This is a genomic window from Actinomycetota bacterium, from assembly GCA_014360655.1.
Classification (GTDB): domain Bacteria; phylum Actinomycetota; class Geothermincolia; order Geothermincolales; family RBG-13-55-18; genus JACIXC01.
This window is the reverse complement of sequence record JACIXC010000010.1, coordinates 1-57,671: the sequence shown is the minus strand read 5'-3', so window position 1 is coordinate 57,671 and position 57,671 is coordinate 1. Positions and strand designations below refer to the sequence as shown.

General features: G+C 65.4%; 53 protein-coding genes (1 of these 53 running past the window's edge). 3 read left to right on the top strand and 50 right to left on the bottom strand.

Going from position 1 to position 57,671, the window contains the following annotated elements:
- Positions 1-190, top strand: partial view of an AMP-binding protein gene (locus tag H5T73_08240; GenBank protein MBC7247755.1) — the 3' end only. The gene continues 1,535 nt to the left of window position 1, outside the view; the window shows 190 of its 1,725 coding nt (coding positions 1,536-1,725); the start codon falls outside the window, past its left edge; it ends in the stop codon at positions 188-190.
- A gap of 971 nt (positions 191-1,161) precedes the next feature.
- Here the strand turns inward: H5T73_08240 and H5T73_08235 are convergent.
- The 44 genes from H5T73_08235 to H5T73_08020 form a co-directional block, all read right to left on the bottom strand.
- Positions 1,162-1,578 carry a Zn-ribbon domain-containing OB-fold protein gene (locus H5T73_08235; GenBank protein MBC7247754.1) on the bottom strand — a complete coding sequence of 139 codons (417 nt, stop codon included), beginning with the start codon at positions 1,576-1,578 and terminating at the stop codon, positions 1,162-1,164.
- Between the two features lie 4 nt (positions 1,579-1,582).
- Positions 1,583-2,857: a hypothetical protein gene (locus tag H5T73_08230; GenBank protein MBC7247753.1), complete on the bottom strand. Its 1,275-nt coding sequence runs from the start codon at positions 2,855-2,857 to the stop codon at positions 1,583-1,585.
- 96 nt (positions 2,858-2,953) lie between these two features.
- On the bottom strand, positions 2,954-3,361 hold the full coding sequence (locus tag H5T73_08225; GenBank protein ID MBC7247752.1) for a cobalamin B12-binding domain-containing protein: 408 nt from the start codon (positions 3,359-3,361) through the stop codon (positions 2,954-2,956).
- Between the two features lie 13 nt (positions 3,362-3,374).
- Positions 3,375-5,057, bottom strand: a complete 1,683-nt coding sequence (locus H5T73_08220) for a methylmalonyl-CoA mutase (GenBank protein MBC7247751.1) — start codon at positions 5,055-5,057, stop codon at positions 3,375-3,377.
- A 236-nt stretch (positions 5,058-5,293) separates the two neighbouring features.
- Complete coding sequence (locus H5T73_08215; GenBank protein ID MBC7247750.1) at positions 5,294-6,052, bottom strand: 3-oxoacyl-ACP reductase FabG; 759 nt, start codon at positions 6,050-6,052, stop codon at positions 5,294-5,296.
- A gap of 145 nt (positions 6,053-6,197) precedes the next feature.
- A complete protein-coding gene (locus tag H5T73_08210; GenBank protein MBC7247749.1) occupies positions 6,198-6,638 on the bottom strand; it encodes a PaaI family thioesterase in 441 nt (146 codons plus the stop codon).
- Between the two features lie 275 nt (positions 6,639-6,913).
- Entirely contained in the window at positions 6,914-7,555 is a 642-nt protein-coding gene (locus tag H5T73_08205) for a TetR/AcrR family transcriptional regulator (protein MBC7247748.1), read from the bottom strand.
- On the bottom strand, positions 7,542-8,165 hold the full coding sequence (locus H5T73_08200) for a PadR family transcriptional regulator (GenBank protein MBC7247747.1): 624 nt from the start codon (positions 8,163-8,165) through the stop codon (positions 7,542-7,544). Before H5T73_08200 ends, H5T73_08205 begins: the two co-directional genes overlap by 14 nt.
- Before the next feature lie 210 nt (positions 8,166-8,375).
- A complete protein-coding gene (locus H5T73_08195; GenBank protein MBC7247746.1) occupies positions 8,376-9,017 on the bottom strand; it encodes a DUF3786 domain-containing protein in 642 nt (213 codons plus the stop codon).
- 77 nt (positions 9,018-9,094) lie between these two features.
- On the bottom strand, positions 9,095-9,829 hold the full coding sequence (locus H5T73_08190; GenBank protein MBC7247745.1) for an anaerobic ribonucleoside-triphosphate reductase activating protein: 735 nt from the start codon (positions 9,827-9,829) through the stop codon (positions 9,095-9,097).
- A 12-nt stretch (positions 9,830-9,841) separates the two neighbouring features.
- A complete protein-coding gene (locus H5T73_08185) occupies positions 9,842-10,087 on the bottom strand; it encodes a thioredoxin family protein (GenBank protein MBC7247744.1) in 246 nt (81 codons plus the stop codon).
- Complete coding sequence (gene nrdD / locus H5T73_08180) at positions 10,074-12,869, bottom strand: anaerobic ribonucleoside-triphosphate reductase (protein MBC7247743.1); 2,796 nt, start codon at positions 12,867-12,869, stop codon at positions 10,074-10,076. The genes H5T73_08185 and nrdD overlap by 14 nt, the downstream gene beginning before the upstream one ends.
- 36 nt (positions 12,870-12,905) lie before the next feature.
- Positions 12,906-13,391 (bottom strand): transcriptional repressor NrdR, encoded by a 486-nt coding sequence (gene nrdR, locus H5T73_08175; GenBank protein ID MBC7247742.1) that lies wholly within the window; start codon positions 13,389-13,391, stop codon positions 12,906-12,908.
- 122 nt (positions 13,392-13,513) lie between these two features.
- Positions 13,514-14,281, bottom strand: coding sequence for a DUF2993 domain-containing protein (locus H5T73_08170; protein ID MBC7247741.1), 768 nt, complete (start codon positions 14,279-14,281; stop codon positions 13,514-13,516).
- A gap of 482 nt (positions 14,282-14,763) precedes the next feature.
- The gene (locus H5T73_08165; protein ID MBC7247740.1) at positions 14,764-15,810 is read right to left on the bottom strand and encodes an NAD(P)-dependent glycerol-3-phosphate dehydrogenase; all 1,047 of its coding nucleotides are present in this window, start codon (positions 15,808-15,810) and stop codon (positions 14,764-14,766) included.
- On the bottom strand, positions 15,807-16,445 hold the full coding sequence (gene plsY / locus H5T73_08160) for a glycerol-3-phosphate 1-O-acyltransferase PlsY (GenBank protein ID MBC7247739.1): 639 nt from the start codon (positions 16,443-16,445) through the stop codon (positions 15,807-15,809). Before plsY ends, H5T73_08165 begins: the two co-directional genes overlap by 4 nt.
- 273 nt (positions 16,446-16,718) lie before the next feature.
- Positions 16,719-18,077, bottom strand: a complete 1,359-nt coding sequence (der, locus tag H5T73_08155; GenBank protein ID MBC7247738.1) for a ribosome biogenesis GTPase Der — start codon at positions 18,075-18,077, stop codon at positions 16,719-16,721.
- Between the two features lie 187 nt (positions 18,078-18,264).
- Positions 18,265-19,527, bottom strand: coding sequence for a DUF512 domain-containing protein (locus H5T73_08150; protein MBC7247737.1), 1,263 nt, complete (start codon positions 19,525-19,527; stop codon positions 18,265-18,267).
- A 79-nt stretch (positions 19,528-19,606) separates the two neighbouring features.
- The gene (locus tag H5T73_08145; GenBank protein MBC7247736.1) at positions 19,607-20,311 is read right to left on the bottom strand and encodes a (d)CMP kinase; all 705 of its coding nucleotides are present in this window, start codon (positions 20,309-20,311) and stop codon (positions 19,607-19,609) included.
- A 21-nt stretch (positions 20,312-20,332) separates the two neighbouring features.
- Positions 20,333-21,610 (bottom strand): 3-phosphoshikimate 1-carboxyvinyltransferase, encoded by a 1,278-nt coding sequence (aroA, locus tag H5T73_08140; GenBank protein ID MBC7247735.1) that lies wholly within the window; start codon positions 21,608-21,610, stop codon positions 20,333-20,335.
- 25 nt (positions 21,611-21,635) lie between these two features.
- On the bottom strand, positions 21,636-22,760 hold the full coding sequence (locus tag H5T73_08135; protein MBC7247734.1) for a prephenate dehydrogenase/arogenate dehydrogenase family protein: 1,125 nt from the start codon (positions 22,758-22,760) through the stop codon (positions 21,636-21,638).
- A 130-nt stretch (positions 22,761-22,890) separates the two neighbouring features.
- On the bottom strand, positions 22,891-23,901 hold the full coding sequence (aroF, locus tag H5T73_08130) for a 3-deoxy-7-phosphoheptulonate synthase (protein MBC7247733.1): 1,011 nt from the start codon (positions 23,899-23,901) through the stop codon (positions 22,891-22,893).
- A gap of 170 nt (positions 23,902-24,071) precedes the next feature.
- Positions 24,072-24,434, bottom strand: coding sequence for a chorismate mutase (gene aroH / locus H5T73_08125; protein ID MBC7247732.1), 363 nt, complete (start codon positions 24,432-24,434; stop codon positions 24,072-24,074).
- A 113-nt stretch (positions 24,435-24,547) separates the two neighbouring features.
- Positions 24,548-25,510 carry an rRNA pseudouridine synthase gene (locus tag H5T73_08120; protein ID MBC7247731.1) on the bottom strand — a complete coding sequence of 321 codons (963 nt, stop codon included), beginning with the start codon at positions 25,508-25,510 and terminating at the stop codon, positions 24,548-24,550.
- A gap of 632 nt (positions 25,511-26,142) precedes the next feature.
- Positions 26,143-26,892 carry a segregation/condensation protein A gene (locus H5T73_08115; protein MBC7247730.1) on the bottom strand — a complete coding sequence of 250 codons (750 nt, stop codon included), beginning with the start codon at positions 26,890-26,892 and terminating at the stop codon, positions 26,143-26,145.
- 11 nt (positions 26,893-26,903) lie between these two features.
- Positions 26,904-27,953 carry a tryptophan--tRNA ligase gene (trpS, locus tag H5T73_08110; GenBank protein ID MBC7247729.1) on the bottom strand — a complete coding sequence of 350 codons (1,050 nt, stop codon included), beginning with the start codon at positions 27,951-27,953 and terminating at the stop codon, positions 26,904-26,906.
- 91 nt (positions 27,954-28,044) lie between these two features.
- Positions 28,045-28,587 carry an HDIG domain-containing protein gene (locus H5T73_08105; GenBank protein MBC7247728.1) on the bottom strand — a complete coding sequence of 181 codons (543 nt, stop codon included), beginning with the start codon at positions 28,585-28,587 and terminating at the stop codon, positions 28,045-28,047.
- Positions 28,588-28,598: 11 nt separating this feature from the next.
- Positions 28,599-29,261, bottom strand: coding sequence for a site-2 protease family protein (locus tag H5T73_08100; protein ID MBC7247727.1), 663 nt, complete (start codon positions 29,259-29,261; stop codon positions 28,599-28,601).
- On the bottom strand, positions 29,258-31,894 hold the full coding sequence (locus H5T73_08095; GenBank protein MBC7247726.1) for a CBS domain-containing protein: 2,637 nt from the start codon (positions 31,892-31,894) through the stop codon (positions 29,258-29,260). The genes H5T73_08100 and H5T73_08095 overlap by 4 nt, the downstream gene beginning before the upstream one ends.
- 363 nt (positions 31,895-32,257) lie before the next feature.
- A complete protein-coding gene (locus H5T73_08090; GenBank protein MBC7247725.1) occupies positions 32,258-33,448 on the bottom strand; it encodes a phosphopentomutase in 1,191 nt (396 codons plus the stop codon).
- Positions 33,449-33,592: 144 nt separating this feature from the next.
- On the bottom strand, positions 33,593-34,552 hold the full coding sequence (locus H5T73_08085) for a hypothetical protein (GenBank protein ID MBC7247724.1): 960 nt from the start codon (positions 34,550-34,552) through the stop codon (positions 33,593-33,595).
- A gap of 354 nt (positions 34,553-34,906) precedes the next feature.
- A complete protein-coding gene (locus H5T73_08080; protein MBC7247723.1) occupies positions 34,907-36,259 on the bottom strand; it encodes a radical SAM protein in 1,353 nt (450 codons plus the stop codon).
- A gap of 230 nt (positions 36,260-36,489) precedes the next feature.
- Positions 36,490-37,398 carry a site-specific tyrosine recombinase XerD gene (gene xerD / locus H5T73_08075; protein ID MBC7247722.1) on the bottom strand — a complete coding sequence of 303 codons (909 nt, stop codon included), beginning with the start codon at positions 37,396-37,398 and terminating at the stop codon, positions 36,490-36,492.
- Between the two features lie 15 nt (positions 37,399-37,413).
- Entirely contained in the window at positions 37,414-38,562 is a 1,149-nt protein-coding gene (gene ald, locus H5T73_08070; GenBank protein ID MBC7247721.1) for an alanine dehydrogenase, read from the bottom strand.
- 111 nt (positions 38,563-38,673) lie between these two features.
- Positions 38,674-39,237: an NUDIX hydrolase gene (locus H5T73_08065; GenBank protein MBC7247720.1), complete on the bottom strand. Its 564-nt coding sequence runs from the start codon at positions 39,235-39,237 to the stop codon at positions 38,674-38,676.
- Entirely contained in the window at positions 39,234-40,364 is a 1,131-nt protein-coding gene (locus H5T73_08060; protein MBC7247719.1) for a M20/M25/M40 family metallo-hydrolase, read from the bottom strand. Before H5T73_08060 ends, H5T73_08065 begins: the two co-directional genes overlap by 4 nt.
- A 216-nt stretch (positions 40,365-40,580) precedes the next feature.
- Entirely contained in the window at positions 40,581-42,221 is a 1,641-nt protein-coding gene (locus H5T73_08055) for a CTP synthase (protein ID MBC7247718.1), read from the bottom strand.
- A 309-nt stretch (positions 42,222-42,530) separates the two neighbouring features.
- Entirely contained in the window at positions 42,531-43,352 is an 822-nt protein-coding gene (locus H5T73_08050) for a metal ABC transporter permease (GenBank protein MBC7247717.1), read from the bottom strand.
- Between the two features lie 3 nt (positions 43,353-43,355).
- The gene (locus H5T73_08045) at positions 43,356-44,168 is read right to left on the bottom strand and encodes an ABC transporter ATP-binding protein (protein ID MBC7247716.1); all 813 of its coding nucleotides are present in this window, start codon (positions 44,166-44,168) and stop codon (positions 43,356-43,358) included.
- A gap of 230 nt (positions 44,169-44,398) precedes the next feature.
- Positions 44,399-46,090, bottom strand: a complete 1,692-nt coding sequence (recN, locus tag H5T73_08040; GenBank protein MBC7247715.1) for a DNA repair protein RecN — start codon at positions 46,088-46,090, stop codon at positions 44,399-44,401.
- 24 nt (positions 46,091-46,114) lie between these two features.
- Positions 46,115-46,975, bottom strand: a complete 861-nt coding sequence (locus H5T73_08035; GenBank protein ID MBC7247714.1) for an NAD(+)/NADH kinase — start codon at positions 46,973-46,975, stop codon at positions 46,115-46,117.
- Entirely contained in the window at positions 46,972-47,799 is an 828-nt protein-coding gene (locus tag H5T73_08030; protein ID MBC7247713.1) for a TlyA family RNA methyltransferase, read from the bottom strand. The genes H5T73_08035 and H5T73_08030 overlap by 4 nt, the downstream gene beginning before the upstream one ends.
- Positions 47,786-49,690, bottom strand: coding sequence for a 1-deoxy-D-xylulose-5-phosphate synthase (locus H5T73_08025; protein ID MBC7247712.1), 1,905 nt, complete (start codon positions 49,688-49,690; stop codon positions 47,786-47,788). The genes H5T73_08030 and H5T73_08025 overlap by 14 nt, the downstream gene beginning before the upstream one ends.
- Positions 49,687-49,881 carry a hypothetical protein gene (locus H5T73_08020; GenBank protein MBC7247711.1) on the bottom strand — a complete coding sequence of 65 codons (195 nt, stop codon included), beginning with the start codon at positions 49,879-49,881 and terminating at the stop codon, positions 49,687-49,689. The genes H5T73_08025 and H5T73_08020 overlap by 4 nt, the downstream gene beginning before the upstream one ends.
- A gap of 303 nt (positions 49,882-50,184) precedes the next feature.
- On the opposite strand from H5T73_08020, the gene H5T73_08015 reads away from it, so the two are divergent.
- Positions 50,185-51,540: a M28 family peptidase gene (locus H5T73_08015; GenBank protein MBC7247710.1), complete on the top strand. Its 1,356-nt coding sequence runs from the start codon at positions 50,185-50,187 to the stop codon at positions 51,538-51,540.
- Between the two features lie 10 nt (positions 51,541-51,550).
- On the opposite strand, the gene H5T73_08010 is transcribed toward H5T73_08015, so the two are convergent.
- The 6 genes from H5T73_08010 to H5T73_07985 all read right to left on the bottom strand — a co-directional run bounded on the left by H5T73_08010 (position 51,551) and on the right by H5T73_07985 (position 57,048).
- Positions 51,551-52,051, bottom strand: a complete 501-nt coding sequence (locus H5T73_08010) for a hypothetical protein (GenBank protein ID MBC7247709.1) — start codon at positions 52,049-52,051, stop codon at positions 51,551-51,553.
- Positions 52,052-52,075: 24 nt separating this feature from the next.
- Entirely contained in the window at positions 52,076-52,495 is a 420-nt protein-coding gene (locus H5T73_08005; GenBank protein ID MBC7247708.1) for a YjbQ family protein, read from the bottom strand.
- Between the two features lie 21 nt (positions 52,496-52,516).
- Entirely contained in the window at positions 52,517-52,948 is a 432-nt protein-coding gene (locus H5T73_08000) for an ACT domain-containing protein (GenBank protein ID MBC7247707.1), read from the bottom strand.
- A 12-nt stretch (positions 52,949-52,960) separates the two neighbouring features.
- Positions 52,961-54,259: a phenylacetate--CoA ligase gene (locus H5T73_07995; GenBank protein MBC7247706.1), complete on the bottom strand. Its 1,299-nt coding sequence runs from the start codon at positions 54,257-54,259 to the stop codon at positions 52,961-52,963.
- Between the two features lie 150 nt (positions 54,260-54,409).
- A complete protein-coding gene (locus tag H5T73_07990; GenBank protein ID MBC7247705.1) occupies positions 54,410-56,104 on the bottom strand; it encodes an ABC transporter permease in 1,695 nt (564 codons plus the stop codon).
- A complete protein-coding gene (locus H5T73_07985) occupies positions 56,101-57,048 on the bottom strand; it encodes an ABC transporter ATP-binding protein (protein MBC7247704.1) in 948 nt (315 codons plus the stop codon). The genes H5T73_07990 and H5T73_07985 overlap by 4 nt, the downstream gene beginning before the upstream one ends.
- Positions 57,049-57,270: 222 nt before the next feature.
- Here H5T73_07985 and H5T73_07980 point away from each other — a divergent pair.
- On the top strand, positions 57,271-57,671 hold a 401-nt coding region (locus tag H5T73_07980; protein ID MBC7247703.1), incomplete at its 3' end, for a helix-turn-helix domain containing protein.

Below are 57,671 nucleotides of genomic sequence, written 5' to 3'. Positions count from 1 at the left end.
CGCCTTCGTGGAGCTCAAGCCGGGTGCGCAGGCTGGTGAGGAGGAGCTCCTGCAGTACGCCAACGAGCGCCTCGCCAAGTACAAGAAGATACGCCTGCTGAGGATCGTGGATGCGCTGCCGGCCAGCCTGGCGGGGAAGGTCCTGCGTCGCGAGTTGCGGGAGCAGGCCCAGTCACTGGAGATCCAATAGGAACCTGGACGTGAAGGCGCTTTCTCGTTCAAAACGGTAAACGGACATCAGGCACTCCTGAAGCATGAGGATACGTAAGTTGAGCAGGCGCTGCCGGCCAGCCTGGCGGGGAAGGTCCTGCGTCGCGAGTTGCGGGAGCAGGCCCAGTCACTTGAGATCCGATAGGAACCTGGACGTGAAGACGCTTTCTCGTTCAAAACGGTAAACGGACATCAGGCACTCCTGAAGCATGAGGATACGTAAGTTGATCAGGCGCTGCCGGCCAGCCTGGCGGGGAAGGTCCTGCGTCGCGAGTTGCGGGAGCAGGCCCAGTCACTTGAAACGTGAGAGGATGACTTACGCCTAGTCATGTCGCAGCTAAGGCGCGGGGGACGGGGAGGCCCGCTTGCTGGAGATATAAGAAGATACCCTTGGATGGAGCGTTTTATTTATAACTTAACATAAGATATATTATCGGCGCTTTCAAAGTACCAGGGGCGAACCAGGCCGGGAATCGCGGTAGTTCCCCAAAGGGCCTCACTCAAGGGCGCACCCAGAACCCCCTCGTTCTTCCGTCCAACGCTCCTTGAGGAAGTCACTACCTTTCTTTCGCTAGCAAATCCCTTGTAACGAACGGTATCATCGATCACACCGCGGCGACACTTTCGCCGCGAGGATTCACCCGCATACGCATATGGCCGTCAACCGCTTAAAAGACAACGCAGGCGCTCCCCTACCGGCGATTAACGCGGCAGGATCGCCGTTCTTCCCCAAGGACAGCCTAACATTTACATTTTCTTTTACTGCGTGGTCTTCCGGTACCACATGAATACAACGAAGTGCAAACACGTTGAAATCTCTCGTTATAATGAACATATTACAATATAATGTATATTATAGACCTCGCGCATGGATACGAGATCCCACCTGCGGGGCGCACGCTCGCGCACGCGTGCGCCCCGCAAGCCTTTCCCGGCGGGAAGTGGAATTCGTTAAGCGGGCTTGAAGGCCAGGTAGGTCTTCGCCTTGTCGCCCTCGCCGCGGTGCAGGAAGGTCACCTTCAGGGGCATGCCGATCTTTATGGATTCGGGCTTGCTCGCGTCCACCCCCTCGATGCGGGCGACCACCCGCAGGCCCTCGGAGAGGGCCACCACGCCCGTGCAGTAGGGGTTCTTCCTGCCGTACCCCTCCTCGGCCATGAAAGCGGGGCATACGAAGATGCAGGTATAGGCGGCGAGCTCTCCCTCGCCCTTCATCTCGTGCCACTCCATCTGCGAGCTGCCGCACTCGTAGCAGAAATGACGGGGGGGCACGTAGAGCTTCCCGCACTTGCCGCACTTGGACCCCATGAGCTTTTCCTCGGCGAGGAACTTGCGGAAAGAGATGTCGCTGATCGGCCTCTCCTCCATGATCCTACCTCCTCTCGAAGATGGTGAACGTGCAGGTGCCGCCGGTCCCTCCCAGGTTCTGGGTGGCCCCGATGTAGAGGTCTCTTCCCGGGATCTGGCGCTCTCCCGCCTCGCCCCGCAGCTGCTTCCATACCTCGTACATCTGTGCCGTTCCCGTGGCCCCCACGGGGTGGCCCTTGCACTTGAGGCCACCGGAGGTGTTGATGGGCATGCGCCCCTCGCGCCGCGTTTCCCCCTCGGCGATGGCCTTGTAGCCCTCCCCCTCCGGGAAGAAGCCCAGGTCCTCCACGTGGATGAGCTCCGCTATGCTGAAGCAGTCGTGCACCTCGGCGAACTGCACGTCCTTCGGCTTCAGGCCGGACATGCCGTAGGCCTCCGCCGCCGCCTGCCGGTTAGCCTCGAAGGAGGTGAGGCTGGGGCAGGCGTGCAGGCCCCTGCCGCTCCCCTGTCCGAAGCCGACCACGTAGATGGGCTTGTCGGTGAAGTTCTTCGCCAGGTTCTCCGCCACCAGCAGGATGCAGCTCGCGCCGTCGCTTATGGGACAGCAGTCGAAGAGGTGCATGGGCCAGGCCACGGGAGGGTTGAAGCTGGGGTCGAAGAGGGCCTCCTTCTCGTCCGCCCAGTCGGGGACGGGCTCGCCCTTCTTGGCCATGCGCGCCTTCTTGGCCTCCATGAGGTCCCGGATGGTCTGCTTGAACTGCCCCTTGGGATTGAGGGGCGCGTTCTCGTGGCTCTTTATGGTTATGTTCATGAGGTGCTCGCGCCCCGCGCCGTACTTGTGGAAGTAAGCGGTGGCGAGGGCTCCGAACACGCCGGGGAAGGTGTAGCCGGCCTCCCCCTCGTAGGGCGAGGTGGCCAGGGCCAGCCCCTCCGTCACCTCCTCGGTGGTGCACTTGGACATCTCCTCGACCCCGCCGGCCAGGACGATGTCGTACATGCCCGAGGCTACCGCCATGAGAGCGTCGCGCATGGCCAGGGTGCTGGATGCGCAGGCCCCCTCCGTCCTGGTCACCGCCCTGGGGACGATGCCGGTGACGTCAGCGATGATGGGACCCCAGTGCGCCTGGTGCACGAAGAAGTCGTTGCTGAAATTCCCTATCCAGGCCGCCTGGATGTCGGCTGGATCGATGCCCTTGTCCACGCTGGCGAGCATCTCGGCGAAGGCCTCGGCGAAGAGGTCCTTGGAGTCCTTGTCCGGGAACATCCCGAAGTTGGACATGCCGGCGCCGACGATCGCCACTCCCCTACCGAGCTTTCTCTTGCTGCTGCCTGCCATTATCCGACCTCCTTTTACCGCTGCCGGCGCGGCTCCGCCGCGTTCCCGCGCCCTCCGCCCCGCCCGCGGCACGCGCGGGCGCGAGCGGTGCCGGTCCGGCTATCCCACTTCCACCTTGCCGAGCCTCTCCCTGATGAAGGCGACGATGTCCCCGGTCACCGTCCCGGGGCCGAAGACGCCGTCCATGCCGATGCGGCGCAGCTCCTCGTGGTCCTCCTCGGGGAAGACCCCGCCCACCAGGAGGAGGAAATCGTCTCTCACCCCTTTCTCCTCCAGCTCCCGTACCAGTTCCCGCGCCCATTCCAGGTGGGCGCCGGAGTGGACGGAGAACCCTATGACGTCGACGTCCTCCTGGATGGCCGCCTCCACCACTCCCTCCACGGTCTTGAAACCGAAGAAGATGGTCTCCATGCCCGCCTCGGAAAGGGCCTTGGAAACGGTCATTATCCCCCTCCAGTGGCCGTCGAGGCCCGGCTTGAAGAGCAGAACGCGTATCCTTTTCTCCATCGTCCCCACCCCCTCAGGCCACGAAGGGCAGCTGCCAGATGCCCCACATCTCCCGGTACACGCCGGTGATCTCTCCCAGGGTGGCGCCGGCCGCCGTCAGCTCGCTGACCACCGGCAGCACGTTCTCGCGCGCCTCGCACACCCTGCGCAGCTGGTCGAGCAGCCTGCTCACCTTCTGGTTGTCCCTCTCGGCGCGCAGCTTCGCCAGGCGCTCCCTCTCGATCTCGGCGGCACGCGGGTTGGTGCGGAAAGGCGGCGTGGGCTCCTCGTCCTCCAGCACGTAGCAGTTTACGCCGATGACCTTCTCCTCGCCGCTCTCCTGGTCGCGGCGCCGCTTGTTGAAGGCCTTGCTCATCTCCCCGAAGAGCCACCCGGTGTTGAGGGCCTCCACCACGCCCCCCATCTCCTCGATCTGCTGGAAGTAACCCCAGATGCGCTCCTCCAGCTCTCGGGTGAGGGACTCCACGTAATATGAGCCTGCCAGGGGATCGATGACGTTGGCCACGCCCGTCTCCTCCTGCAGCACCTCCTGGGTGCGTACCGCCAGGCGCACCGCCTCCTCGGAGGGCAGGCAGATGGCCTCGTCGTAGGAGTTGGTGTGCAGGGACTGGCAGCCGCCCAGCACCGCCTCGAGGGCCTGGTAGGCGGTGCGCACTATGTTCACCATGGGCTGCTGGGCGGTGAGGGAGCAACCCGCCGTCTGCACGTGGAAGCGGAAGCGGTAGGCCTCGGGGTTCTCCGGGCGGTAGCGCTCCTTCATGAGGCGGTACCACAGCTTGCGCGCCGCACGGTACTTCGCTATCTCCTCGAAGAAGTCGCGGTGGGCGGAGAGGTGGAAGGCCAGGCGGTGCACGAAATCGTCTATCTTCCAGCCGCGTCGCAGCAGCTCGTCGATGTGTGCCACCGCGTTGGCCAGCCCCATGCCTATCTCCTGCACGGCGTCTATGCCTCCCTCGCGGTAGTTGTAGGTGGTGAAGTTGATGGGGTTCCAGCGCGGCGCCTCTCCCATGGCCGTGCAGTACTCGATGAGGTCGCAGGCCAGCTTGAGCAGGTCGGCCGGCTTAAGGGAACCCCAGGGGATGTAGCCTATGGTCATGGTGAGGATGTCGTTCTGCGTGGTGCCGGCCAGCTGCTCCTTGCGCAGCCCCCTCTGCTTGGCCACGTTGAAGTACATGGAGGTGATGGCGGCCGAGGTCAGGGGCTCGACAACCAGGGCGACGCTCATCCTGTCGATGGGAAGATCTTCCACCATGGCCTCGACGCCGCGGATGGAGTAGAGCGGGACCCCCTCCTTCCCCACCTCGTGTGCCGCGCCGTGCACCTCCTGGTCGGGATCCACGCCGGCGAAGGTGAGCGAGTCCACCGCCGCCGAAAAGCCCGTCTCCCCCTCCTCGTAGAGCATCCTCCAGCGCTGGTTGGTCTCCTCCGGCGTTCCGTGGCCGGAGAACATGCGTATGGTCCACAGCCTTCCCCGGTACATGGTGGGGTAAACGCCGCGCGCGTAGGGCGGCTGGCCGGGGAACCCGATGTCCGCGAGGTAGTCGATGCCCTCCACGTCCAGGGGGGTGTAGAGGTCCTTCACCGGGATGCCCGCGTCGCTGCGGAAGGATTCCCGGCGTTCCGTCCATCCCTCCTTCATCTTCCGCCATTCATCGTAAGCGCGCCTGATCTCCTCAAGGTCGGCCATGTTCTTCATCCCCTTCCCTTCCTCACATGTCACCCGCGCTCGCAGCGCCTTCACGTGACGCCGCACGCGGGTCCTTGTCTCGCCGCACCGTCTCCCGCGCACCGTCACCCGACAGTTGCCGAGCGGCAACCCTACGGCGGTTCACGGCGGGGCCATCACCCTCCCGCACCCACGCGCGTCGGCGACGCGCCGCCTGCCGCGCTGCCGCGGGTCGCTACCGCCCTCTCAAAAAGGCGGCCACCTTCTCAGAAGGTGAAAAGGCTGATGCCGCCGCTGACCTCTATGGCCTCGCCGGTCAGGAAGCTCGCCTCCTCGGACGCCAGGAAGGCGATGACCTCGGAGAGCTCACGCGGGTCACCGGAACGGCGCATGGCCACCCTCTTGATGATGCGCTCGCGGAAGGGCTCGGCGACGTCGTAGAAACTGCCGGCGTCGAAGACTCCAAGCACCACCGCGTTGCAGGTGATGTTCTTGCGCGCTCCTTCCAGGGCCACCGTCTTGGTGAGGCCGATGAGGCCCGCCTTGGTGGCGGCGTAGCTGCACTGCCCGAAGCCACCCATGGTCCCGGTCACCGAGGAGACGTTGATTATCCTTCCCCAGCCCTTCTCCGCCATGTCGGGGAAGACCGCCTTGATGAGCAGAAAGGGGCCGGTGAGGTTCACGGACACGTCCGCGTCCCAGTCTTCCTTGCTCATCTCGGTGATGGTCACCGCGCGCACGATCCCCGCGGCGGCGTTGTTCACCAGGATGTCCACCGGTCCCAGCTTTTCCCTCACCAGCCGCACGCCCTCGTTGACGCTCGCCTCGTCGGAGAGGTTCATCTTCACCGCAAGGGCCCTGCGGCCCAAGTTCTCGATCTCCTTCACGACCTCCTGCGCCTTGGCCTCGTTGCGGTTGTAGGTCAGGGCGACGTCGGCTCCCTTCTCGGCCAGCACCAGACCGTGCACCCTGCCCAGTCCTCCCGACCCTCCGGTCACCAGCGCTACCTTGCCTTGCAGAGACATGAGCATCCCTCCTGTGACTAGCCCGACGAAAACCTCCACCAACCGGAAGCCTCAACCGTTCCCGGCACCAGCCTTCGCTCCCCTCCCGCTAAACGGCGATCTTTCCCCTCCCGTCCCGTGCGCCCCGGGTCCGGGCGCTAAACCCTCATTTACCGTCGCCTTCCCCGTCATCCTTTCCCAGCGGCCTCTCGGTGTGATAAGCCCACCCGCGGCACTGGGCGACGTTCCTTCCCCCGCCGTCCACCACGCTCATGCGGTAATAGCCCATCTTTCCGGCGCGCGAGACGAGCTCCACCTCCGCAGTCATCTCCCCCTCCGTGTCCGGGGCCGCCAGGAAATCTATGCCCACCGAAAGGGCCATGGCCTTGCTGCCGAAGGAATTGGCCGCCGCCCCGAAGGCCACGTCGGCCAGGGAGAAGATCACCCCCCCGTGTACCATGCCCATGAAGTTGCGGTGCTGTGGGCCCAGCGTGAGCGCGACCTTCGCGTAGCCGGGCCTTATCTCCAGGAGCCTCGCCCCCAGGTGGTCGGCATAGCCGTCGCTCTCTATTATCCTCCTGTTCTCTTCACCGACCGTTTCGCCCATCGCAGCCCCGTCCCTCTTGTCGCGGCGACATGGCCGCCTTACCGTTAACGATCACCCTTAAAATCTTGACCCTTCGCGCCCTTCACGAGCACGGGAAAACCCCCTGGGGCGCCTGGAAACGAAAAAACTGATAATGGTTTATCAGTTTAAACCATTCAACCATCCCTCTCCGCATGCTGTCAAGTGGATGCATCGCCGCCCGTCGCGCTTCCCCCGAAACCTTACCGCTTGACGTCACCACGATTCCCTCTTTTTCCGCACGGATTCGCAAAACATCACGTTGCGGCGCGTGATTCCTCGCCTCGCGAGCGCGTTCGCCTGCCCTCCCCTTCCTCCCCCCGGAAGCCCTGCGCCACGATCCCCTCCATGATGATCTTCATGAAGGCCGTGTATACCTCCTCAAGGCTGAGGCCGCTCTCGATGAGCAGGTAGGGGTTGCTGGAGAGTTCCACCATCCCCTGCACCAGGTAGGCGAAGACCAGCGGGTTGACGTCGCTGCGAAAGACGCCCGTGCGCGCGCCCTCCTCGATGATGCTCACCACTCCCGCCACTATCCTGCGGTAAAAGTCACCGTAGACGTTGAAGACGTCCGGGAAAAAGGTCTCCACTTCCTTCACCAGCGAGGGCTTGATGTGGGAGAGCTCGTCCACGATGTGCTTGCTCGCCAGGTAGAGCTTGGTCATGGCGTCCTCGTCCAGGTCCAGTATCTCCTGGAGTCGGCGCAATATCTTGCCGGCGCGCCGATTCAGGGCGGTGGTGAAGAGCTCGTCCTTGGAGGAAAACGACTCGTAGATGGTCTTCTTGCTCATGCGCAGCCGCTGCGAGAGGTCGTCCATGTTGAAACGACGGTAGCCCACCTCGAAGGCCAGCCTCTCGGCCTCTTCCAGTATCTTCCTGCTCCTGCTATCCCCGCTCACCCCTGGCCACGCCTTTCCGCTCGCCTTCCGCGTCCTTCCCGCGCCTGCGCCGACCGCCCGTCCCTGCCTCCGCGGTACCTGTTCCGGAATCTATTTTATCAATAATGAGCGAGAGCCAGCTCGCCTCGACCCGGTACAGGCGCAGCTCGTGATCCAGGATCAGGAGATGGGTCTCCTCCGCCACTCCCTCCAGGAGTTCCCTCTCGTCGGCGATGCGTTTCGCCTGCGCCTCCAGGAAGGAGAGCCTTCTCTCCAGCGCCTCCCTCGCCTCGGAGGGAGGCAGCGCGCTCAAGAAGGCCGGGCCCACGGCGGAATGCATGCGCAACGGCTCCTCCTCGGCACAGAGGGCGTACACCGCGTCCCGCAGCCTCTCCAGTCCCTCCGCGGTGATGCCGAACACCCTTCTCTCCGGCATGTTGCTGTCTTTTTCCGGCCAGGAAGCGAGGCTGCCTTCCCTTTCCAGCCTCGCCAGGGCCTTGTAGACGGCAACCTTACTCACGCCCGTCCAGCGCAGGAAGCCGCGCTCTTCCATATGGCGGATAAGGTCGTAGCCGTGCCTCTCCCCCTCCGCCAGCAACCCAAGGACAATGGTCTCCACCCGGGACGTCAACGTGCTCCTCCCTTATGTCACCGTTAACTATTTAACAGTTTATTATGTTTACCTCCATTTCGTATACCACCTGCCGCGCCAGCGAAACCGCACACTGCCCACCATGCGCGCCAACGCGGCGTGGCCGGGCGCGCGCGTTCTCGGCGCCCCGCGGCGCGAGCCGGGTGCGTTGTGATCTCCGGGTTGCCGCCCCTACGCCCGTGCAATCCCCTATGCGCACGGGGGAAGCTGCAGGCGGCCGTCCGCTATCCCGATAAGGCGGTTGGCTATCTCGCCGCAGAGCATGCGCAGCTCGAAGGCGTTCAGGTAGCTGGTCGCAGAGGCGTCGAAGAGGATGCGCACGCTGGGCGGGAACTCCTCGTCCCCCTTCCATGCGATGAAGAGCAGGGGTAGGCGCGGAAAGGTGTTCAGCACCATTCCCAGGTCCCCCTGCTCCACCTCCCTCCCTCCCAGCGCGAGGCAGGCCGCACGCATACCCTCGAGATCGTCCCCGAAGCGGCGGCGCAGGCGGTCCTCCACCGTGTCCGAGAAACTCTTCACGTAGAAGAGACCGTCCTTCAGCTCGCGGTAGGGCACCCACTGGTTGGCCAGGGGCACGGCGCGCGCGTTGGCCAGGTAGAGCAGCGCGAGGAGTTTGACCACGAAGTTGTTGAGGAAATCCGGGACCTCCATGCGCAGGTCGGGATGGTATACCAGTATCTCCCAGCGGAGAAAGGCGAGGCGCAGCCTGTTCCCCTCCACGGGCACGCCGGCCGTCTCCGCGATCTCGCTCGCCTCACGGCGCCGCAGCGCCTGGCTCGGTTCGGCGAAAGGGTCCTGCACCTTGTCGGCGCCGTTCCCGTTTCCGTCCATGTCCCGCCTCCCGGACTTTCCCGCAAAGCAGCATCACGACCCACCGTCCCGCACGTGCCATCCGCCCCGCCTCCGACTCAGTGCTGCAACTGCATGGACAGCACGCCGCGCACCCGCGTGGGGACGAGCGCCGCGAGCTCCTCCGCCCATCGCAGCAACAGGTCCTCGGGGTAGGGGCGCACCTCGCGGTAGGAGGCGTCGAGGGTATGCTCCGGGCGGAACTGCTGCAGCACCAGGCGGTCCGCGCCCGCGATGAGGCGGGCGAGCGAGAGCAGGTCGGAGAGGTCCACCAGCCCCGGCACAACGGTACAGCGGAACTCGTGCTCTATGCCGCTTTCCAGCACGATGTCGATGGATTCCAGGATGGTCGCGACATCCACCGGCCGCCTCGCCACCATGGGATATTTTTCCAGGGATGTCTTGATGTCCATGGCCAGGAAGTCCAGCAACCCCTCCTCGATGAGCCTGCGCAGCATGCGGGGTCGGGTTCCGTTGGTGTCCAGCTTGACGGGGAAACCGGCCTCCTGCGCAAGCGAGCACAGGCGGGGCAGGTCGTCGTGGATGGTGGGTTCCCCTCCCGTGACGGAGAGGCCGTCTATCCAGCCCACACGCGAGCGGAGGAAGGCCGCCACGTCCTCCCACCGCATCCCCTCACCCGCCGCGAGGCTCCCGTCCGCCCTCACCAGCTCGGGGTTGTGGCAGTAGGGGCAACGGAAATTGCACCCGCCCAGGAAGAGCACGGCGCTCACCTTGCCGGGCCAGTCCATCATGCTCGAGGGCAGCAGGCCCCACAGGCTGTCAAAACAGGACATCTCTCGGTTCACTCAGTTCAACCACTCGGCGATCTCCCGCGAGGAGGGCACCGTGCAGCGCCAGGCATGGAGCTCCATGCCCTCCTCGTCCACCACCACGATGGAAGGCGTGCAGAGCACGCTGTAGAAGGCGGCCTCCGCCAGGCCGTCCACCTCGTCTATATCGTAGTATTCCGTCCGCGGGAATCGCGCGGCCACCTCCTTGGCCGCCGGGCACTTCTGGCAATCCCGCTTTATGAACACCTTAAGGTGCTGCATGCCTCAGCCCTCCTTTCATGTCCGTGCGCAGGCGGTCTTTCAGCTCCCCCAGCTTTCCCCTGTTCCAGGTGGTTATCTTGGAAAAATATCCCACGATGCGGGTTATGCCGTACACGTTCTCCGAACCGCAGTCGCGGCACTTCTCCTGCAGGCCCCGGTGGGTACGCCGGCAGTCGTTGCACACCGTGAACTCCGGTGAGAAGGCGATCTGGGAGGACTGCGTCTGGCGGAAGGTCTTGATGACGAAGTTCTTTATGGATTCCGGGTCGGGTTCGTGCTCCCCCAACCAGATGTGGCAGATGGCGCCCGCCTCTATGAGCGGGTGAAAGAGGCTCTGTTTCTTCACCCTCTCTATGTAGTCGATGTCCGCCTCCACGTTGAGGTGCACGCTGTTGGTGTAGTAGTACTCCCCGCTCTCGAGGTTTCCCTTGAGCACCCTTGAGGCCTGCGCCGGGTAGTATTTCATATCCAGCTTCGCCAGGCGGTAGCCGCTCGACTCCGCCGGCGACTCCTCCAGCACCAGGTTGATCCCGTACTCCCCGGAGAGGTCCTCGCACGCCCTCTTCATGTGCGCCACCACCTTGAGCCCGAATTTCAGAGCCTGCGTGGACTCGTGCAGCTGCTGACCCGTGTGGTACTGCACCATCTCGTTGAGGCCCAGGAGCCCGGCCAGGTAGGTCAGCCTGTCCAGCCTCAGGTAGGGCTCCCCGTCCTTGGCGTCGCAGAGCACGGAGAGGGGCCCGTTCACCCCCAGCTCCAGGAGGCTGGCGATGAAGTCCCTCTTCTGTATGTGCGCCCTGGCCACCATGTGCATGGCCTTCTGCAGTTCCGAGAAGAGGACCTCGTCGGAGCCGTTTGCCTTGTAGGCTATGCGGGGCAGGTTGATGGTGATGTTCTGCAGGGCGGTGAAGCGCATCTTCTCCGGGGTCATGGTCTCCTGGAGATCCCTCTCCTTCAGGCGCAGCTTGAGGCGGCAGCACTGCGATACGGTGACCTCGTCGCCGCGGTCGAAGACGAAGTAGGTTATCCCCTGTCGCGACGCGACCTTGCAGGCCAGCTCGAGGAACTCCTCGTGCCCCTCGGTGCGGAAGAAATCCTCGCTGATGTGGAGCAGGGGCTTGGGGAAGACGAAGGTCTTGCCCATGGCGTCCCCCTCCAGGTAAACCTCGAAGAGGGCCTTGAGGAAGGTCTGCGCCTCCTTCTCGTATTCCTTGTAGGTCTTTCCCGTGTACACGCCGCCGGGCCCGATGGCCGGGGTCTCGCGGAAATGGCGCGGTATGTTCCAGTAGAGGTTGAAATCCGTGAAGACCACCTGGCTGCCCCTGGCCCCCGCCAGCTGGTTGAACTCGTAGATGAGCATCTGGGCCAGCTGCTTGACCCGCTCGTACCCCAGCCCCACCAGGTAGGGAGCGAAGAACATGTTCACCGCCTCCCAGCCGATGGCGCCGGCGTAATGCGACTGCAGGGTGGAGGCCATCTTCACCATGTGCCCTATGAGCACCTCCGGATGCTTGGCGGGGCGCGAGGTGCTGGTGATGTTGGGGAGCGAGATGCCGTACTTCTTTATGTATTCGAGGCTGTGCCCGCCGCAGTTATGGGAGTAGATGCCGTTGGCGATAAGGGTCCCGCTCCCGGTGGTCACGTCGTAGATGTAGACGTCGAGCACCTCGACCGGCTCCACCATGACCACCCTGGCCAGGCCCGACCTGCCGCCGAAAGGCGTCCTCGCCCGCTCCCTTCCCCTCCTCTCCCGGCGCGCCCCGGCGCGGGAAGCGTTGGAGACCATCTCGCTCAACCGCCTTCGCGCCTCGACGACGTCCTCGGCGTGGAAGCGCAGCCTGAGGGTGGAGGCGTTGGCCTCCAGGAGGTGGGTGATGTTCATCTCCTCGAAACGGAGGGCCTTGTCCTCGGGGAGCTCCAGGGTCTCCACCTCCTCACCCACCTCCACCAGGGAGGCCGGCTTTACCTCGTCGGCGGTGATCACGGGGTGGTCGTGGGTGACCACGCAGAACCTGCCGTCGGAGGTGGCGATGAAGACCATCTGCTTGCCCAGGCGGTCCTTCTTCACCACCCGCTTGATCTCCGTCCAGCTACCGCCGCGGTCGAGGATCTCCAGCTCTCCGGGGTATTTCACCCTTACCGTAGGCTCCGGCCGCGTTTCTCCCGGAAGGAGATGGTAGAGCTGCTCCATGGTGGTGGTGAAGACGAGCGGGGAGCCCTTGACCCTCCAGTGGATCACGGTGTCCCCGAGGTAGGAATAGGGACGGATGATGAAACCCAGGTCGTGCAGGTGGATGTCGCCCAGCATGTGTGCGCGGGCGATATCCTCGGAGAACACCTTGCGCAGGGCGAATTCCTTGAGTATGGCCTCCGCGAGCGTGAGGTTTATGGACTCGGGGTTGTGGGTGGTGTTGCTGTTCTCCTTGTTGGCGCTGGTGATTATCTGCTCCACGTCGTACATGGGAAGGCCCAGGTGGGAGTGCTTCTTGTGCATGGTGCCCAGGCCGCGTTCGAGAAGCTCCAGGTCGACGAGCTCGCGGATGATGGAGGTGGTGACCGTGTTCATCCCACCCTGCACGATCCTCTCCTCCACGCGGTCCGCTATCTCCTGCGCCAGCTCCTGGCTGGCCTCCGTCTCCAGGATGAGTGAGTTCACTATCTTGCTCTTGTCCCAGAGGTTGATCTCCTCCTTCGAGGATGTGCTTACCAGGAGGGCTATATCCGTTGCGTCCTCCGCAGCCTCCTTGCGTTTGAGAACCCTTATGTTACTGGCGGCCGTCACTTCCCTACCCCCCCTTTCTCTCAGCTTTCTCTCCCCTTAACGTCCCTGAGGCGTGCGGCTCTTCTCCACCTTCTTTTCCAGCAGCTGCCCCAGTTCGCTCTGGAACTCGCTTATGTCCTTGAATTCCTTGTAAACCGATGCGAAGCGCAGGTAGGCCACCTCGTCCATCTCTTTAAGCCTGCGCAGCACGGCCATGCCTATGGCGCTCGATGGTATCTCGCTCTTACCCTCCTCGCGCAACTCCGCCTCGATGGCCATGGCCAGGTCTTCTATCTCCTGGCTGGTCACCGGCCTCTTTTCAAATGCCTTGCGCAAGCCCGCCAGGAGCTTCTCCCTCTTGTAAGGCTCCTTGTCCCCGCTCCTCTTCACCACGGCGATGGGCATACGTTCGTGTCTCTCGAAAGTGGTGAATCTCCTGCCGCACTGCTTGCAGGATCTCCTCCTCCTTATCGCCGTCCCCTGTTCCGCGTTTCTCGAATCTATGACCTTGCTGTCCGGATAACCGCAAAAGGGGCATTTCATGGCTTTCCCCTCCCCAGCCGGTAGCTGCGATTCAACATGTTGTGTTGTGGAATCAAGGTAAAATACAAGATATTGAGCTGTCAACCCTTTTTCACCTCTTTTTTCCCGATTTTGCTAACTTTTTACCTCATGTTTATGGAAGAAACGCTTACCTCTCCGTAAAGCTCATATTCATGCTTAAAGTCTGAAGTAGTGGTCGAGTATTCCAGGTAGCTCACCCACTCGGGTATGGAGATCTCGATCACGATCCTGTCCCCGTCGATGGTGGCGCTTACGGCCTTCGCTTCCATCGGGAGGCCAGATAAACGAAAGTTTGGTTCCCCTCCCTGGGCCTGCGGTACGGGCTCAGACGACACACCGCCCGGACCCCCCGAATCGATGTCCGTTGAAAAGGCGATGCCGTCGTCTCCGATGACTCTCACCCCGTAACGTCGTTCGCCGCCTTCTGCACTCGTAACGAGGAGACCGCCGTCACCGGTCACGGTGACGTCATCCACGCCCAGGAGGGTGGCAGCCTCCGTGAGCGGTATATCCAGGTGTGCGTCAACGCGTGACAGGGAGCGCATCTGCAGGTCGCCCCGCAGGAGAGAGGCGAAGCTAACCTCGACATCGTAAAGATAGGCCACGCAATGGTAGGTCACGGCGCTCTCCCCGCCCGCGTGGGAGAGCAGGCATTCCCCCCTCCATGAAAGCCGCAGCTCGCCTATGCGCTCGCGCGCGAGGCTGACGAGAAAGGGGAAGGCGCCGACGGCTACCTCGAGGTCGTCGGGGAGACCGTAGCGCCGCGCCAAGGCCCTTTCCATGCCCCTCTGCACGAGCACGGTCAGTGCGACCTCCGCCAGCAGCGCGAGTGCGAGCAGCGTCACCAGCAGGTACAGAACGCGTCTCACGTATGACTCCTTCCCTTCAGCGAGCATTTTCATGATAGGCGGGGGTGACGACATTTTTACGCCGGTGACGCCTACAAAAAAAAGGGGGGCGCATCTCGCCCACGCGCCGTGTGTCAAGCGCTCGAGATCGTTGACCCGCAGCGGGATGTCTCGTATGACGGGGTCGCCATCGTAACAAGGTGCCTTGCATCACGTATTGGGAAGCCCTTATAACGGGGTATCACGTGCAACGGGTCTTCCCACGAGGCGGTATATATAGTTCGGTGGGTCGTCCCGTGCAACGGGTTGCCCTGCGCGACAGGACACCTCATGCGGTGTGCCGTCCCGTGCACGGAGGCATCGGCGCCAGTGAAGCTCCGCCGCGGACGAGGAGCGCCCGCATCATGGGACCCGGGCGGTCGAGATCAAGGGACACCGGCGGCAGAAAAGGAAATCTGCCGTGCTCGCGCACGCGTGGAGAGGGCGCCCCTGCACCGCCTCTTTCAGCCTTCCCCGCCTTCCCGCAGGAGGAAATCGCGATAAAGCGATTCCTCCGTCTCCTCCTTGAGGCGGCGGGTCATGAGCCGGCGCGCGACCTCGGCGGGCTTTCCCTCCCCGTCGAGCACCGCCTTCACGCCGTCCGCGATGGGGGTTTCCACGTCCAGTTCCCGGGCCAGTTGCACCACGATGCCCGTGGTGTACACCCCCTCCACCACCATGCGGCTCGCCTGCAGGACCTTCCCGGGTTCCTTTCCCCGTCCCAGCTCCTCGCCGAAGCCACGGTTGCGCGAATGGCGGCTTATACAGGTGACGATAAGGTCGCCGATCCCGGAGAGGCCGGAGAAGGTTATGGGATTGGCCCCCAGGGCAGCGCCGAAACGCGCCATCTCCGCCAGCCCCCGTGTTATCAGGCTGGCCTTGGTGTTGTCTCCCAGGCCCAGCCCGTCCAGCACCCCTGCGGCGATGGCCACCACGTTTTTGTATGCTCCACCCACCTCGACGCCGATGACGTCGCGGTTGGTGTACACGCGGAAATAATCGGAACTGAACACGGCTTGCAGCTCCCGCGCCAGCGACGCGTCGCCGCACGCTATGACTGTGGCGCTGGGAACACCGCGCGATACCTCCTCCGCGTGGTTGGGACCCGAGAGCACCGCCACCCCTTCCCGGGGATCGCGCCGCAGCTCCTTCGCGATGACCACCGAGAGGCGCTCGCCGTTCCTGTAGTCGAAGCCCTTGGCCAGGTTGACCACGGCGGCCCCTGCGGGCACGAGGGGTGCGGCGCGTGCCGCGACCTCTCTCGTCCAGCGCGAGGGAACCGCCATCACCACGAGCTCCGCGCCCTGCAGGGCGTCCTCCAGGCCCGCGTGGGCGCTCACCCCCCGCGGGATCTCGAGCTCGACGAGGTAAAGTGGGTTGCGCCTCCCGCGGTTGATGCCCTCCACCACCTCCTCCTCACGCGCCCACACGCGCACATCGTGCCCCATGGTGGCGAGATGGGAGGCCATGGCCGTCCCCCAGCTTCCCGCACCCAGAACGGCCACCCTCATGCGCCTTCCCCCTCCTCGACCCCGCGTCTTATCCTTATCCTCGGCTCTTCGCCGGCCAGCAGGCGCCGCATGTTGTCACGGTGCTTGTAGACGGCAAAGGCGCTGGCCAGGCAGGACACGACGAGGTGCGGCCAGAACCTGTTCAGCCTGCCGTGCAGGACGATGAGCGTCGCTGCGGGAAAGGCCAGGGCGGCGGAGAGCGAACCCAGGGACATGATGCGGGTGATGAGCACCACGAGGAGAAAGGTGCCCACCACGGCAACGGTCACCTGCCAGGGATAGGCCGCGATGATGACCCCCCCGCTGGTCGCGATGCCCTTGCCTCCCTTGAAGCGGAGATAGAGGCTCCAGTTGTGCCCCACGATGGAAAGGAGCCCCGCCAGCAGGGAAAGGGCGGGTCCGAGACCCAGCGCCCTGGCCACCGCCACGGCCGCTATCCCCTTGCCCATGTCCAGCATGGTGACGGCGATGAAGGGGCGCACCCCGAAATTGCGCAGTACGTTGGTTGCGCCTATGTTCCCTGACCCCAGGCGCCTAACGTCCTGCCGGAAAACGAGCCTGGAGACCACGAGCCCGAAGGGAACGGAGCCCAGGAGGTAACTGCCGACCATCCACAGTACGGCCCTGTAAACCATACTTCACCCCCCTGCGCCTGCGAGGCGCGTCCTTACCAAAGCGAGCCGCCGCCGATGACAAAGACGGAACCGGCCACGGCAGGGCCACCGAAGACCACCGTAGAATATAACACACCGCGCGCTGCGCGGTTTCCACGATCACCGGCGCCTTTCGCCCCTGGCCAGAATATATCGCCCCGCGTGGCCGGGAAGCCGCCGTTCGCCTGCAGCGTGCTTCCGCCCTGCTTCCGCCCCGCATCCGCCCCGCGAGCGCTCCTCAGCCCACGCCCGCCGTCACGACCTTTCGCGCCTTAAGCGGCGGGAGCGCAGCACGATACGGATGGGTGTACCCTCCAGGGCGAAGGTCTCGCGCAGCTTCCTTTCCAGGTACCTCTCGTAAGAGGCGTCAGCCAGGTCGGGTCGGTTCACGAAGAAAACGAACTGGGGCGGCGCGGTGCGGGCCTGGGTGGCGTAGTAGAACTGCAGCCGCTTCCCCCTGCGCGTCGGCGGCGGTGATTGTGAGAGGAGGCGGTGCAGGAGGTCGTTGAGGTGGGAGGTCTGTATGCGCGTCTCCCAGTTACCCTTGACGCGGTCCACGGTAGGCAGGATGCGCCCCGTTCCCTGCCCGGTGAGGGCGCTCACCCGCAGGAAAGGCGCATATCCAACGAAACGCAGCTTCTCCGCGGCGTCCGCGTAGACCTCCTGCGCCCTGCCGCCGCCCTTCACCACGTCCCACTTGTTGAGGACCACCACGCAGGCGCGCCCGTCCTCCTTGATGCGGGCGGCTATGCGCTGGTCCTGGTCCGTGACCCCCTGGGAGGCGTCCAGCACCAGCAGGACCACCTGCGCCCTGTCTATGGCCCTCCATACCCGCACCAGGCTGTAGAACTCCACCCCTTCCTTCACGCGGGTGCGCCGCCTCCAGCCGGCGGTGTCGATGAAGCGGTACCGTTTGCCGTCTATTTCCATCAAGGTATCCACCGCATCGCGCGTGGTCCCCGGAAGTTCGCTGGTCAGCGAGCGCTCCTCGGCCAGCAGGCGGTTGAAGAGCGTGGACTTCCCCACGTTGGGGCGCCCCACCACCGCCACCACCGTCTCCGGGGTCTCCGCTTCCTCGAGGGCGGTCGCCTCGGGAAGGCTTTCCACCACCGCGTCCAGCAGGTCGCCGATGTTGCGACCGTGCATGGCGGAAACCGGCCAGGGGTCACCCATGCCAAGCTCGTACCATTCCACGGCCTCCTCTTCCCGGCGCCTGTTGTCCACCTTGTTGGCCACCAGGATGACCGGCTTCCCGGTCCTCCGCAGCAACTGCGCCACCTCCTGGTCGAGAGGGGTCATGCCCTCCGTCGCATCCACCAGCATGAGCGCCAGGTCGCACTCCTCAACCGCCGCCAGGGCCTGGCGGCCGATGGCCTGTACCAGGGATTCCTCCGCCACCGGGTCCAACCCGCCGGTGTCCACGATGCGGAACTCCCTCCCCCTCCAGGAGGCGACGAAGTAATTGCGGTCCCTGGTGACCCCCGGCTCGCTTTCCACGATGGCCTCTCCCCGGGCCACGATGCGGTTGACAAGCGTGGACTTGCCCACGTTGGGGCGGCCCACCACCGCCACCAGCGGCAGGTGCGAGATCACCTTCCTGCCTGCTCCACCCATGACCTCGGCTTCTCCTTGCGTTTTCTCCCGTTTCCTTCGCCTTCCAAGATCATAACCGATTCGCCGGCGCCTTTCCCCGTGGCAAGCTCGCAACCGCTACGCGTAACCCTTTCAGGCGCCGACCACAAGCCGGAACAGCCGTGCCCGGACGGGTTTTCGCCGGTGAAAAAGCGAGGGCCACCGCCGCTCATCGACCGGTCAACGCCTCCAGAAAGGCCCTCCCGTTTACCGCGGTGGGGAGCAGGCGGTAGCCGGACCTCTCCTCCACCTCAGCGAGGGTCATGTCGTCCAGGAAGCGCCCCTCGCGCAAGAGGTTCTCGGGTATGAGTAACGTATGACAGGAAGGTCGGCGCGCGCGCAGCGCGGACAGGATGTCCCCTCCTCCCAGCAGGGAAGTGACGGTCACCGAGCCCCCGAAGAGGAGGTTCTGCGCCGCCACCACCTCCGCCTCTCCACCTGAAACTCTTTCCAGTAATTTCCTTATGACGTTCTCCCCCGCCTCGCCCGTGATGAGGCCGCGCCCCGCGGTCCTACCCTTCCCCTCCGTGCCGCCGCCAAGACCCTCGTCCAGGAATTTCCTCGCCATCCCCACCCCGTTCTCCAGCTGCGGGTATCCCTCGTAGGCGGACGCTTCCGGAAAATCCTCCCCCGCCAGGAGGTAGAACTCGTCCGCGGCGTGGAATATCCTCCTGCCATGTAATTCCAGCGCTCTCTCCTGCATGCCGTGCACCACCTCCAGCAGGGCAGCCGCCGTGCCCGCGTCAAAGGTCCGCATCCCCGGCGCCGTGAGCGCAGCCCGGCGCGTGAGGCCCACGGGAACCACCCCCAGGGAAGCGGCCGTGTAACGCGACAACACCTCCTCGCAAGTCCGCCGCAGGGCCTCCCCGTCGTTTATCCCCGGGCAGGCCACCACCTGCAGGTGGATCTCCAGGCCGGCGCGCAGCAGCCTCGCGAGGGCTTCCAGTCCTCGGCTGGCGTTCCCTCCCATGAGGTAGGAGCGCAGACGCGCATCCGTCGCGTGGAGGGAAACGTAGAGCGGAGAAAGCCTTAGGCGCTCGATCCTGCGCAATTCTCCCCGGCCAAGGTTGTTCAAGGTGATGAAATTGCCGTAGTAGAAGGAGAGGCGGTAGTCGTCGTCCTTCACGTAGAGGGAGGGGCGCAGGCCCGGCGGCATCTGGTCCACGAAGCAGAAGCGGCAGCGGTTACGGCAGGTCATCACCCCGTCGAAGACGGGCTCGTCGAAGACCAACCCCAGGGGCACGCCCTCCTCCTTGCGCACCTCGCAGACCAGGTCCCTCCCGCCTCGCTGCAGGGTGAGCCGCACTCGCGCTGCGTCGCCCCATTCCATGCAGTCGATGAAGTCACGGGGCTTCCTTCCCGCGATCGCCAGAAGGAGGTCCCCCTCCTCCACCGCGCCTCGGCACGGGCTGTTCTCCCTGACCTCGACCACGCGCGGCGGTCTCCACGCCCGCCACCTCCCACGGCGGGGAGATGAAGGGAAAGTCGCTCGCCTTGACCGCATCAACCGGTCACCACGCGATCTTGTCTCTCGCCAGGGCCAGCAGCTTCCCTACCACCTCTGCCACAGAGAGCCCCGTGGTGTCCACGAGCAGCGCGTCTGGAGCCCTGCGCAGGGGATTGGTCCGCCGCGTGGAGTCGAGGTGGTCCCTGCGCACCATCTCCTGCTGCACCGTTTTCAGCGAGACGTCGTATCCCTCCTCTTTCATCTCACTGTAGCGCCGCCTCGCTCGCTCCGCCGTGGACGCGGTGAGGAAGAACTTGAGGTGGGCGCGGGGAAAGACCACCGTGCCCACGTCCCTGCCCTCCGCTACCACGCCGCCCCCGCCTGCAAGCATGCGCTGTTTTCTTACCATTTCCTTCCTCACGGCGGGATGGGACGAGACTCTGGAAACATGGGCTGATACTTCACGCGAACGGATGGCGGAGGTCACGTCCTCCCCGTCCATGCAGACGCGATAGGGAGGCCGGGCGCGTGGGCGGTAGACGTTCACGATGTCCGTCGCCCTCGCCATCCCCGCCAGGCCCCTCTCGTCGTCCAGATCCATGTGCGCGCGCAGTGCCTTCAGGGTCAGGGCCCGGTACATGGCCCCCGTGTCAAGGTAAGCCATGCGCAGGTTGCGGGCCAGCTCACGCGCCACCGTGCTCTTCCCCGCCCCCGCCGGCCCATCTATGGCGATGACGGCTTCCTCCGCCTTCACCTTTTGCCGTCGCATCCCGCACCCCCGTGCCTTTCCTTAGGACGCCAGTTCCCGCAACAGAACGGCGAAGCCGGGGAAGGAGATGTCCGTGCATTCCCAGCCGGAGATGACCGTCTCCCCCTCGGCGACGAGCGCGGCCACCGCCAGGGCCATGGCAATGCGGTGGTCCCCGTGGGAATCCACCCGCGCGCCCCTGAGCTCAACCGGGCCCGCGACCACGAACCCGTCCGGCAACTCCTCGATGTCCGCTCTCATCTTGCGCAGTTCCCCGCATATGGCTGCTATGCGGTCGCTCTCCTTGACCCGCAATTCCTCCGCTCCCATCACCACCGTTTCCCCCCGCGCGCGGCAGCCCATGACCGCGAGCAGGGGAACCTCGTCGATGAGGGCGGGGATGCGCCGTCCCTCGACCTCCACGCCGCTCAAAGCGGTGCTTCCCACCTCCAGGTCCCCCCGCGGCTCGTTGCTCACCTCCCGGTACCCGGATTCCACGACCAGGGCCCCCATGGAGTTCACCACGGAGAGGAACCCGGCCCGCGTTGGATTGAGCCCCACGTCCTTGAGGCGCAGGCGCGACCCCGGCACCAGGAGGGCCGCGGCGATGAGGAAGGAGGCGCTGGATATGTCGCCGGGCACCTCAATCTCCCCGCCCGCGAGCTCCGATCTTCTTATCACCAGGGCCTCCTCGCCCTCGAAGGACAGGTCGGCCCCCATGAGCAGGAGCATCCTCTCCGTGTGGTCACGCGAGGAGCGCCCCCCAAGGATGCGCGTCTCCCCCTCCGCCTGCAGCCCCGCCAGGAGCAGCGCCGACTTCACCTGGGCGCTGTCCACCTCCATGTGGTGTTCTATACCCCGCAGGTTTCCGCCCTCGATGGCGAGCGGGGGGCGTCCCCCCTCCCCCATCCCCACGATGCGCGCACCCATGCGGCCCAGGGGCTCGATGATGCGGCTCATGGGGCGCCTGCGCAGGGAGGCGTCGCCGTCGATCTCGCAGCGGAAGGGCCTCCCCGCCAGGGCTCCCGCCAGCAGGCGCATGGTTGTCGCCGAGTTGCCGGCATCAAGGACCCCTTGCGGCGGCTTCCACGCCTCGGGCCCCTTCCCTTCCACCTCCAGGCGCTCCCCCGACAGACGCACCTCCACCCCCAGCCTGCGCAGGCACGTAAGGGTGCTCAGGCAGTCACCGGCCCGCAGGAAGGGAGCGGCGGTGGTGCGCCCGTGGGCCAGGGCCCCCAGGATTGCGGCACGGTGGGAAAGGGACTTGTCCGGCGGCACCACCACCTCGCCCCGCAGGGGCCTCGCGCTGCCGAAGATCATGTCCACCGCGGCACCCTCCCCGCCGTCATTCCTCTCCCAGTGCCTTGCCCATGGTCACCCGGTATCCCTTGTTCCGCAGGGCTTCGGACGCCATGCGGGCGGCCTGCTCCCCCGTTATGGTGAGGCGCAGGATGCCCTGGCCGCTTTCCAGGGGGTGCACGAGCTCGAGGTCGTCGATGTTGATGCCCATCTCGCCCACGGTGAGGGTGACGTCGCTGATCACCCCCGGCCTGTCCTCGACCGGAAGCGCCAGGACGAAGAGCTCGGCCAGGGATTCCCGCAGGGCGGGAGCCAGGTTCCGCCTGCCCGAACTGGCCCTCTCCATCCAGGCGAGAAGCTCCTCCTCCCGGCCTTCCCGCAAGAGTTCCCGCACCCGCCGCAGGGCGTCGATGAACTCCTGCAGGGACTCGCCCACCGCCACGCGGTTCTCCATGAGGATGTCCAGCCACAGGGCCGGGTCGGAGGCCGCGATGCGGGTCACGTCGCGGAAACCTCCCGCCGCCAGGGCGAGCAGGGGATGCTTCTCGGCGCGCAGCAGGGCAAGGTTCATGAGACCCATGGCCGTGACATGGGGCAGGTGGCTGATCACCGACACGGCATGGTCGTGCAGGCCGGGCTCCATGGCGATGACCCGCGCCCCCAGGGACGTTATGAGGGCGTGCAGGCGGGAATAGGCCTCGGCGTCGCAGTCCCCGGTCGGGGTCAGCACGTAATAGGCGTCCCGGAAGAGGGCGGGGTCGGCGAACTCCACGCCCCTCTGCTCCGAACCCGCAAGGGGGTGCCCGCCGACGAAGTGGCAGTGGCCGGGCAGCACGCGCCTTGCCGCCTCCACTATTCCCGTCTTGACCGAACCCACGTCGCTCACCGTGGTCCCGGGACGCAGGTAGCCGGCGATGTCGGAGAGGACCGCGGGTATGGCGCGCACCGGCACCGCCACTATCACCAGGTCGCACAGGGACGCGAGCTCCCGCGCGCTTCCCGCCGTCTCCTGCACGGCTCCGCGCCGCATGGCTTCCTGCAGCATGCGTCCATCCGCATCGTAGCCGGTGACGCTTTCGGCCAGTCTTTCCGCGCGAATGGCCATCCCCATGGACCCCCCGATGAGTCCCGTCCCCAGGATGCCCACGCGCTCATAATACTTATCTGCCATAGATTACCATGTCCGTTCTCGACCGCGCCTCTCCCCTCGCGGCGGCGCCTCCTGCCCGCCCCCGCACCGGGGGTTTCCCCGCTTCCGCGGTGCCCGGCGGGGCGCTTCGTTCCCCGCCCGGCGCCACCCGTCACCGCTTCCCGAGGAACCCCGCCAGCTTGGCCACCTCTCCCATCATCACCTCGAAATCCTCCGGCGCCAGGGACTGCGAGCCGTCGCAGAGGGCTTCGCGCGGACGCGGGTGCATCTCCACCATCACCCCGTCGGCCCCCGCCGCCAGCGCTGCCAGGCAGAGCGGCGGCACGAGGTTGCTGACGCCGGTTGCGTGGCTGGGATCCACGATCACCGGCAGGTGCGAGAGGCTCTTTACCATGGGGACGGAGGATATGTCGAGGGTGTTCCTGGTGCCGGTCTCGAAGGTCTTGATCCCCCTCTCGCAGAGGATGACCTTGCCGTTGCCTTCCTTCAGGATGTACTCCGCCGCCATCAGCCACTCCTCCACCGTGGCGCTCATCCCCCGCTTGAGAAGCACCGGTTTGTCCTGTCCCCCCAGCTCCTTGAGCATGAGGAAGTTCTGCATGTTGCGCGCTCCCACCTGCAGAACGTCGGCGTAGCGGTACACCAGCTCCAGGTCGCGCACATCGAGCAGCTCGGTCACCACGGGAAGGCCCGTTTCCTCCCGCGCCTTCGCCAGGAGCTTCAGGCCCTCCTCGCCCAGGCCCTGGAAGCTGTACGGGGAGGTGCGCGGCTTGAAGGCGCCTCCCCTGAAAAGGCGCGCCCCGCAACGCCTGGCGACTCGCGCCGCCTCCACCACCTGCTCCTCGCTCTCCACGGAGCAGGGCCCGGCGATGACGGTGAAGGTGCCCCCTCCCACCTGGACCCCGTTCACCTTTATCGCCGTGTCCTCGCCCTGGAATTCGCGGCTGGCGAGCTTGTACGGCTTCAGGATGGGGACCACCTTCTCCACGGCGGGATAGGCCTGGAAGGGGACCTGCAGCACCAGCTCGTCGTCGCCTATGACGCCGATGACGGTGCGGAACTCGCCCCGCGAGATGTGGGCCTCCAGCCCCGAATCGTGCAGCAGGCGCACGATCTCCTCGATCTCCTTCTCGCTCACCCCGGGTCGCATCACGATGACCATACCGATCACTCCCCTTCCTCACGGAAAAGCCGTAATCCGAGGGACGGCGGGACCCTGGCCCTGCAGCGATTGTCCTTCCACCCCCGGTCGTCCTGGACCCCCGTGTCGCCTGGCTTGCAAGCCCCGCGTGCTTCTGCGCGAGACCCCCTCCCCTCGCTTGAGCGAGCGCCTCACTCGGGCAGGTCGGTCCTCAACTGGCGCGCTCCCTCCAGGTAGGGATGGCGCAACTCGTGCGGGTGCTTGCGGGTATAGAAATGCATGAGCACCCTTATGCACCGCGGGGCTCCGTCCGCTATGGACAGCTCCCTGGCGCACAGCAGCGGCACGTGGGTGAGGCCGATATGGCGCGCCGCCGCCGCCGGGAACTCCGCGGTGAGGTCCTCGGTGGCCGTGAAGATGACGTCGACGATATCCTCCGGGCGGATGTCGTTGCGCTTGATCATCTCCCGCAGCAACTGTGCCGTTCTCTCTACGATCTCTTCCTTGCTGTCCTCCCGGCAGAGGATGGCCCCCCTCAAGGCTCTCAGCTGCATTTCCCGCCTCCTTGTGCTTCGGCAATAAAGTTTACCACATCGGGCCGGGCCCCTCACAACCCGTACGGCGCCTGCGTGAACGATACGGCATCCGCGGTCCGTCCCCGCAGCCCTCAACCCACCTCCATGAGCTTGCGGACCTCGTCCGCGGTGAGGTGACGGTACTCGCCTTCCCCCAACCCGCGGAGATCGAGGGGTCCGAAGCGCGTGCGCACCAGGTCCACCACCCGCAGTCCCACGGCCGCGCACATGCGCCTTATCTGCCTCTTCTTCCCCTCGTGCAGGGTGAATTCGAGCAGGCACTGCCCGCCCTTCCTGGCCAGGACCCGCACCTTGGCCGGGGCCGTCGTCCCCTCCTCCAGGCGTATGCCCTTGCGCAGGCGGGCCAGTCCCTGCGTCGTGAGATAACCCTCCGCGCGCACCAGGTAGGTCTTCTCCACCCCCATGCTGGGGTGAAGGAGGCGCTGCGCCAGGTAACCGTCGTCGGTGAGGAGCAGGAGGCCCCGCGTATCCTTGTCCAGGCGTCCCACGGGGAACAGCCTTCCCTCCTCGTGCACCAGGTCCATGACGGTGGGTCGGCCGCGGCCGTCCCTGACCGTGGTGATGTAGCCGGCGGGCTTGTTTAGCAGTACGTATCTCTTTTCCCCGCGTGGACGCAAGGGGATGCCGTCGACCGTTATGCGGTCGCGCTCCGGGTCCACGCGATCCCCCAGGGAAGCCGTCCTGCCGTTCACCCGCACGCGGCCGGCCTCGATGATCTCCTCGCAGCGCCTCCGGGAGCCGAGCCCGCACTCCGCGAGCACCTTCTGGAGTCGCGGCGCGGCGCCTTCGCCGCCGCCGCCCGCTCCCCTCCGCCCGCACGGTTCGGGGCCGTGCGCGGACTCCGCCGCATGCGACGACGCCCCGCGGCTTCCCTCAGTCCTCTCCGCCCCTCTCTTCCCCAAGTGCACCGTCCTCGCGCAACGTAACAACGCGCGGCGGAACGCCTCGGGTCGCGCCGGGCGGCGACTCCTCCCGCTCCCCGTCCGGCAACCCCGGTATCTCGCTTGCGGCCGCCAGGCCGTCCCGGGCCGCATCCCCGCTCCCGTCTTCGCTCCCCGTTCCCCCACCCTCACCAGAGGCGAGGGAACGGGAGATGCGTTCCACCGTCTCCTCGTCCGGCTCGAAATCCTCCAGGGGAGGAAGGTCCTCGAGGCTGTTGAGGCCGAAGCGCTCCAGGAAGGCGTCGGTGGTGACGTAAAGCGCGGGCCCCCCCGGGGACCTCTCCTTGCCCTTTTCCGCCACCAGGCCCAACTCCTCCAGCACCTTGACCATGTTCTCCGACTGCACGCCACGGATATTGGCGATCTGGCTCCGCGTTATCGGCTGCAGGTACGCGATTATGGCCAGCGTCTCCACCGCCGCCCGTGTCAGGCGGGCACGCCGCGTGGAGAGCAGGAGCTTCTCCACGTGGGACGCGTAAGCGGGATGGGTGTGCATGCGCCAGCCTCCCCCCACCTCGCGCAGTTGCACGCCCCGGTTGTAGCGCACGTATTCCTCGCGCAACTCCTGCAGGATGGACGTAACCGTTCCCTCGTCGCAGCCCAGGACCTGCGCCAGCCTCCCCGCGGTGAGGGGTTCACCCGATACGAAGAGCATGGCCTCCAGCGCACCCCGCAACTCTTCTCCGCGCCCGGGATCCTCCTCGCCGGGTCCCATCCTCCAGATCTTACCGCCCAGGGGCCTGATCTCCATCGCTCTCACCCTCCACGGGATACACCTCGATATCGCCGAAGCGAACCGCTTGCCTCAGGTCTACCTCCTCCAGCTTGAAGAGCTCAAGGAGCGCGAGAAAGGTCGCTATCAGCTCTATGCGCAGCGCGCAGTCGGCGGTCAACTCCCGGTACGTGGTATGCCCCTTCTGCCGCAGCACCTTCCTTATGCGCTCGATGAAATCGGGTATGTTCACCCTGATGGGCGCGATGTACGAGATATCCACCTCGCTTTCCGTCTCCACGAGGTCGCGCGCCGTCTCCACCAGTCCCCGCAGGGTGAGCCCGCGCAGCACATCCGGCACCAGGCCGCGGAAGGGCTCCTCCAGGTCCACCTCCCGGTAATAATATCTCTCCTCCCTGCCCAGCCTTTCCCAGAGATGGGAGGCCGCGTTGCGGAATTTCTGGTACTGGAGCAGCCTCCACAGGAGCTCCTCGCGCACCTCGCCGGGAGCCGCTTCCTCCTCCTCGCGCTGCGGGGACGGGAGGAGGTGATCCGATTTCAGCTTGAGGAGGGTCGCGGCGATGAGCAGGAATTCCGTGGCCACCTCGAGGTCGAGCTGTTGCAGGGACGCGATGTAGCGCAGGTACTCGTCGGTGATCTCCGCGACGGAGATGTCGTAGATGTCTATCTCCTTGCGCCCGATGAGGTGGAGAAGGAGGTCGAAGGGGCCCTCGAACACCTCCAGCTTGACCAGGTAAGGCAAGGCTACCTCCTTCAGGCGATGCCCATGCGCCGGCGCACCTCTCCCAGGACCTCGCCGGCCACAGGCTTTACCCTGCGCAGGCCCTCTTCCAGCACTTCCCAGGCGATGCCCGGGTTGTTTTCCAGTTCCTTCCTTCTGGCGCGGAAACCCTGCAGGGAGTCGGACACGCGCTCCGCGAGCACCCCCTTGCAATCGACACATCCCCATCCCGCCGTGCGGCACTTCTCCGCTATCTCCTGCAGGCGGTCGGGCGTATAGACCTTGTGCAGCTCGAAAACGCTGCATTTTTCAGGATCGCCGGGGTCGCGGCGCGTCCTGCGCGCAGGGTCGGTCACCATGATGCCGACCTTCCTTCGGATCTCCCCGGGGTCATCGCCGAGGGAGATCTGGTTCCCGTAGCTCTTGCTCATCTTGCGCCCGTCGGTCCCGGGTATGCGGGGAGAAGGCGAGAGAAGGGACTGGGGCTCCGCGAAGGTCTCCCCGTAAAGGTGGTTGAAGCGGCGCACTATCTCCCGCGTGAGCTCGAGGTGGGGAAGCTGGTCCTCCCCCACCGGCACGCCGTCCGCGCGCACGATGAGGATGTCCGCCGCCTGCAACACGGGGTAGCCGAGGAAGCCGTGCGTGGCGATGTCCCTCCCCCTCAACTGCTCCTGCTGCTCCTTGAAGGAGGGAACCCTCTCCAGCCAGCCCAGGGGCGTGATCATGGAGAGGTAGAGCTGGAACTCGGCCACCTCGGGAAGGTCGGACTGGCGGTAGATGGCCGCCTTGTCGGCGTCCAGGCCCGCCGCCAGCCAGTCCAGCACCATCTCCTCGCTGTACGCGCGCAGGTGCGAGGGGTCCTGGTAATCCGTGGTCAGGGCATGCCAGTCGGCTATGAAGAAGAAGCACTCCGCCTCCTCCTGCAGCTCGACCATGCGCTTGAGGTTCCCGTGCAGGTGACCGAGGTGGAGCTTGCCCGTCGGACGGTACCCGGTAAGGATCCTTTTCGCCAAGTCGCCTCCTTCCTCTTCAGGCCTTCCTTCCTGCGTTCCGCGGGGCTGCGCCGCGCCACCCCGCCCCATGACCTTTCCCACATTGTAAAGGATATCCCGCGAACACGCCGCACGCACGCTGTCCTTGATCCCGAGGCGGAAAGGCCCGGGGGCGGGGCGGTCAGAGCGCGTCGTCAGTCTCCCGCAGCCTCCGCGCCCTTGCGTCGCGTGGCTCGCCCTGGTGCTCCTCCACCAGGCGCACCAGCTCGCCGTCGCTTCCTGCCCGGCGCAGCATCGCGGCGGCTATCTCGCCGTGATGCGACTGGACGAAAAAGCCGCGGCGCCATCCCCGGGGCAGGCTGTCAATCATTTCCAGCACTTCCCACCCCCGCGCCCTCTCGTCCACGGCGGTGCACATCCTCCGCAGACGCCGCGGGAAAAAGATCTCCAGGAAGGTGTAGAGCCAGCGCGTGGGTATGGCGAGGTCCCGGCGGAGCTTTCCCGTGTCGTGGAGGAGGGCGGCACGGCGCAGGAGCGGATCGTCCCCCAGCCTGCGCGCCATGGCCAGGGAGTGGGCGAGATCGTAGCGCCCCAGGGACAGGAAGAGTTCCTTCTCCCCCTCGCCCAGTTCCTCAGCGGCCCGCCGCGCCTCGCGCCGCAGCCCCGGGTACAGGGAGAGCATGCTCACCTTCAGCTTGCCGGGCAGGTTGCGCCAGGTGTTCATGCTCTTCCACCTCAGAAAACGGCGCCGAGACCATAGAGGCGCAGGATGAGGTTGGCGAGCTCCCCCACCAGGCTGCTGAACAGGAAGCCGAAGAACATGATGAGGACGAGGATGACGAAGAATCCGTAGGCCTCCATGGACTGGTAAAACCTCTTCGCCTCGCCCCGCAGGAAATAGCCCAGGACGCGAGATCCGTCCAGCGGCGGTATGGGTATTAGGTTGAAGACGCAGAGCACCACGTTGATGTAGGCGATGAAGAGGCAGGTCATCACCGCGCGGTCGAGCACCGCCCCCCCCTCGAAGAGGGTCAGCACGCGCAGCAGGCCGAAGAAGACGACCGCCAGCGAGAGGTTGGAAAGGGGGCCGGCCAGGGAGACCCAGATGATGCCGCGCGGTTTGCGGAAGAGGAAGGGATTGATGGGAACGGGCTTGGCGTACCCTATGATGAACGTCCCGTAGCCCATGATGCTGAGGAGGAAGAGCATGCCGGGCAGGATGACGGTCCCGAAGGGATCGATGTGCGCCAGCGGGTCGAGGGTGAGGCGCCCGGCTCGCTTTGCCGTGGTGTCGCCCATGCGGTAGGCCACGTAGCCGTGCATGTACTCGTGCACGATTACGCCCACGATGAGTCCCACCATCATGTACAACGAGATCTCCAGCCTCGATGGGTTCATCCCGCCTTCCTCTCCTTCGCTTTCTCCACCAGCGTCCTTGCCAGGGCCAGCTCTTCCTCTCTTCCCTTCACCTTGCCGTCCAGCACGTCCGCCTTAATCTTTTCCAGTATCTGGGAATAGAGCCTCGAGGGCGGCAGGCCCATCTCCGCGAGGTCCCTGCCGCTGATGCTCGGGCTCATCTTCTTCCACTTGCCGTAAAACGACCTCATCTTCTTTCTCGCCTTTTCTCCACCCATGACGTACAGGTAGGCCGCGGCCTCCCCCCCGAGGGGCTCGAGCAACGACGCGACCCTGCTGGGCGGGGGCTCCCCCTCCTGCAACCTGCGCATGATATCAGGCACCCGCTCCAGGCACTGGCGCACCGCCTCGCAGTCCTCGCGGCGCAAGCGCATCTGGTGGCACCATTTCTCGGACTCACGCGACGGAAGATCGGCCAGCATGGCCGCCATGCACAGCACCCAGACCTTCACGGCGTCGCCGACCGCTTTGCGGGCGGCTTCCAGGTGCCTCTCCAGGAGTCGGAACCTCTCCCTCATGGCCGCGGTGACGGCGAGATCCTGGTGCAGGGTGCGCAGGGCACCCAGGTCCTCCAGCCGTTCCAGCGCCTTGAGGGGAAGGGGCAGCGGCTCGCAGAAGATGTCCACCAGCTCGTCCCTGACGCGGGCGTTGGTCAACCTCCCCACGATCTCCATCTCCACCGCCCTTCGCGCCAGGATCTCCGTCTGGCTCTCCAGGCGGAAACCGTAGCGCTGCTCGAAACGGACGCCGCGGAAGATGCGCGTGGGATCCTCGACGAAGCTCAGGTTGTGCAGCACCCGCACCTGTCTCTTTTCCAGGTCGCGCAAGCCGCCGAAGTAGTCCAGCAGCTCCCCGAAACGCTCGCCGCTCAAGGCCACGGCCATGGCGTTGATGGTGAAATCGCGGCGGTAGAGATCCTGCCTGATGGAAGATATTTCCACGGTGGGCAGCGCCGCGGGATACTCGTAGAACTCGGTACGGGCCGTGGCCACGTCTATCCTCCTGCCGTGGGGCAGGATGATCACAGCGGTGCCGAACTTGCGGTGGCTGCGCACGCGCGCCTGCAGCTCGCGGGCCACCCTGCGCGCGAACTCGATCCCCTCCCCCTCCACCACGATGTCCAGGTCGAGGTTGGGGACGCCCAGGAGGAGGTCGCGCACCACGCCCCCAACCAGGAAGGCATCGTAACGGCCCTCCTCGGCGACCCTGGAGATGGTGCGCAGTATTCCCTGCACCTCGCCCGGTAGCTGCCGCTGCATGAGCTCGATGATCTCCGAGCGGTTGTAACCCGTGCTGCGCTGCGGGGGAGCGAAACCGCGCAGGTAATCGGCGCCGTGCAGGGCGCGGACGAGGTCCTTGCGGGTGACGATGCCCACCACCCTCCCCTCGCGGACCACCGGCACGCGGCCGATGGCGTTCTCGGTCATCAGGGTCTGTATCTCCTGCAGGGAGGCATCCTCGTCCACGGCGATGAGGACGCGGGTCATGAAGCCCTTCACCGGCGCGTGACCCAGGCCGTGATGCCCCGCCTTGTCCAGGTCCTTGCGGGATATCATGCCCACCAGGTCCCCGCGCCCGTCCACCACGGGGAAGGCCGTGTGCCCGGTCAGCTCCATGCGCCGCGACGCCTCGATGATGGGGGTGTCCTCGCTCACCGTCTTCACCGGACCGCTCATGATCTCCCTGGCGGTGACCAGGGGGCGCACCTTGGCCTCCAGCAGGGATAGCAGCTCCTTCTCCGCCCTGTCCAGCCTGTACCCCTTCATCACCGCCGACCCCGCCTTGGCGTGTCCCCCGCCGCCCAGCCCGGAGAGCACCTCGTCCACGTCCACCTGGTGCAACCGGGAAAGGCCGACCACCACCACCCTTTTCTGCATCTCGGCGAGGGTGAAGAGCACGTCAAGGTTCTCCAGCTCGGCAAGCCTGCCCGCCACCATGGAGGCTCCCTCCACGTAGCCGTCCATGCGCGCCCTGGCCACCGTCACCATGACCCCGTTGATACGGTATTGCCTCAGGTCGGATATGAACCTCTTCATGAGCTCATGCTGGGCGGGGGACATCCGCTTGCCCAGGAAGTGCACGATCACCGAGAGGTTGGCCCCCTCGCGCATGAGGTAGGCCAGCGCATCCGCGTCATCGGGAGTGGTACCGGCGAAGGTGAGCGAGCCGGTGTCCTCGTGGATGCCGAGAGCGAAGAGGGTGGCCTCGAAGGGCGTGATGGCCATCCTCTTGCGGCGGATTATTTTCAGGAGAACGGTTATGGTCGCCCCCTGCGGCTCGCCGTAGTCCTTGACGCCCTTCATGTCGTGCGGAGACGGCGGATGGTGATCGTAGACGAAGACCTCCACGCCCTCCCTTCCCGGGAGGTCCCTGAACTCGCCCAGGCGGTCCGCGATGCGGTTGTCGACCACTATGAGGCGCCGTATGGCCTCGCGATCGAGGGACCTGGGGTCCATGAACTCCAGGACATCCCCGTGCAGGGCGATGAACTCGCGCACGTTGCGGTTCACCGACCCCGCGAAGACCATCACCGCCTCGGGGTAGAGCTTTTTGGCCGCTACCATGGAGGCCAGCGCGTCGAAATCCACGTTGACGTGTCCCAGGATGACGTCCACCGGACAGTCCTTTCACGCGATCCGCCGAACCGCGCCCGCCGCGCTCCCCCGGGGACTCGAGCACGCCACCGCCGGGCGTGCCCGCCGTCCCGCCCGGCCGCGCTCACGCAGGCGGGCTGTTTCCACGACAATGTCTTCCACGATAAGGATATACCCTCATGCCTATTCCGCTGAAGCCTGGGGTACACTTAAACGCCTGTTCCGCCGAAACCCGCTCCCCGATCCCCCGCGATGCGCAAAGCGCATGCCGTAACGACGCGGCAACCCGCCCGCGAAGCCCTCCCCGCCGCGATCCGCCCTTCTCCTCCGGCCTTCCGTTGCGGCACCCTCCCGGCAGCGCGGGTATCATAGCCCGCTTTCTACTCATCCCGCGCAAGCCTCGGCGGCGAAGCTCTCCCCGTCCAGCCCCTCCGCGTCCAGGCCGAGTAGATCGGCGACGGTCCTGCCGCAATCGGCGAAGGTCCGCCTTGTCCCCAGGTCGCAGCCCTCCCTCACCATGCCGCCGGAGAGGAGCAGAATGCCGTATTCCCGGGTATGGTCGCTGCCGTGGAAGGTGGGGTCGCAGCCGTGATCCGAGACGACGACCAGCACATCCCCCTCCCCCATGGATCTCAGCAGGCGGGGCAAAAAGTCGTTCACCTCCCGCAGCGCGCGGGCGAAGCCGCGCGCGTCGCGCCGGTGCCCGTACAGCATGTCGAAGTCCACCAGGTTGGCCATGAGTATGCCCTCCCCTCCCGCACGCACCTCCTCCAGCAGGCGAGACATGGTCTCCGCGTTGCCCTCCGTGTGCGGGCTGGAGATAAAGCCGCGCCCCGCGTACAGGTCTCCCACCTTACCCACCCCCTTGACGGGAAGCCCGGCGGAACTGCACATGTCCAGGACGGTAGGGCGCGGAGGCGGCAGGGAAAGGTCCAGCCTTTCCGCGCCTATCCTGCGGAAGGAACCCGGCCGGCCCACGAAAGGGCGCGCGATGACCCGGCAGACGGCATGTTCCCCCTGCAGCATCTCCCGCGCCTTCCGGCACATGTCGTAGAGCTCCTCCAGGGGTATCACGTCCTTGTGCGCCGCGAGCTGGAAGACGCTGTCCGCGGAGGTGTAGAGGATGGGGCTGCCGCTGCGCAGGTGCTCCTCCCCCAGCTCCTCGATGATCTTCGTGCCTGAAGCGGCCCTGTTTCCGAGCACCTTCCTGCCGATGAGCCCCTCGAAGCGTTCCACCAGATCTGACGGGAAACCCCGGGGATAGAGCGGGAAGGGCTTCTGCAGTATCACGCCCGCGAGCTCCCAGTGCCCGGTTGTGGAATCCTTCCCCGGGGAGGCCTCCATCATCCTTCCGTACGCCCCCACGGTATCGCGGCGACCGCGCACCCCGCGTACGGACGTCAGGTTTCCGATACCCATGGCCTCGAGCACGGGAAGGCTCAGACCGCCCGTCGCCGCGGCAACGTGCCCCAGGGTATCAGCCCCCTCGTCGCCGTAGTCGGCGGCGTCGGGCAGCGCTCCCGCCCCGACGCCGTCCAGGACCAGCCAGACCACGCGAGCGGCGCGCCGCGCCATCACGTCCTCCTCCCCCGGCGCTGCCATCTCATGCGCGCCGACGGCGTGCTTCCTTCAACCCGCGCCTCCGGACAGGGTGGACGTCTCCCGTGCCCGAAGCACGTCCCCTGCGTCCCCTCGCGGCTTCCAGCCCTATCATCCATTTTATTCCAGATCGATGCCCAGATCCGTAACGGCCTGCCGGATGGACCTCACGTGCTCCCCGGCCTCCTCGGCCGTGAGAAGGCCCGCTCCCTCCCTGCGCGCCTGCGTGAGGCGGTCCACGGCCCGCCGCAGCCCCTCGGGATCGCTCAAGCGGTCGTATAGCAGGTCCACCGTCTCCAGGGTCTCCCCACCACCCAGCCCGGCCAGCTGCAGGAGTTCCTGCAGTACCTGCAGGGCCTCGAAGGCGGCGGCGGCCGCGTCTTCCTCCTCGAGCTGCCTCACCGTATCCCATAGTATGCGGAAGCGCATGGGCACCTCGGGGTTGCGGGTGTTCAGCAGGTGGAGCTCAAGGAGGTCGCGGGCAAAATCGGTGGCCACGGTGGCGAAGCGGTCCGCCAGCTTCACCTCTTCCTCAATGTCCTCCAGCCCTTCCTCCTCGCTTTTGCGCAGGGAGGCCTGGATACCGCGTATCCCCTCAAGGTCTTTCTCCAGGCGGGGGATGACGCGCAATGGCTCCTCCCCCCATGCGTTGACCCCCCAGCTGGCCAGCAGTCGCCGCGCATCGTTGACCAGCTCCAGGCTGACCACCACGTCCAGGTCGTCGCGGGAGGAGGCCAGCCTCTCCACGTCCTCGCGGGGATGCAGCACCCTCGCTATCTCCCGCCTGCGCACGAGGAAGGGGCTGAACGGCCTTTCCAGCACCCTCTCGTTTCCCTCCAGGAGCCCACCCAGCAGGTCGACCGCCCTGCGCAGCGAACGCACCCCTTTGCCCAGGGCTGCACCGGCCTCCCCCGCGGACACGAGAAGGTCTATCTCGTTCCATTCGTCCTCCCAGGAAACCCCGCCTTCCTCCTCCGCCTCCCGCAGCCTGCTCCTTACCCTCGCCCGGAAGTCCTCGGGAGGCGCCGGTTCCCTCAGAAGCTCGTCGAGCCACCCTTCCCCGAAGAAAACCTCGTCCATGCCCCCATCCTTTCACGCTCCGGATACGGATCATATTATCATTCTCCCCCCGCATGCCTTTAGCCTCCCGTTCCACGCGGTTTTATCGCCCCTGTCCTGGTATCCCGGCACGCCGGAAGCCGCACGGCCCCCTCCCGCTGCCCCATACCCCAGCGGGAACGACATAAGCCGACGGTTGCACCTCGCCGCGCCCTTGTAATCCCCAGGGTTTCCCCAGGGTTTCATCCCGCCCCGCCGCCCTGCATCCCGGGCCCCGCGAGCACGGCACGTCCAAGAAGGCGGCGTCGACGTTCTCCCGCTTCGACAAAAGGACCGCCCGCTCGGGGCGGTCCTCTGTCCCTTCCCTTCCAGGCGTCAGGCCGAGCTGGCCCCTTCCGCCCGCAGGTAAGGCTCCTGGTAATGTTCCATCCACACCTCGTCGGCCAGCCTCCCGTACTCCTCGCCGTAACGGTCGAGGTCCGGTGCCAGCTCGGTGAGTATCCCCTCCGCCTCGGGATGGGTGGCCCTGGCACCGCTTGCGGCCACGCACTCCCGCAGGACGTAGGGATGGTCGATGATCATGCAGGGGCGCAGGAGGTTGGGGTGATAGGGCCTGCGGCTGCGGATGCTGCGGAACAACTCCGAGTTCAACGCCTCCTCCAGGGATTTCTCCTTGATGTTGTCCACCGCGAAATGGGCGAAGACGCAGGGCTCCACGTCCCCGTTCTGGTTGATGTGCAGGTAATTGTGGCCTCCCGCCATGCATCCCCCGACCAGGGGACCATCGCACCAGAAGTCGGAGATGAGGGCCCTCCTCTCCCGGCGTATGCGGTTGATGCGCTCCCAGCGTTGCATGCGCTGCTCGGGAGTGGTCATGAGGTCAAGGGAAGGCCGGGTGCCTATGGGCATGTACTGGAAATACCACCCGATGAAGCACCCCTTCTCCTCCATGTAGAAGTCCACAAAATCCTCGCTCGTGAGGAGGTCCGAGTTGAAGCGGGTGACGGTGGCAGAGAAGCCGAAGAGGGCCCGCGCCTCGCGCAGGTTGTCCATGGCCTGCAGGACCTTGGCGTAGACGCCCTCCCCCCGGCGCTCGTCTGTCTCCCGCTCGTATCCCTCCACGGAGATGCAGGGGATGACGTTGCCCAGCTCGGCTATCGTCCCCGCCAGCTCGCGGTCGATGAGCGTCCCGTTGGTGTAGACCTGGAAGGTCACGTCGTGATGCTCGCGGAAGGTGTCCAGCAGCGGACCGTAGAAGAAGGGCTCCCCACCGGAGATGACTATGAAATATATGCCCATCTCCTTGGCCTCCCGGATCACGCGGTCGAAAACATCGGCAGGGAGGTCGTCCTTCTTCGAGTACATGCCGGCGTAGCATCCCACGCAGCGCAGGTTGCAGCGCATGGTGGGGCTGATGACCAGGAGCAGGGGCGGGCTGAAGCCGCTGCGACGCTCGAACTCCTCCCTCGCCCGCGCCTTGTAGAAGAGCGCGTCGGTGAGGAAGTTGATGGCTCCCCTGCGCACGTTCTTGTGCAGGTCGGGGAGGCGCCTCTTCACCTGAAGGATGAGGTTCTTGACGAATTCCTGCCCGTCCGGCCAGCGGATGTCCTTGACGAACTTCTCGGCGAACGATAGCAGCTTGTCGTCGGGCACGTTGGGTAAGACGAAGATTAAGCCGTTGATGGTCTTTTTGATCATGTAATCCCTTATCCCTGATACGTCGGGCATCGCTTCACCTCCTTCCGTTCCCTCTTTTATCACTAAGCCCTGTCCTATCACCTCCTCCCTCGTATCGAGATGGCGCAGCATGTGATGAAAACGCGCCTTTCCCGTTATGTTTCCATATATTATAACCAAATCCTTTCCCGGGAAACCCTCGTCGCACCACGGACGCTTCCCCGTTCACTCCACGGAGCACGCTCCAGCGCTCACAAGAAGGTGCCGCCGCCCTCGAGAGCTCAGGCATGGGGGTGGGCCTTCCGGTAAACCTCCCGCAGCTTTCTCCTGCTCACGTGGGTGTAGACCTGGGTGGTGCTGATGCTCACGTGGCCGAGGAGTTCCTGTATGTAGCGGAGGTCCATCCCGTTTTCCAGCAGGTGCGTGGCATAGCTGTGGCGCAGGGTGTGGGGGGTCATGGCGTCCTCCAGCCCCACGCGGCGGGCATACTTCTTCACCACTCCCCAGGCTCCCTGGCGGGTGATCCTCTCTCCCCTCGCGTTGAGGAAGAGCGCTCTCTGCGCGGGGGAACGCGCCAGCCTGGTGCGCCCGTGGGCCAGATACGCGGCTATGGCGTCGGCGGCCGTCTTTCCCACAGGCACCACCCTTTCGCGCGCGCCCTTCCCCATCACCCTCATCTCGCCCTCCTCCATGTCGAGGTCCTCGACGTTGAGAGACACCAGCTCCGATATGCGTATCCCGGTCCCATAAAGGGTTTCCAGCATGGCGCGATCCCGCAACCCCACGGCATCCCCCACCATGGGCTGGTCCAGGAGCAACTCCACCTCCTCCCGGCTCAAGACCCTGGGAAGTGGCTTGAGGTGGCGGGGATAGGGCAGGTCGCCGACGGGGAGCGACTCAGCCCCTCCCTCCTCGAGGAGAAAGCGTTGAAAGGTGCGCAGCGAAGCCACCATGCGTGCCAGGGAACGGGGCGCAAGCCCCCGCTCCCGCATCTCCGAGAGGAATTCCGTCAGCCCCTCTCTCTTCACCTCGCTTGGAGCCCCATACCCCTTCCGCACGGCGAAATCGCAAAAACGGCGCAGGTCCCTCATGTAGGCCTCCACCGTGCGCTCGCCGAGCCCTCTCTCCGTCCTCAGGAAGACGGAGAACTCCCTCAGCAGCTCCTGCCAGGCACCGGCGTCCCCCTGCATCCCCCCTCCACCTGCCTAATAGGGAAAAAGCTGTCCGCCGGGAAGATCGATGGGCAGGACGATATCCAGCGGTTCGTATTCCATGCCGTGGGCTTCCGCCACCGGGCGCGACGTGATCTTGCCCTCGATGGTGTTCACGCCCTTGGCGAGGCTGGGATCGCGCCTCACCGCCTCTCGCAACCCCACTTCCGCTATGAGCAAAGCGTAAGGAAGGGTCACGTTGGTCAGGGCGTAGGTGGAGGTCCGCGGCACGGCTCCCGGGATGTTCCCGACGCAGTAGTGGACCACATCGTGCAGGACGTACACCGGGTCGGAGTGGGTGGTGGGGCGGGAGGTCTGCAAGCATCCCCCCTGGTCGATGGAAACATCTACCACAACGGAACCGGGACGCATCTGGCCCACCACCTCCTCGTCCACAAGCACCGGGCACCTGGCGCCCGGTACCAGGACGGCGCCGATCACCACGTCCGCCTGGCGCACCGCCTCGCGCACGTTCATCTTGTTGGAGATGAGGGTGGTTATGCGCCCGTGCAGGATATGCTCCAGGTAGCGCAGCTTGACCACGCTCTTGTCCATCACCATGACGTGGGCGTCCATCCCCGTGGCGAGGATGGCGGAGTGGCTGCCGACGATGCCCGCCCCCAGGATGACCACGTTGGCGGGCGGCACCCCGGTGGCTCCCCCCAGGAGCATGCCCCTCCCCCCGTTCATCTTCTCCAGGTAATGCGCTCCCACCTGGGGAGCCATGCGCCCCGCGACCTCACTCATGGGCGCGAGGAGGGGAAGGGAGCCGTCCTGGCGCTGCACCGTCTCGTAGGCGATGGCCACCACCCTGCGCTTGATAAGCTCCTCCGTCAGGCCGCGATGCGCCGCGAGGTGGAGGAAGGTGAATATGATCTGCCCTTCGCGCAGCAGGGGATACTCGCTCTCCTGCGGCTCCTTGACCTTGAGGATGAGCTCCGCCTCACCGAAAACATCCTCGCGCGCGGGGACGATCTCCGCTCCGGCGGATGCGAAATCGCCGTCGGAGATGCTCGAACCCTCGCCTGCCCCCTTTTCCACCAGCACGCGGTGTCCCTCCGCAGCCAGTTCATGTGCGCCCTGCGGCGTGAGGGCCACTCGGTATTCCTTATCCACTATCTCCCGCGGTACCCCGACGATCATGACGACCACGCCTTTCGCTTCCGCACCCCCCGCCGGCGACGGGACCCGCACACCCCAGCCCTATTACTCCCTGTCCCGCCATGCCAGCCGGCGGCGAGCCCCCCTCGTTCCTCATCCCTTTCCTTGCGCGCCGTACTCGCCGCGCCTGTGGAGCATCGCCAGCGCAAGTCCCGCCACCGTCTTGGAGTCCTTTACCCCCCCCTCTGACACCAGGGCGAGCGCATCCTCCAGGGGCATGCGCACGAGCTCCAGGAACTCGTCCTCCTCCGGTTCCGCTTCTCCCTCCACCAGGCCCTCCGCCAGGTAAAGGTGCAGCAGTTCGTCGCTGAAGCCGGGCGAGGTGTAGAAGGATGCCAGCTTTACCCACGTGGTAGCCTCGCAGCCTATCTCCTCCTTCAGTTCCCTCACCGCGCAGTCCAGGGGGTCCTCCCCCTCCGCCAGCTTCCCCGCAGGTATCTCCAGCAGGTCCTCCCCGGGAGCGTGCCGGTACTGGCGCACCAGGATGACCCTCCCCTCGGCGTCGATGGGCACCATGCCCACAGCTCCCCAGTGCAGGACGACCTCGCGCTCGGCTTCCTTTCCGTTGGGAAGCCTTACCAGGTCCACGTAGAGGCGCACCACCTTCCCCTCGAACACGGTATCCCTTCTCAGCAGCTCGTGGCCGGTGGGTTTCATGTCGCGCTCCGTAACCTTCCCGCCGCCTCCGCGATCTCCCGGCAGAGGCGGAGCAGTCTCCCCAGGTCCCGAGCCTCGATGTATTCCTGCGTGGTGTGAGGCCTGTTGGCTCCCATGCTCAGCACAACCGCCTTTATACCCATGGTATTGAGGAAATTCGCGTCGCTCCCACCTCCCGAGGCACGGATCTCCATGGGCAGGCCCATGGCTTTTCCGCCCTCGACCGCCAGCAACACCAGGGGATCCCTAGGCTCTATGCGAAAGCCCTCGTAGGCACGCTCCACCTTCACCTCCACGCCGACTCCCACCGCCGTCTCCGCCTCCAGCGCGGCGCGTATCATGGATTTCCTCTGCCCATCCAGCTTCGCCACGTCCAGCGACCTTGCCTCTCCCCGCACGACCACCTTGTCGGGGACTATGTTCACTGCCCTCCCCCCCTGGATGATCCCCACGTTAGCCGTGGTCTCCGAATCTATGCGCCCCAGGCGCATGAGGCTTACGGCCCAGCACGCCCCGTAGATGGCGTTTATCCCTTTCTCGGGTTCCACGCCGGCATGGGCGGCCCTGCCGGTGAAGATGAACTCCAGGTTGTCCTGGGTGGGGGAGGCGTTGATGATCTCCCCCACCTCTCCCGAACCGTCGAGGACGAAGGCGTGCCGTGCCTTGAGGCGCCCGGGCTCGAGGTTCCGCACTCCCTGCAGCTGCTTTTCCTCCGCCACGGTAAAGAGCATCTCGAGGGGCCCGTGGCGGAAGGCCCCTTCGGCGGCCATGCGCATCATCTCCAGCATGACGGCCACCCCGGCTTTGCAATCGGCCCCGAGGATGGTGGTTCCGTCCGAGGTCACCCTCCCGTTCACCAGCCTCGGCTTGATGCCGCGTCCGGGACTCACGGTGTCGAGGTGGGAGCAGAAGAGGATGGGGGGCGCGTCCAGGCCGTTCGCCGGAACGGTCACGTAGACGTTCCCCGCCTCGCCGCCGATGGCGCCGCCCGCCCCGTCCACGTAGGGAAGCAGCCCCGCGCGTTCCGCCTCCCTGCATACGTAGGCGACCGCTTCCCCCTCGTGGTAGGTCTCGCTGTCTATCCTTACCAGGCGGAGGAATTCCTCGAGAACCCTGTCATGCGTCAACCATCTTCCTCCTTGCCGCGTCATCCTCCGACTCGTACCCGGCTCCCTTTTCGCTCCCTTGCCGGGGAGTATGCCATGCCGGTCGCATGCCTCATCACGTACATGTGTAGCACATGCTCAACCCCGGCTTCCATGCTTTTATCCGGCCACTCACGTGCGGGACCCCGCAAGGACGCGAGAACGGCCACGTGGTGTCGACGCCGGCGGGTCTCTCCCTCACCCCACCACGCGCAATCCCGTCGACTCGGACCTGCCCATGCGCCGTCTCAGGGCGGCGCCCACGAAATCGCGGAAGAGGGGGTGGGGACGGTTGGGCCGGGATTTGAACTCGGGGTGGAACTGGCAGGCCATAAACCAGGGGTGATCCCTTCTCTCGACTATCTCCACCAGCCTTCCGTCGGGAGAGAGCCCGGAAAAGACCAGCCCGGCCTCCTGCAGCATGCTCCGGTAATGGTTGTTCACCTCGTAACGGTGCCTGTGCCGCTCGTATATGACCTCCTCCCCGTAACAGCGGTGGGCAAGGGAGCCCTCGAGCAACTTGCACGGATAGAGTCCCAGCCGCATGGTGCCGCCCATCTCGTCCACCTCCCTCTGGCTCGGGAGGAGGTCGATGACCGGGTCCATGGTGGCGGGATCGAACTCCGAGCTGTTGGCCCCCTCCAGCCCGCAGAGGTTGCGGGCGGCCTCTATAACCGCGCACTGCAGCCCCAGGCATATCCCCAGGAAGGGGACGTTGTTCTCCCGCGCGAAGCGTATTGCCTCCACCTTTCCGTCAACTCCCCGCACCCCGAAGCCGCCGGGGACCAGTATCCCGTCCAGCCCCGAGAGAAGCGAGGGAGCGTTCTGCGGCGTGATGTCGTCCGATGCCACCCACACTATGTTCGTCCTCGCGAAATGGGCGAAACCCCCGTGCTTGAGGCTCTCGATGATGGAGAGGTAGGCGTCCGGCAGGTCGACGTATTTCCCCACCACGCCGATGGTCACCTCTTCACGGGCCGATTTTATCCTGTGCACCATCTCCTCCCACTCGGAGAGGTCCTCCGCGTGTCCCTCCAGGCCGAGGTGCCTGGCCACGTAGTCGCCCAGCCCCTCGGCATGCAGCATCAGGGGCACCTCGTATATGCATTCCGCGGTGGGCGCCGAGATCACGCCCTCGATGTCTATGTCGCAGAGGAGGGATATCTTGTCCTTCAGGTCCATGCCGATGGGCTCCTTGGAGCGGCACACGATGACGTCCGGCTGTATGCCGATGGACCTCAGCTCCTTCACGCTGTGCTGGGTGGGCTTGGTCTTCATCTCCCGCGTGGTCTCGAGGTAGGGCACCAGGCTCACGTGCACGTACATCACGTTCTCGGGACCCACGTCCTTCTTGAACTGGCGGATGGCCTCGAGGAAGGGCAGGCTCTCGATGTCGCCCACCGTTCCCCCTATCTCCGTGATCACCACGTCCACCTCGCTGGCGCGCGTCAGGCGCAGGATACGCTCCTTGATCTCGTTGGTGATATGGGGTATGACCTGCACGGTCCCACCCAGGAACTCCCCCTTGCGCTCGCGGGAGATGATGGACCAGTAGACGCTGCCGGTGGTCACGTTGTTCTCGCGCCCAAGGTGCTCGTCCACGAACCTCTCGTAATGGCCCAGGTCAAGGTCGGTCTCCGTCCCGTCGTCGGTCACGAAGACCTCCCCGTGCTGGAAGGGGTTCATGGTGCCGGGGTCCACGTTTATGTAGGGGTCCATCTTCTGCATGGTCACCTTCAGGCCCCGCGCCTTCAACAGCCTCCCCAGGGACGCAGCGGTTATCCCCTTCCCCAGGGAAGAGGATACGCCCCCGGTCACGAAGATATATTTCACCGGCATCTCATAACCTCCCCCTTCGCGCCGCGCCTAAGGAATGATTCTGCAAAAAGAGAAGGAATCCCTACGAAGAGGAGGGATTCCCTTTTCTTTCCAGCAATCCCGTCACTTGCAGCTATGGCCGCTCACCTCCGTTTTCCCTGCCACCGATGTACAAAGTATAGAACACCCGCCCCCGAGCCTCAACCGCCCCAAAGAGATCCGTCGATCGGCTCGACCTGGAAAGCGCCCGGTGAAACGGCACATCATCAAGGGGCCATCCGGCGACTTCCGCGTTTCCTTGCGGGCGCCTTCTGCCGCCGTGGACCACACTCACCCCCTCCCGCCCCGTCTCCGCATGACGGTCCGGACCGCTGCGGCGGAAAAAGCGAGCAGGAAGAGGGCGAAGAGGACGAGCACGATGGCGGAGCCAGAGGCCACGTCATAGTGAAAGGACACGTACAGCCCCAGCAGCACGGCCGCCAGGCCCGTCACGAGGGAAAGCGCCATGACTCCCCGGTAGTTACGCGAGAGCTGCATGCCCGTCGCCGCGGGTATCACCAGCAGTGCGGAGACGAGTATTATGCCCACCAGCTTGATGGAGACCACGATGACCAGCGACAGCATCACCAGGAAACCGTGATCCACCGCAAGGACCGGCAACCCGCTGGCTATGGCCGTTTCCCGGTCGAAGGAGATAAAGAGCAGCTCCTTGAAGAAGATCAGCTCGTACAGGAGGGCCAGCGAGCCGACGGCCGCGATGAGCGCCACGTCGGACCAGTCCAGGGCCAGGATGCTGCCGAAGAGGTAGCTCATGATGTCGAGGTTGTAGGCGTTTGCGACGCGTACCAGCACCACCCCCAGGGCCATGGCGGTCACGAAAAGGATGCCTATCACCGTGTCCTCGTGAAAGCGGCCCTTGTGGGCCAGCCAGCCTATGCCCACGGCGACCAGGGCACAGAACCCTCCCGCCGCGAGCACGGGATCGACGCCCGCCGCAAGCCCCAGGGCGACCCCGCCGAAAGCGGCGTGCGAAATGCCCATGCCCACGAAGGCCAGCCTGCGCACCACCACGAAGAAGGAGAGCAGCGAGCAGGTGACGGCTATGAGTACGCCGCCGACCAGGGCCCTCTGGGCGAACCCGTACCCCCACATGACCTAGGAGTCCCCCTCGCACATTCCCCTTCCTGCCAGGAAATCGAATTCGCAGCGGTATACCTCTTTCAGCCGCTCGCTTCCCAGCACCTCGCGCGGGCTGCCGTGCAGGTGCATGGTGCGGTTTATGCACACCATCTCGTCGGCGAAGCGCGCCAGTATGTTGACGTCGTGGGAGACGAAGACGACCGTCAGGCCCTTCTCCTCCTTCATCCTCATGAGCAGCTCCATGAAATTCTCCTGGGATTCCACGTCCAGTCCCGCCGTGGGCTCGTCCAGGAGGAGGATGCTGGTCTCCAGGCACATCGCCCTCGCCAGGAAGGCCCTCTTCTGCTGGCCGCCGGAGAGCTCTCCGATGGGTTTCCTCTCCAGACCCTCCAGGCCCACCGCCGCTATGCTCTCCCTGACGGCTTCCCTGTCTGCGCGCCGCGGCAAACGGAAGGTGCCGATGCAACAGTTCCTGCCCATCATCACCACGTCGTACACCGACACCGGGAAACGCGGATCGAAGAGCACCTGCTGGGGCATGTACCCGATATGGTGCAGCTCGTGCTTGAGCTCCCCGGGGCTCATGCCCAGCACCCTTATCTCGCCCCTTGCGGGCTTTACCAGACCCAGCAGCGCTTTGACCAGGGTGGTCTTGCCGGCGCCGTTGGGGCCGATGATGCCGAGAAAGGTGCCCTCGCGCAGGGCGAAGGTTATCCCCTCCAGCACGTAATAGCCGTCGCGCCTCACCCACAGGTCATCCACCTGGATGACCAGCCGGGGGGATACGCCTTCCCCGGAGAAAAACTCCTTTACCCTGCACTCCCTCACCTGGGGGCCTCCTCCATCACGAACAGGTCATACCTCGTGAGCCCGCGGTAATCTTGCAAAAGGCATCACAGGCATATTTTTCCATCCAGCCGGGATCGTCCAACCCTCATGACCTTTAGACCCATGTCTTCGTAGCGCCGCGCGTTTCCGGCAGACCGCTCGCGAATCGCTGCCCCCCCGGCATCATGACCGGGCGGCCGCCGCAGCCCGTGGCAGGCTGCCGCCACGGGTCAGGACGCCTTCTCTCGCAGGGAGCTCCCCCGCTCCAGCATGGACAGGGCGTGCTGGCGCGCGGTGCTCTCGTCTCCACCCAGCATGCGCACCAACTCCCGCAACCTTTCCTCGCCCTCCAGTTGCCTGACCTCCGTGACCATCCCCTTGCGCGACTGGCGCTTGCTCACGGAGAGGTGCACATCGGAAACTGCGGCTATCTGGGGCAGGTGCGTTATGGTGAAGACCTGGTGGTAACGGGATATCCTGGAAAGCTTCTCGGCAAGCACGTCGGCGGTCTCTCCTCCTATCCCCGCGTCGATCTCGTCGAAAACCAGGGTGGGAACGGCATCCGCTCTCGCCAGCGCCAGCTTGAGGGCCAGGGTTATGCGGGAGAGCTCGCCCCCCGAGGCTATGCGGGCCACGGGCCGGAAGGGCAGGTCCTTTCCTGGAGATATCTCGAAGGACACCGCGTCCCTTCCAGCCACCGAGAACTCCTCTTCCTCCTCCACGCGTACCCGGAAGCGCACGCCGCCCATGTTCAGTTCGGACAGCTCCCTGTTGGTAACCTTCGCGAGTTCATCGGCGAGGGCGCGGCGTGAGGCGCTCAGGGCACTTGAAGCCTCCTCCAGCTCCCGTCGCAACGCCTCCTCCTCTCTGCGCAGCGCCTCCCTCTTCTCCTCGCTGCCCTCCAGTTCCTCCAATCTTTCCTTGGCCCGTTCCAGGTAGGCCAGGATGTCACCGCTGCGCTCCCCGTACTTCCGCGCCAGGCGCGAGAGCTCGTGCAGGCGCGCCTCCACCTCCTCGAGCCGGGACGGCTCGAAGGCGAGTGCATCGAGGTAGGCATGCAGCTCGTGGGCGATATCCGAGAGGACGCCCTGCGCCTCCCACACGCCTCCCGCCCTCGCGGTCAGTTCCTCGTCCAAGGCGGCGGCCTTCCTCAGCAGGGACTCGGCTTCTCCCAGCAGGTCAAGCGCCCCCTCCCCATCCTCGCCTCCCGCCAGCCTACGGTGGGCGTCGCGGACGGCCACGAACAATTCCTCGCGGTTCTGCATGCGCTTCCTCTCACGCAACAACTCCTCCATCTCGCCTTCCCTGATGCCCGCAGCCTCGATCTCGCGCACCTGGTAGCGCAGGAGGTCGATCTCCCGCAGTCTCTCCGCCTCGTCCATGCCGGCCTGCAGGTAGCCTTCCCTGGCCGCATGCCAGCGTGCGTGAAGGGCGCGGTAGACCCTCAGTCTTTCCTGGTGCCCCGGGGAGCCGTAATCATCGAGGTACTGGAGGTGGGCGGCGCTCCGCAGCAGTCTCTGGTGCTCGTGCTGCCCGTGGATGTCCACCAGGAACTCGCCTATCCTCGCCAGCGTGCCCACGGTGCACATCCTGTCGTTGACGTAACAGCGCCCCTTGCCGTCGCCGCCGAGCACGCGACGCAGGATCAGCTCCTCCCCCTCGCACTCCAGCCCTTCCTCCTCGAGGTACCTGCGCAACCCATCGTTCCCGCGCAGCTCGAAGGCGGCTTCGAGCTCCAGCCTCTCCGCCCCGGGACGGATCATGCCGATGTCCCCCCGCCCGCCGAGAAGGAGTCCGAGCGCCTCCACCAGCACCGTCTTGCCCGCACCGGTCTCGCCGGTGAGAACGTTCAATCCGGGCGAGAACTCGAGGTGCGCCTCCCTGATAAGCGCCAGGTCCCTCACCCGCATCTCCCTCAGCATGCCGACCTCCGCTGGCTCGAGACGTCACTTGCCGCCGTCGGGAAAGTCGAATTTTTCCCGCAACAGACTGTAGAAGGAATAGCCGACGGACTTGATCATGTGCAACCTGCGCTCCGCCCTGCGCACCAGCACCCTGCCCCCATGGGTGAGGTTTATCTCTTCCCTGCCGTCGACGGAGAGGGACGGCATCACCCTCTCGCGATGCACCAGCACCTGTATCTCGCTTTCGGGGGAGATGATCACCGACCGGTCCAGCAGGGAATGGCTGCAGATGGGGGTGAGGATTATGCAGTCGATGTTGGGGTCCACTATGGGCCCCCCTGCCGACAGGGAATAGGCCGTGGAGCCGGTGGGCGTCGCGAAGATCACCCCGTCCCCCGCGTAATAGTGGAAGTAGCGGCCGTTGATATCCACCTCCAGCCGGATCATCCTCTGCAGTTCACGCTTTCCCACCACCACTTCGTTGACGGCGTAATGGGGTTCGCCCCCGGTCTCTTCGGCCAGCCGGCACTCGAGCACCATGCGCTCCTGCTGCAGGTAACGCCCGGCAAGCACCTGCTCCAGCCCCTCGTACATCCCGCCGAGGTCCATGGCGGTGAGAAAGCCCTTCTTGCCCAGGTTGATCCCCAGAACGGGAGCATCGGCCCGGTAAGCCCAGGCCGCTGCGCGCAGCATGGCTCCGTCTCCTCCCAGGGAGATGACAAGGTCAAGGTCCTCGATGAAACGCTCACCGGGCAAAACGCTTCCCTCGCATGCCATCTCTTGCGCGTCCTCCTCGAGCACGCGGGGGAGCCTGCCCTTCTGCAGCAGCCAGCGGCACAGTTCCTCTGCAGCCCTGAGCGTCTCCTGCTTGAGGGCATGGGGCATGACGCCCACGTTTATCATTTCCCCGTTTCTTTTACCCGCAGCCACGCTTCCTCCACCGCTTTCTCGATCAGGCCTTCGTGCTCTCCCGCGCTTCCCGGCTTCCCGCACTCCCCCGCCGCCTTCGACCACCACGCGAAGAACTCGATGTTGCCGTCCGCCCCGCGCAGGGGCGAGGGGAGCAGCCCGCGCAGGTGCAGCCCGAGTTCGCCGGCATCACCGAGCACCCGCCGCAGCACATCCCGGTGCACGCCGGGGTCGCGCACCACGCCTCCCTTTCCCACCCTGCCTCTCTCCGCCTCGAACTGCGGCTTGACCAAGGCTATCATATCACCGCCGTCGTCAAGTATAGCCGCGAGCGCCGACAAGACCTTGCGCAACGAGATGAACGAGAGATCCACCACCACGAGGTCGGGTACGTAAGGAAGGTCTTTGCGGAGCAGGTCCCGGGCGTTACGGCCCTCCATGACCGTCACCCTTGGATCGCGCCTCAGGTCCCAGTGGAGCTGTCCCTTTCCCACGTCCACGCAGACTACCCTGACCACCCCTCTCTCGAGCAGGCAGTGCGTAAATCCCCCGGTGGAGGAGCCCACGTCCATGGCTTGCCTGCCGGCCACCTCCAGCCCGAAAAGCTGCAAGGCCCCGTCCAGCTTGTCGCCGCCGCGCGAGACGAAGCGGGGCCTCTCCTTGACTATCACCCGGTCGCCGGGACGCACCCTCGTCCCGGCCTTCAGGGGCCCGCCCCTTCCCTCTATCGCCACCTCCCCCGCCAGGACGGCCAGGCGTGCCCTCTCGCGCGACGGAAAATACCCCTCCTCCACCAGCCACTGATCAAGGCGAACCATGGTCGTTTTCGGGTGCGATCACGAGAGCGCCGTAAACGGTCTCGGCAACCGACCGCGCATCTATCCCCAGGCACCGGAAAAGCTCGGACACCTTTCCGTGCTCGACGAAACGGTCGGGAAGCCCGAAACGCATGAGCCGGCAGGATGCTCGGGCCTCCTCGAGCAGGGCGGCCACCGCCTCGCCGAAGCCGCCGCAGAGGGAGTTCTCCTCCAGCGTCACCAGCAGATCGAACCTGCCGGCACGCTCCCTCACCGCCTCCGCGTCAAGGGGCTTCACGAACCGCGCGTTGAAGACCTCCGCCTCCACCCCCTTCGCGGCCAGGAGCTCTGCCGCCTCGCATGCCACGTCCACCATCCTCCCCACCGCTAAAAAGCACACTTCACCGTCGCCCTCGCGCGCCACCACGCCCCTGCCTCTCTCCAGGGGGCGGGGTTGCGGGTCGACCCTTTCCGAACGGCCTTCCCCGCGAGGATAGCGCACCGCCACCGGTCCTTCCATCTCCAGCGCCGCCCACAGCATATCCCGCAACTCCTCCTGGTCCCTGGGGGCCATGACGGTCATGTTGGGCAGCACTCTCAGGTAGGAGAGGTCGAATGCTCCGTGGTGGGTTGGGCCGTCCTCACCCACCAGGCCCGCCCTGTCAACGGCGAAGATGACCGGGAGGTTCTGCAGGCAGACCTCCTGCACCAGCTGGTCGAAGGCCCTCTGCAGGAAAGTGGAGTAGATGGACACCACGGGGCGGTAACCGTCCAGCGCCAGGCCGGCCGCCATCGTCACCGCGTGCTGCTCGGCGATGCCCACGTCGAAGAAGCGGCTGGGGAAGAGAACGGCGAAGTCGTCGAGTCCCGTGCCAAGCTTCATGGCGGCGGTGATGGCCACCAGGCGCGGTTCCGCCCGGGCCATGTCGCACATCACCCGCCCGAAGACGGAGGTGTAGGAGGGGCGTTGCGGCTCCGAGAGGACCTTCCCCGTCGCGACGTCGAAGGGTCCTATCCCGTGAAAGAGGTCGGGCTCCCTCTCCGCAGGCGCATATCCCTTTCCCTTGCGGGTTATCACGTGGATGAGCACGGGCCCCTCCGTCTCCCTGGCCAACGCCAGGTCCCTCTCCAGCGACCTGATGTCGTGCCCGTTGACGACCCCCACGTAACGGATCCCCAGCTCCTCGAAGATATACTCCGGGATGAGGAAGTTCTTCACCCTTTCCTTGAAGGAGTGTATGAGGCGGTCGGTGGGCTCTCCCACCACCGGCACGCTGTCGATGAGTTCCTTTATCTCCCCCTTGACGCGGATGTAATGGGGGTTCAGCCGCAGCTGCGAGAGGTAGGTGGACATGGCGCCCACGTTGCGCGAGATGGACATCCCGTTGTCGTTGAGCACGATGATGAGATCCTTTTTCAGGGAACCCACCTGGTTCAGCGCCTCGAACGCCACTCCGCCGGTCAGGGAGCCATCCCCGATCACCGCCACCACGTGGTGATCCTCCCCGCGCATGTCCCTGGCCACGGCCATCGCGAGCGCGTAACTGACGGCGGTGCTGGAATGGCCGGCGTTCGTCATGTCGTGAGGGCTCTCGTCGCGCCTCGTGAAGCCGCTGCAACCTCCCCGGCAGCGCAATCGCGCGAAGCTCTCGCGGCGCCCGGTGACCAGCTTATGCGCGTAGCTCTGGTGCCCCACATCCCAGATGATGCGGTCGCGCGGGCTCTCGAAAACGCGGTGGAGGGCCAGGGTCAGTTCCACCACCCCGAGGCTCGAGGCGAGGTGACCGCCGCACCTCGCGGTGGTCTCAACTATCACCCGCCGTATCTCCTCCGCCAGCAGATCGAGTTCCTCGTAACTCAGGGCGCGCAGGTCTTCCGGTCCCCTTATGGAATCCAGCAACGAGGTCTTCATCGATGCTCTCTCTCCTCCCCCGCGCCGCCTTCCCGCATGCCTTCCTCCATCTCCCTTCCCACTTTCTCGACCTCCTCCACGACCGTCTCCAGGGAGGAGAGGGTCGCCTCGTCATCTTCCTCACAGGCGAGCTCCCGAGCCTTCTCCTCCATCCTTTCCACGCGAGCGACGAAATCACGCTCCTCTTCCATCGCCTTACCTCCCCTCGGGGTTATGATCGGCCGCCGGGATGAACGTCTTCAACCGGCACCGCCCGACGACGGGCCCCACCGGCCGCACGCAACCGCCGCTAACACGTATCATACAGCCGTACCCGGGGACACGCGAATTACGATGGGGAAGCCTTCGCGCAATGTTCCCCAACGTGCAGGTAGGGGGTCCCGGCGCATAGAAATATTGTATGATGTTTACGGCTCGTACCCGTAGGTGCATTGCCGTCCCGTTTCGGTACCGACCCTCACAGGTCCGTTGTCCGCGGCAAAAGGTTTACGAGAGTGGACGATAGCGAGAGCATCCTGCAGCATACGATAACCTCGCCCGGCACCGACGCCATGAGGCGCGTGGAGAAGGGCATCATCGGGTCGGTTCGCCACCTTTCCAGGGACATAGGCGCCCGCACGGCGGGAAGCAAGGGCGAGAGAAGGGCCGCCCGTTTCGTGGAGAGGGAGCTCGAGGGGATGGGGTTAGCGGTGGAAACCCAGCGTTTTCGAGCCCCCGCGACCACCGCCTGGAGTGAGGCGCTCTCCCATCTCGTGACCGTTGCCGGGGTCCTGCTCTTCCCCGTCAACACGGTCCTTTCGTACGCCCTTGTCTTCCTCGGCTTCCTCTTCTTTCTGCTCGAGGGCTTCGGCCGCAGCCCCCTCGCCTGGGCTTCTCCCCGCATACAATCGGAAAACGTCATCGCCAGGATCTCCCCGGCCCGCGAGGCGGAGACGAAGCTGGTCCTCGTCGCGCACCTGGACAGCCCGCGCTCTGCCTTTTACCACCGCCCCGGACTGGCGGCCATGCTTCGCTTTCTCTACCTCGTCGACGCCACCTGCCAGGCAGCCCTGTTCATGCTCTTCACGGTGGCCTTCGGCGGCTGGCTTCTCAGCATGGAGCGCGGCCGCCTCGACTTCCTCTGGTACACCGGGCTGATGGTAGCGGTGCCACCTTTCCTAGCCATGCTGGCCCTTTTCAGCAAGGCGATCGCCGGTCGGGACACCCCGGGGGGCAACCTCAACGCCTCCGGGGTGGCCGTGCTCCTGGAACTCGCCCGCATCTGTTCCCGGCACCCGCTCTACAAGGCCGAGCTCTGGTTCGCCTTCACCGGCGCGTCAGAGGTCGCGGCCCTCGGCGTGCGGAAGCTGGTCCGCCGCTATCGCAGCCGGCTCCGCAACGCGTACTTCATCGTGCTCGAGGGAGTGGGACGCGGTTTTCCCGCATGCTGCCGCAGGGAGGGCCGCCTCATCCCCTTCCGTGCCAACCGCAGGCTGCTCGCTCTCGCCAAACGCACCTCCCAAAACTACATCCACCATGGCAACGGCCTGGTGGCAAACAACCTCTACCTGGGCGAGGGTTACCATCTCATCTCGCGCGGGCACAGGGCCGTTACCCTGTGCAGCCGCGAGGACTCTCCCCTTCCCCGTTACTGGCACTGGGTGAAGGACGATCACCTCAACGTCGATTCCCGCAGTCTCCGCACCAGCCTCGATTTCCTGAGGGCCATGGTCGACGCCGTGGATCACGGGGATTTCACGAGGCGCAAAGGCATGGCACGCCGGGACAAGCGCCGGAGTCCGGCCCGTGCCGCGACCCGGGGTCCCGAAGCCAGCCGCGAGGACGGGGGCGATGACGGGGTTATGGGTTGAAGGCACGCCCTCAGCGACGGCGCATCCTTCCCCTCCCATGCGCCACACCCGCTCCCGCGTAAGCGGCGGCCAAAAAGACCAGGAGCAGCACGGCGGCGGAAAGCGCCCCCACCCATGTCCCGTTTCCCACGGCAAGGCCCGACAGGTAGCCGGTGTCGACTTCTCCCGCGGCGAGAAAAAGGGCGTTGAGGATAAGGTTCACCGCGGCAAAGCAGACAAAAGACTCGATACCGCGAGAGAAGGGCCGGCGCACGCCGCCCCGGCTCCACAGGAAGGGAGGCACGGCGCACAGCAACAGGTAGGCCATGAGGGCCAGGGTCAGGAGAAGAAGGTCCCTCGCGCCGACCAGTTGCCGTTCCAGCGCCTCCCGCGCGAAAGGATGCAGCAGGTAGCGGAAAAGGAGGTGCAGCAATGCGTAGTGAAGTAGAACGAGCGCCGGGGCGGGCAACCTTGCGAGTCGTCCCGCGCCGGAAACTTTGCCGCCTCTTCCCCGCGACGGCTTAGCTCCCATGCCCGTCCGCCACCGCCTGTCCTTTCATTCCCCCATTATCTGCACGATGAGCACCCGCCTGCGCGGGCGGTTGTCGAAATCCACGAACGCGATCTGCTGCCACGTACCCAGGGCCAGGCGCCCGTCGCGGAAGGGAACGCTCAGGGTGGGCCCCACCAGCGACGCGCGCACGTGGCTGTACCCGTTCCCGTCCCCCCACGTCCTGTCGTGGTGGTAGGGCCAGTCGCGCGGCACCAGGCGGTCGAAGGCCTCCTTGAGGTCGCGCACCAGGCCGGGCTCGTACTCGAGCGTGATGACCCCTCCGGTGGAGCCGGGGACGAACACGGTGAGGATGCCCTCCCTGATCATGGAATCGTCCAGTTTCTCCTGGACCTGCCCGGTGATGTCGATGATCTCGCAGTCACCCGGCGTGGAGAACTCCAGGCTGCTGGTGTGAATGGCCATCTTCGCCTCCCTTGCGTGATCTCAGATGAGGTAAACTTCCTCCTCGCGCATGACGGTGAAACCGCTCCCCTGCAGCGCCCTTATGGCCTGCTCGATCTGCTCCACGCGGAAGACCACGATGGCGCTCTCCCCGCTCTTCTCCACGAAGCAGTAGAGGTACTCTATGTTCACGTTGGCGTCGTAGAGGGGCGCCAGCACCGCGGCCAGGCCCCCCGGGCGGTCCGGGACCTCCACCGCTATGACCTCCGTCTCGCTCACCGTGAAGGCGTTCTCCGTCATCACCCTCACGGCCGTGTCCGGGTCGTTCACGATGAGCCGCAGCACCCCGTAATCGGCGGTCTCGGCGATGGCCAGGGCCCTTATGTTCACCCCGGCCTCCGCCAGGCACCTGCAAGCCTCGTACAGCCGTCCCGACTTGTTCTCCAGGAAAACGGAAACCTGCCTGACCTTCACCCCGCGACCTCCTTATATCTTTCTCCTGTCGATGACCCTCACCGCCTTGCCCTCGCTCCTCTGGATGGAGCGCGGTTCCATGAGGCGCACCTTGACGCTCACTCCGAGGTAGCTCTGCACCTCGTCACCTATCCTCCTCTCCAGCTCCTCCAGCCTCTTTATCTCGTCCGAAAAGACCTCCGGCGTCACCTCCACCTGCACCTCCAGCACGTCCAGGCTCTCCACCCTGTCCACCACCAGCTGGTAGTGGGGAGCGATGCCGGGTATCTGCATGAGCACCGCCTCCACCTGGGAGGGGAAGACGTTGACCCCCCTGATGATGAGCATGTCGTCCGTGCGCCCCATTATCCTGCGCATGCGCACGTGGGTGCGGCCGCACGGGCAGGGCGATACGTCAAGGGCGGAGATGTCCCTCGTGCGGTAGCGGAGCAGCGCCAGACCCTCCTTGTTAATGTTGGTGAAAACGAGCTCTCCCGTCTCTCCCGGCGGCAGGACCTCGCCGCTCTCGGGGTTGATTATCTCGGGGATGAAGCAATCCTCGAAGACGTGCAGTCCCTTCTTCTCGCCGCACTCGATGGAGACCCCCGGGCCAACCACCTCGGAAAGGCCGTATATGTCGTGGGCGGATATCCGCAGCTCCTGCTCGATCTGCGTGCGCATCTCGTCCGACCACGGCTCCGCTCCCAGGATGCCCGCCTTTAGCTTGACCTGGTCCCTGCTCACGCCCATCTCCCGCATGACCTCCGCTATGTTGAGAGCGTAGGAGGGGGTGCAGCAGAGGATGGTGCTGCCGAAATCTACCATGAGACGTATCTGCCTCTTGGTGTTGCCCCCGGACATGGGCAGGGCGGTGGCCCCCAGCATCTCGGCGCCGTAATGCAGCCCCAGGCCCCCGGTGAAGAGCCCGTACCCGTATGCCACGTGGACGATGTCGTCGGGGGTGCCTCCCGCGGCCACGATGGTGCGCGCGACCAGGTCCGCCCAGGTCCTGATGTCGCCGGCCGTGTAGCCAACCACCGTGGGTTTCCCGGTGGTTCCCGAGGAGGCGTGTATCCTAACGATATCGCGCATGGGAACGGCGAAGAGCCCGAAGGGGTAGTTGTCGCGCAGGTCGTCCTTGGTGGTGAAGGGCAGCCGGCGCAGGTCGTCCAGACTCCCCATGTCCCCCGGCCTGTATCCCACCTCATCCAGTTTCTTCCTGTAGAAGGGGACCTTGCGGTAGAGGCGGTCGACGGTTGCCCGCAGGCGTTCCAGCTGCAACGCCTCGAGCTCCTCGCGTTCCATGCGCTCCACGGGATTGAAGTACTCCATCTTTCACCCCTTTTTCTCACGCCCGCAACTCAGGGCTATTTTAACAGACAACTTGCGGCGCCAGGAACGTTACCCGTCCCCGGGCCCGGCGCCTGGTATAACCTGGGAATAACGTCACTTCTCCCGGCCGTCATCGCGGCTCCAGCCCCCTCACCGCGACCTCCTCCTTACCAGCGCGGACCCCAGACCCAGCAGGAAAACCCCGAACCCCAGGAGCACCGCGAGCTTCCAGGCCACCTCCGCCAGGCTCTCCCCCCGCAACATGACTCCGGAGAGGGCGTCCAGGGCATAGGTCAGGGGAATGGCGCGGGCCAGGGTCTGCATGTAACCGGGCATCTGCGAGAGGGGGAAGATGGCCCCCGTCATGAAGATCAGGGGGAAGGCGACCAGGACGCTGAGTATCACCGCGCCCGCCACCTGCCGCGCGAACGCGGCCAGCACCAGCCCGATGCCTATGCAGGAGAGGGAAGCGAGGGCGGCGGTCAAAAGCGCCAGGGGCAGGCTCGAGGCGTAAGCGCCGAAAACGGCCACCGCCAAAAGGAGCATCACCACCGACTGCAGGAAGACCACGGCCCCCGCCAGGAGCAGCTTGGAGCCCACCAGTGCGAAGGGCCCCATTGGGGTGAGGCTCAGGCGCACGCGCATGCCCTCCTCGTCCTCGAGGACCATGAGGATGGCGCCGCAGAGGACCCCCGTCCAGAGCATGGAGAGGACCACCAGGGAGGGGATGACGGCGTCCTTGGCCGCCAGCGTCCTTCCTGCCACCGACGACACCTCCAGCTCGACGGGGAGGGCGGTGCCCCTCAGGTAAGCCGCCGCGTCCTCGATGTCGGCGACCACCGTGTCCGCGAGCTCGATGCCCTTGTCCAGCAGGGCCACCAGGTCGGGCCGCCCGGCAACGGCCTCCCGTATGCTCCTCAGGTTGTCGCCGATCTCCTGCAGGCCGACCACCTGGGTCCCGAAGAAATCGCCGCCCGTGACCAGCACGTACAGCCCGGCCACAACCGACCGCATCTTCTCCTCGACCACCCTCTCGCTCACCCGTGAGAGGAAGCCACGGATACCCGTCTCCGCGAACTCCGCCTTCACCATGTTCGACTGGTCGATGACCACCCTCACCCCGGCCACCTCCTCCAGGGTCTTCAGGCGATGCACGAAACCCGGGGAGATCACCAGGACCGCGTCAAGCCTCCCCGTCCGCAGGTCGGCGAGGGCCTGCTCCTCGCCGTCGTAAGTGGTGATGTCCATGACGTCACGCGAGTAATCGCCCACGAGCGAGGCGGCGTCGCGGCTCACCCCCTCCAGCCAGATGGTCTCCGCCAGGTAGGGATAGGCCCCGGCCGGAAACCCCAGGGCGGCATCCCCCGCTCCCTCGCGCAGGCGCTCCATTGCTTCTTTCGCCGTGGCCGCGTAGAAAGTGCCGCGCCAGCCGGCCTCCACATCGAGGATGAACGCCTGCAGGTCGTCTTTCGCCATCATGCCGCCGTACCATTCCTCGCCGCCCCCTTCCTCGACCACGGCCAGCAGCGCGTTCACTCCGCCCCCCGCCAAGGCCGCCTGCGCCTCTTCCCGCGAAGCGTAGGTGGCGAAGCGCTCCGCCCGCCGCTGCAGCGCCCTGCGCCACCCCGCCGCGCCGCCGGATACGCCACTTATCCACAGGTCCTGCCCCGCTCGCTCCCCGTCCAGGTTCACCAGGCCCACGGGGACCGGGCGGCCCGTTTCCTGGAAGACGGCGCCCACCACGCATATGATGAGGAAGGGGTAGAGGATGAGCACCCCCAGGAGGATGCGGTTGCGGACAACCGTCCTCAAGTCCTTGGCGATGAGAGACCTCCACCCCCTCAACCTTCCACCTCCCGCATGAAGCGCAGGAAGGCGTCCTCGAGGGTCACCTCGCGATAGTGGAGGTCCCGCAACCCCACCGCGAGGCGGGAGATAACGGCCGGCAGTTTCGCGGCGAGGTCAACGCCTGTCAACACGTAGATCTCGCCCTCCTTTTTCCAGTTAATACCAAGCGACGAGCACACCTCCGCGAGCTCACCGCGCCGCTCCTCGCTCAGACGCAGCTCCACGCGGTCCGCGCCCAGGAGGCTCTTTATCTCCTGAGGGGTGCCCTGCTCCCGTATCTCGCCCCTCACCAGGATGGCCAGGCGGGTGCAGAGGTGGTCCGCTTCTTCCATGTTGTGAGTGGTCATGAGGACCGTTCTCCCCTCTTCCCGCAAGCGCAGGATGAGTTCCCACACCGCGCTGCGCGCCTCGGGATCCAGGCCCGAGGTGGGCTCGTCCAGGAAGATGATCTCGGGGCCGTGCACCATGCCCATGGCCAGGCTCAACCGCTGCTGCATGCCCCGGGAGAAGAAACGCACCTGGCGCGCGGCGTGCTCGCGTAGTCCGGACCAGGCGAGAAGCTCTTCCACGCGCGCGGCGACCCGTTCCTTCGGCAGGCCGTACAGCCTGGCCAGCAGGGCGAGGTTCTCCCGCGCCGTCAGCCGTCCGTAGAATGAGGCCTCCTGCGGCACCAGCCCGATGCGCATGCGGAAGCCCCCCCGCGCCGGGTCGACCGCCTTCCCGTCGCAGTAGACCTCCCCGCGGCTGGGCGGGATCTGGCCCGTGAGCACCCGCACGAGGGTGGTCTTGCCCGCGCCGTTGGGACCGATCACACCCAGGGTCTCCCCCTTCGCGAGGGAAAGGTCGACCCCCTTCAGGGCCCACATGCCGCGGAACTCCCTGCCCAGGTCCCGTGCCTGGATGACCGCCACCTCGTCCCACGTCGCCTCGCTCGCAGCCATGACTCACCCGTTCGCCTCAGGACGCAAACACCGCCACAGGAAAGCCTTTGCGCCAAATATACAACAGTCGGCCTCGCGCTGCAGTCACCCTTACCCGGGTGATCTTCCCGCATCGCAGCGGCCTTTATCCTATTTTTTCACAAGTGCCCGGGTTCAGAAACATGGTGGACACCCCCTATACTTGCTTTGTGTAAAAAAGAAGCAGAGCAAGGAGGTGTCCAAATGAAGGGTTCAGTTGGAACCACTACTAGTATCTACCACACCAGGCTTCCCCATCAATGGGAGTTGGAGAGAATGATGGGCGAGGTCCTCTCCAGGGAGGCCAGAAGGAGGCTGCGCTGGATAGAGCACTTTCGCAGCTGCGGAAATGCCAGGATGACCTGCCGCCACTTCGCCATCTCCCCCACCACCTTCTACAAGTGGCTGAAGAGGTACCTGAAACGGGGGCTCAGGGGACTGGAGGACCTCCCCCGCACCCCGAAAAGGAAAAGGGTCTCGGAGATCCCCTGGCAGACGATCCAGCTCATCTGCGACTTAAGGAGAGAGCACCCCGCCTGGTCCAAGCACAAGATAGCGGTGATCCTCAAGAGGGACTACGGCATCCGCCTTTCTTCCTCCAGCGT

Bases quoted from the DNA above. Each gene is read 5' to 3' on its own strand.
- H5T73_08055 (MBC7247718.1), bottom strand. From the start codon at position 42,221: ATGCCGGTGAAATATATCTTCGTGACCGGGGGCGTATCCTCTTCCCTG.
- H5T73_08225 (MBC7247752.1), bottom strand. From the start codon at position 3,361: ATGGAGAAAAGGATACGCGTTCTGCTCTTCAAGCCGGGCCTCGACGGC.
- H5T73_08235 (MBC7247754.1), bottom strand. From the start codon at position 1,578: ATGGAGGAGAGGCCGATCAGCGACATCTCTTTCCGCAAGTTCCTCGCC.
- H5T73_08085 (MBC7247724.1), bottom strand. From the start codon at position 34,552: ATGGACGAGGTTTTCTTCGGGGAAGGGTGGCTCGACGAGCTTCTGAGG.
- H5T73_08105 (MBC7247728.1), bottom strand. From the start codon at position 28,587: ATGAACACCTGGCGCAACCTGCCCGGCAAGCTGAAGGTGAGCATGCTC.
- aroA (MBC7247735.1), bottom strand. From the start codon at position 21,610: ATGATCTTCGGCAGCGCGAGGCCCCTGCGGGGCGAGGTGGTGGTGCCG.
- H5T73_08030 (MBC7247713.1), bottom strand. From the start codon at position 47,799: ATGGTTCGCCTTGATCAGTGGCTGGTGGAGGAGGGGTATTTTCCGTCG.
- H5T73_08145 (MBC7247736.1), bottom strand. From the start codon at position 20,311: ATGCGACGGCAAAAGGTGAAGGCGGAGGAAGCCGTCATCGCCATAGAT.
- der (MBC7247738.1), bottom strand. From the start codon at position 18,077: ATGGGTGGAGCAGGCAGGAAGGTGATCTCGCACCTGCCGCTGGTGGCG.
- H5T73_08035 (MBC7247714.1), bottom strand. From the start codon at position 46,975: ATGATAAACGTGGGCGTCATGCCCCATGCCCTCAAGCAGGAGACGCTC.
- H5T73_08050 (MBC7247717.1), bottom strand. From the start codon at position 43,352: ATGTGGGGGTACGGGTTCGCCCAGAGGGCCCTGGTCGGCGGCGTACTC.
- H5T73_08210 (MBC7247749.1), bottom strand. From the start codon at position 6,638: ATGGGCGAAACGGTCGGTGAAGAGAACAGGAGGATAATAGAGAGCGAC.
- H5T73_08165 (MBC7247740.1), bottom strand. From the start codon at position 15,810: ATGAGGGTGGCCGTTCTGGGTGCGGGAAGCTGGGGGACGGCCATGGCC.
- H5T73_08215 (MBC7247750.1), bottom strand. From the start codon at position 6,052: ATGTCTCTGCAAGGCAAGGTAGCGCTGGTGACCGGAGGGTCGGGAGGA.
- xerD (MBC7247722.1), bottom strand. From the start codon at position 37,398: ATGCAGGGGGACGCCGGTGCCTGGCAGGAGCTGCTGAGGGAGTTCTCC.
- H5T73_08010 (MBC7247709.1), bottom strand. From the start codon at position 52,051: ATGGGAGCTAAGCCGTCGCGGGGAAGAGGCGGCAAAGTTTCCGGCGCG.
- H5T73_08005 (MBC7247708.1), bottom strand. From the start codon at position 52,495: ATGGCCATTCACACCAGCAGCCTGGAGTTCTCCACGCCGGGTGACTGC.
- H5T73_08090 (MBC7247725.1), bottom strand. From the start codon at position 33,448: ATGGCGCGGCGCGCCGCTCGCGTGGTCTGGCTGGTCCTGGACGGCGTC.
- H5T73_08120 (MBC7247731.1), bottom strand. From the start codon at position 25,510: ATGCGGCCCGGGACGGCCTGGCGGCCGCAAGCGAGATACCGGGGTTGC.
- H5T73_08195 (MBC7247746.1), bottom strand. From the start codon at position 9,017: ATGGACGGAAACGGGAACGGCGCCGACAAGGTGCAGGACCCTTTCGCC.
- H5T73_08080 (MBC7247723.1), bottom strand. From the start codon at position 36,259: ATGCCCGACGTATCAGGGATAAGGGATTACATGATCAAAAAGACCATC.
- H5T73_08185 (MBC7247744.1), bottom strand. From the start codon at position 10,087: ATGCAGCACCTTAAGGTGTTCATAAAGCGGGATTGCCAGAAGTGCCCG.
- H5T73_07985 (MBC7247704.1), bottom strand. From the start codon at position 57,048: ATGGCTGCGAGCGAGGCGACGTGGGACGAGGTGGCGGTCATCCAGGCA.
- H5T73_08100 (MBC7247727.1), bottom strand. From the start codon at position 29,261: ATGAACCCATCGAGGCTGGAGATCTCGTTGTACATGATGGTGGGACTC.
- recN (MBC7247715.1), bottom strand. From the start codon at position 46,090: ATGCTGAGGGAGATGCGGGTGAGGGACCTGGCGCTTATCAGGGAGGCG.
- ald (MBC7247721.1), bottom strand. From the start codon at position 38,562: ATGATCGTCGGGGTACCGCGGGAGATAGTGGATAAGGAATACCGAGTG.
- plsY (MBC7247739.1), bottom strand. From the start codon at position 16,445: ATGGTTTACAGGGCCGTACTGTGGATGGTCGGCAGTTACCTCCTGGGC.
- H5T73_08025 (MBC7247712.1), bottom strand. From the start codon at position 49,690: ATGAAGACCTCGTTGCTGGATTCCATAAGGGGACCGGAAGACCTGCGC.
- H5T73_08135 (MBC7247734.1), bottom strand. From the start codon at position 22,760: ATGGCAGATAAGTATTATGAGCGCGTGGGCATCCTGGGGACGGGACTC.
- aroF (MBC7247733.1), bottom strand. From the start codon at position 23,901: ATGGTCATCGTGATGCGACCCGGGGTGAGCGAGAAGGAGATCGAGGAG.
- H5T73_07995 (MBC7247706.1), bottom strand. From the start codon at position 54,259: ATGGAGTACTTCAATCCCGTGGAGCGCATGGAACGCGAGGAGCTCGAG.
- trpS (MBC7247729.1), bottom strand. From the start codon at position 27,953: ATGGGGCGGGGTGGCGCGGCGCAGCCCCGCGGAACGCAGGAAGGAAGG.
- H5T73_08065 (MBC7247720.1), bottom strand. From the start codon at position 39,237: ATGAAACCCACCGGCCACGAGCTGCTGAGAAGGGATACCGTGTTCGAG.
- H5T73_08190 (MBC7247745.1), bottom strand. From the start codon at position 9,829: ATGTCCTGTTTTGACAGCCTGTGGGGCCTGCTGCCCTCGAGCATGATG.
- nrdR (MBC7247742.1), bottom strand. From the start codon at position 13,391: ATGAAATGCCCCTTTTGCGGTTATCCGGACAGCAAGGTCATAGATTCG.
- aroH (MBC7247732.1), bottom strand. From the start codon at position 24,434: ATGCAGCTGAGAGCCTTGAGGGGGGCCATCCTCTGCCGGGAGGACAGC.
- H5T73_08020 (MBC7247711.1), bottom strand. From the start codon at position 49,881: ATGGAAGAGGAGCGTGATTTCGTCGCTCGCGTGGAAAGGATGGAGGAG.
- H5T73_08220 (MBC7247751.1), bottom strand. From the start codon at position 5,057: ATGAAGAACATGGCCGACCTTGAGGAGATCAGGCGCGCTTACGATGAA.